The sequence below is a fragment of the Acidovorax sp. NB1 genome (assembly GCF_005405905.1).
Taxonomy (GTDB): domain Bacteria; phylum Pseudomonadota; class Gammaproteobacteria; order Burkholderiales; family Burkholderiaceae_C; genus Acidovorax.
In genome coordinates, this window is record NZ_BJHU01000021.1 from 227,343 (window position 1) to 282,874 (window position 55,532).

57 protein-coding genes, 1 tRNA gene and 1 pseudogene (2 of these 59 cut by a window edge) are annotated in these 55,532 nt (G+C 62.2%); 4 read left to right on the forward strand and 55 right to left on the reverse strand.

The features are described 5' to 3' along the window. The 5 genes from AvAM_RS09360 to AvAM_RS09380 form a co-directional block, all read right to left on the reverse strand. Nucleotides 1–305, reverse strand: the 5' portion of a protein-coding gene (locus AvAM_RS09360) for an NUDIX domain-containing protein (protein WP_137746800.1). It extends 133 nt beyond the left edge of the window; only the first 305 of its 438 coding nucleotides appear in the window; it begins with the start codon at nt 303–305; its stop codon lies off the left edge, out of view. Further along, nucleotides 283–1,155 carry an ATP-binding protein gene (locus AvAM_RS09365; RefSeq protein ID WP_137746801.1) on the reverse strand — a complete coding sequence of 291 codons (873 nt, stop codon included), beginning with the start codon at nt 1,153–1,155 and terminating at the stop codon, nt 283–285. Before AvAM_RS09365 ends, AvAM_RS09360 begins: the two co-directional genes overlap by 23 nt. A gap of 63 nt (nt 1,156–1,218) precedes the next feature. Next, the gene (argJ, locus tag AvAM_RS09370; protein WP_137746802.1) at nt 1,219–2,448 is read right to left on the reverse strand and encodes a bifunctional glutamate N-acetyltransferase/amino-acid acetyltransferase ArgJ; all 1,230 of its coding nucleotides are present in this window, start codon (nt 2,446–2,448) and stop codon (nt 1,219–1,221) included. 152 nt (nt 2,449–2,600) lie between these two features. Further along, on the reverse strand, nt 2,601–5,354 hold the full coding sequence (gene secA, locus AvAM_RS09375) for a preprotein translocase subunit SecA (RefSeq protein WP_137746803.1): 2,754 nt from the start codon (nt 5,352–5,354) through the stop codon (nt 2,601–2,603). A 126-nt stretch (nt 5,355–5,480) separates the two neighbouring features. Beyond that, nucleotides 5,481–6,443 carry a M23 family metallopeptidase gene (locus AvAM_RS09380; RefSeq protein ID WP_137746804.1) on the reverse strand — a complete coding sequence of 321 codons (963 nt, stop codon included), beginning with the start codon at nt 6,441–6,443 and terminating at the stop codon, nt 5,481–5,483. Nucleotides 6,444–6,475: 32 nt separating this feature from the next. Between AvAM_RS09380 and AvAM_RS09385 the strand changes: the two genes are divergently transcribed. Further along, the gene (locus tag AvAM_RS09385; RefSeq protein WP_137746805.1) at nt 6,476–6,775 is read left to right on the forward strand and encodes a hypothetical protein; all 300 of its coding nucleotides are present in this window, start codon (nt 6,476–6,478) and stop codon (nt 6,773–6,775) included. Nucleotides 6,776–6,819: 44 nt separating this feature from the next. On the opposite strand, the gene AvAM_RS09390 is transcribed toward AvAM_RS09385, so the two are convergent. From AvAM_RS09390 to petA, 6 genes are all read right to left on the reverse strand, one after another. Next, a tRNA-Thr gene (locus AvAM_RS09390) sits at nt 6,820–6,895 on the reverse strand. Between the two features lie 49 nt (nt 6,896–6,944). After that, a complete protein-coding gene (locus AvAM_RS09395; protein WP_137746806.1) occupies nt 6,945–7,472 on the reverse strand; it encodes a ClpXP protease specificity-enhancing factor in 528 nt (175 codons plus the stop codon). A 55-nt stretch (nt 7,473–7,527) separates the two neighbouring features. Then, the gene (locus tag AvAM_RS09400) at nt 7,528–8,139 is read right to left on the reverse strand and encodes a glutathione S-transferase N-terminal domain-containing protein (RefSeq protein WP_005794209.1); all 612 of its coding nucleotides are present in this window, start codon (nt 8,137–8,139) and stop codon (nt 7,528–7,530) included. A gap of 109 nt (nt 8,140–8,248) precedes the next feature. Beyond that, nucleotides 8,249–9,010 carry a cytochrome c1 gene (locus AvAM_RS09405; RefSeq protein WP_137746807.1) on the reverse strand — a complete coding sequence of 254 codons (762 nt, stop codon included), beginning with the start codon at nt 9,008–9,010 and terminating at the stop codon, nt 8,249–8,251. 17 nt (nt 9,011–9,027) lie between these two features. Continuing rightward, nucleotides 9,028–10,440 carry a cytochrome bc complex cytochrome b subunit gene (locus AvAM_RS09410; RefSeq protein ID WP_137746808.1) on the reverse strand — a complete coding sequence of 471 codons (1,413 nt, stop codon included), beginning with the start codon at nt 10,438–10,440 and terminating at the stop codon, nt 9,028–9,030. Between the two features lie 14 nt (nt 10,441–10,454). After that, nucleotides 10,455–11,054: a ubiquinol-cytochrome c reductase iron-sulfur subunit gene (petA, locus tag AvAM_RS09415; protein ID WP_137746809.1), complete on the reverse strand. Its 600-nt coding sequence runs from the start codon at nt 11,052–11,054 to the stop codon at nt 10,455–10,457. Nucleotides 11,055–11,205: 151 nt separating this feature from the next. On the opposite strand from petA, the gene mscL reads away from it, so the two are divergent. Continuing rightward, complete coding sequence (gene mscL, locus AvAM_RS09420; protein ID WP_137746810.1) at nt 11,206–11,637, forward strand: large conductance mechanosensitive channel protein MscL; 432 nt, start codon at nt 11,206–11,208, stop codon at nt 11,635–11,637. Between the two features lie 162 nt (nt 11,638–11,799). Here mscL and pdxA read toward each other — a convergent pair whose 3' ends face one another. Both pdxA and AvAM_RS09430 read right to left on the reverse strand, forming a co-directional pair. Beyond that, nucleotides 11,800–12,828, reverse strand: a complete 1,029-nt coding sequence (gene pdxA, locus AvAM_RS09425; RefSeq protein WP_137746811.1) for a 4-hydroxythreonine-4-phosphate dehydrogenase PdxA — start codon at nt 12,826–12,828, stop codon at nt 11,800–11,802. 122 nt (nt 12,829–12,950) lie between these two features. Continuing rightward, nucleotides 12,951–13,712 (reverse strand): Nif3-like dinuclear metal center hexameric protein, encoded by a 762-nt coding sequence (locus tag AvAM_RS09430; protein WP_137746812.1) that lies wholly within the window; start codon nt 13,710–13,712, stop codon nt 12,951–12,953. Nucleotides 13,713–13,982: 270 nt separating this feature from the next. Between AvAM_RS09430 and AvAM_RS09435 the strand changes: the two genes are divergently transcribed. After that, nucleotides 13,983–15,134 (forward strand): trypsin-like peptidase domain-containing protein, encoded by a 1,152-nt coding sequence (locus tag AvAM_RS09435; protein ID WP_137746813.1) that lies wholly within the window; start codon nt 13,983–13,985, stop codon nt 15,132–15,134. Between the two features lie 346 nt (nt 15,135–15,480). Here AvAM_RS09435 and tatC read toward each other — a convergent pair whose 3' ends face one another. The 17 genes and pseudogenes from tatC to AvAM_RS09520 form a co-directional block, all read right to left on the reverse strand. Next, nucleotides 15,481–16,275 carry a twin-arginine translocase subunit TatC gene (gene tatC, locus AvAM_RS09440; RefSeq protein ID WP_137746814.1) on the reverse strand — a complete coding sequence of 265 codons (795 nt, stop codon included), beginning with the start codon at nt 16,273–16,275 and terminating at the stop codon, nt 15,481–15,483. A 68-nt stretch (nt 16,276–16,343) separates the two neighbouring features. After that, entirely contained in the window at nt 16,344–16,805 is a 462-nt protein-coding gene (gene tatB, locus AvAM_RS09445) for a Sec-independent protein translocase protein TatB (RefSeq protein WP_137746815.1), read from the reverse strand. 62 nt (nt 16,806–16,867) lie between these two features. Then, nucleotides 16,868–17,107, reverse strand: coding sequence for a Sec-independent protein translocase subunit TatA (tatA, locus tag AvAM_RS09450; RefSeq protein ID WP_137746816.1), 240 nt, complete (start codon nt 17,105–17,107; stop codon nt 16,868–16,870). Between the two features lie 108 nt (nt 17,108–17,215). Continuing rightward, a complete protein-coding gene (locus AvAM_RS09455) occupies nt 17,216–17,572 on the reverse strand; it encodes a histidine triad nucleotide-binding protein (protein ID WP_108618233.1) in 357 nt (118 codons plus the stop codon). A 164-nt stretch (nt 17,573–17,736) separates the two neighbouring features. Next, nucleotides 17,737–18,787, reverse strand: a pseudogene (locus tag AvAM_RS09460) (patatin-like phospholipase family protein). Next, nucleotides 18,780–19,166, reverse strand: coding sequence for a hypothetical protein (locus AvAM_RS09465; RefSeq protein ID WP_137746817.1), 387 nt, complete (start codon nt 19,164–19,166; stop codon nt 18,780–18,782). The pseudogene AvAM_RS09460 and the gene AvAM_RS09465 overlap by 8 nt, the downstream one beginning before the upstream one ends. Continuing rightward, nucleotides 19,163–19,561 (reverse strand): phosphoribosyl-ATP diphosphatase, encoded by a 399-nt coding sequence (locus AvAM_RS09470; protein ID WP_137746818.1) that lies wholly within the window; start codon nt 19,559–19,561, stop codon nt 19,163–19,165. Before AvAM_RS09470 ends, AvAM_RS09465 begins: the two co-directional genes overlap by 4 nt. A 5-nt stretch (nt 19,562–19,566) precedes the next feature. Beyond that, on the reverse strand, nt 19,567–19,965 hold the full coding sequence (gene hisI, locus AvAM_RS09475; RefSeq protein ID WP_171012192.1) for a phosphoribosyl-AMP cyclohydrolase: 399 nt from the start codon (nt 19,963–19,965) through the stop codon (nt 19,567–19,569). 231 nt (nt 19,966–20,196) lie between these two features. After that, nucleotides 20,197–20,778 (reverse strand): hypothetical protein, encoded by a 582-nt coding sequence (locus AvAM_RS09480; protein WP_249368033.1) that lies wholly within the window; start codon nt 20,776–20,778, stop codon nt 20,197–20,199. Next, nucleotides 20,778–21,557: an imidazole glycerol phosphate synthase subunit HisF gene (hisF, locus tag AvAM_RS09485; protein WP_137746820.1), complete on the reverse strand. Its 780-nt coding sequence runs from the start codon at nt 21,555–21,557 to the stop codon at nt 20,778–20,780. Before hisF ends, AvAM_RS09480 begins: the two co-directional genes overlap by 1 nt. Before the next feature lie 128 nt (nt 21,558–21,685). Then, on the reverse strand, nt 21,686–22,426 hold the full coding sequence (hisA, locus tag AvAM_RS09490; RefSeq protein ID WP_124510365.1) for a 1-(5-phosphoribosyl)-5-[(5-phosphoribosylamino)methylideneamino]imidazole-4-carboxamide isomerase: 741 nt from the start codon (nt 22,424–22,426) through the stop codon (nt 21,686–21,688). A gap of 84 nt (nt 22,427–22,510) precedes the next feature. Further along, the gene (gene hisH, locus AvAM_RS09495; protein ID WP_137746821.1) at nt 22,511–23,194 is read right to left on the reverse strand and encodes an imidazole glycerol phosphate synthase subunit HisH; all 684 of its coding nucleotides are present in this window, start codon (nt 23,192–23,194) and stop codon (nt 22,511–22,513) included. A 51-nt stretch (nt 23,195–23,245) separates the two neighbouring features. Continuing rightward, a complete protein-coding gene (gene hisB / locus AvAM_RS09500) occupies nt 23,246–23,884 on the reverse strand; it encodes an imidazoleglycerol-phosphate dehydratase HisB (RefSeq protein WP_137746822.1) in 639 nt (212 codons plus the stop codon). Continuing rightward, a complete protein-coding gene (gene hisC, locus AvAM_RS09505) occupies nt 23,881–25,005 on the reverse strand; it encodes a histidinol-phosphate transaminase (protein ID WP_137746823.1) in 1,125 nt (374 codons plus the stop codon). Before hisC ends, hisB begins: the two co-directional genes overlap by 4 nt. Continuing rightward, nucleotides 25,002–25,454 (reverse strand): PIN domain-containing protein, encoded by a 453-nt coding sequence (locus tag AvAM_RS09510; RefSeq protein WP_137746824.1) that lies wholly within the window; start codon nt 25,452–25,454, stop codon nt 25,002–25,004. The genes hisC and AvAM_RS09510 overlap by 4 nt, the downstream gene beginning before the upstream one ends. A gap of 14 nt (nt 25,455–25,468) precedes the next feature. Continuing rightward, nucleotides 25,469–25,693: a CopG family transcriptional regulator gene (locus AvAM_RS09515; RefSeq protein WP_137746825.1), complete on the reverse strand. Its 225-nt coding sequence runs from the start codon at nt 25,691–25,693 to the stop codon at nt 25,469–25,471. Between the two features lie 56 nt (nt 25,694–25,749). Further along, nucleotides 25,750–27,204, reverse strand: a complete 1,455-nt coding sequence (locus tag AvAM_RS09520) for a PLP-dependent aminotransferase family protein (protein WP_137746826.1) — start codon at nt 27,202–27,204, stop codon at nt 25,750–25,752. 153 nt (nt 27,205–27,357) lie between these two features. Here AvAM_RS09520 and AvAM_RS09525 point away from each other — a divergent pair, with 153 nt between their 5' ends. Next, a complete protein-coding gene (locus AvAM_RS09525; RefSeq protein WP_137746827.1) occupies nt 27,358–27,771 on the forward strand; it encodes a DUF2917 domain-containing protein in 414 nt (137 codons plus the stop codon). On the opposite strand, the gene hisD is transcribed toward AvAM_RS09525, so the two are convergent. The 25 genes from hisD to AvAM_RS09650 form a co-directional block, all read right to left on the reverse strand. Continuing rightward, nucleotides 27,758–29,140 carry a histidinol dehydrogenase gene (gene hisD / locus AvAM_RS09530; protein WP_137746828.1) on the reverse strand — a complete coding sequence of 461 codons (1,383 nt, stop codon included), beginning with the start codon at nt 29,138–29,140 and terminating at the stop codon, nt 27,758–27,760. The two genes, AvAM_RS09525 and hisD, sit on opposite strands and share 14 nt — an antisense overlap. A gap of 22 nt (nt 29,141–29,162) precedes the next feature. Beyond that, the gene (hisG, locus tag AvAM_RS09535) at nt 29,163–29,810 is read right to left on the reverse strand and encodes an ATP phosphoribosyltransferase (RefSeq protein WP_375708149.1); all 648 of its coding nucleotides are present in this window, start codon (nt 29,808–29,810) and stop codon (nt 29,163–29,165) included. 2 nt (nt 29,811–29,812) lie between these two features. After that, nucleotides 29,813–31,087, reverse strand: a complete 1,275-nt coding sequence (murA, locus tag AvAM_RS09540) for a UDP-N-acetylglucosamine 1-carboxyvinyltransferase (protein WP_137746830.1) — start codon at nt 31,085–31,087, stop codon at nt 29,813–29,815. Nucleotides 31,088–31,190: 103 nt separating this feature from the next. Next, nucleotides 31,191–31,433 (reverse strand): BolA family protein, encoded by a 243-nt coding sequence (locus AvAM_RS09545; RefSeq protein WP_010462096.1) that lies wholly within the window; start codon nt 31,431–31,433, stop codon nt 31,191–31,193. A 104-nt stretch (nt 31,434–31,537) separates the two neighbouring features. Next, entirely contained in the window at nt 31,538–32,293 is a 756-nt protein-coding gene (locus AvAM_RS09550; protein WP_137746831.1) for an ABC transporter permease, read from the reverse strand. Continuing rightward, nucleotides 32,290–33,228, reverse strand: a complete 939-nt coding sequence (locus AvAM_RS09555) for an ABC transporter ATP-binding protein (RefSeq protein WP_137746832.1) — start codon at nt 33,226–33,228, stop codon at nt 32,290–32,292. The genes AvAM_RS09550 and AvAM_RS09555 overlap by 4 nt, the downstream gene beginning before the upstream one ends. 98 nt (nt 33,229–33,326) lie before the next feature. Beyond that, complete coding sequence (locus AvAM_RS09560; protein ID WP_137747085.1) at nt 33,327–33,599, reverse strand: STAS domain-containing protein; 273 nt, start codon at nt 33,597–33,599, stop codon at nt 33,327–33,329. Between the two features lie 21 nt (nt 33,600–33,620). Continuing rightward, on the reverse strand, nt 33,621–34,286 hold the full coding sequence (locus AvAM_RS09565) for a phospholipid-binding protein MlaC (protein WP_375708144.1): 666 nt from the start codon (nt 34,284–34,286) through the stop codon (nt 33,621–33,623). 127 nt (nt 34,287–34,413) lie between these two features. After that, entirely contained in the window at nt 34,414–35,169 is a 756-nt protein-coding gene (locus AvAM_RS09570) for a VacJ family lipoprotein (RefSeq protein WP_137747087.1), read from the reverse strand. Between the two features lie 41 nt (nt 35,170–35,210). Continuing rightward, entirely contained in the window at nt 35,211–35,699 is a 489-nt protein-coding gene (mlaD, locus tag AvAM_RS09575; RefSeq protein ID WP_137746833.1) for an outer membrane lipid asymmetry maintenance protein MlaD, read from the reverse strand. Nucleotides 35,700–35,735: 36 nt separating this feature from the next. Continuing rightward, on the reverse strand, nt 35,736–36,518 hold the full coding sequence (gene mlaE / locus AvAM_RS09580) for a lipid asymmetry maintenance ABC transporter permease subunit MlaE (RefSeq protein WP_137746834.1): 783 nt from the start codon (nt 36,516–36,518) through the stop codon (nt 35,736–35,738). Then, nucleotides 36,515–37,333: an ABC transporter ATP-binding protein gene (locus AvAM_RS09585; protein ID WP_137746835.1), complete on the reverse strand. Its 819-nt coding sequence runs from the start codon at nt 37,331–37,333 to the stop codon at nt 36,515–36,517. The genes mlaE and AvAM_RS09585 overlap by 4 nt, the downstream gene beginning before the upstream one ends. A gap of 319 nt (nt 37,334–37,652) precedes the next feature. Next, nucleotides 37,653–39,131, reverse strand: a complete 1,479-nt coding sequence (locus AvAM_RS09590) for a glutamate synthase subunit beta (RefSeq protein WP_137746836.1) — start codon at nt 39,129–39,131, stop codon at nt 37,653–37,655. 45 nt (nt 39,132–39,176) lie between these two features. Next, nucleotides 39,177–43,910 (reverse strand): glutamate synthase-related protein, encoded by a 4,734-nt coding sequence (locus AvAM_RS09595; protein WP_137746837.1) that lies wholly within the window; start codon nt 43,908–43,910, stop codon nt 39,177–39,179. Between the two features lie 176 nt (nt 43,911–44,086). Continuing rightward, the gene (locus AvAM_RS09600) at nt 44,087–44,791 is read right to left on the reverse strand and encodes a transposase (protein ID WP_137746838.1); all 705 of its coding nucleotides are present in this window, start codon (nt 44,789–44,791) and stop codon (nt 44,087–44,089) included. Nucleotides 44,792–44,890: 99 nt separating this feature from the next. Beyond that, nucleotides 44,891–45,832, reverse strand: coding sequence for an SAM-dependent methyltransferase (locus tag AvAM_RS09605; protein WP_171012179.1), 942 nt, complete (start codon nt 45,830–45,832; stop codon nt 44,891–44,893). Beyond that, nucleotides 45,832–46,461 carry a DUF1415 domain-containing protein gene (locus AvAM_RS09610; protein ID WP_249368034.1) on the reverse strand — a complete coding sequence of 210 codons (630 nt, stop codon included), beginning with the start codon at nt 46,459–46,461 and terminating at the stop codon, nt 45,832–45,834. The genes AvAM_RS09605 and AvAM_RS09610 overlap by 1 nt, the downstream gene beginning before the upstream one ends. 208 nt (nt 46,462–46,669) lie before the next feature. Then, nucleotides 46,670–47,842: a deoxyguanosinetriphosphate triphosphohydrolase gene (locus AvAM_RS09615; protein ID WP_137747090.1), complete on the reverse strand. Its 1,173-nt coding sequence runs from the start codon at nt 47,840–47,842 to the stop codon at nt 46,670–46,672. 68 nt (nt 47,843–47,910) lie between these two features. Next, nucleotides 47,911–49,017 carry a 3-dehydroquinate synthase gene (gene aroB / locus AvAM_RS09620; protein ID WP_137746839.1) on the reverse strand — a complete coding sequence of 369 codons (1,107 nt, stop codon included), beginning with the start codon at nt 49,015–49,017 and terminating at the stop codon, nt 47,911–47,913. Between the two features lie 686 nt (nt 49,018–49,703). Further along, on the reverse strand, nt 49,704–51,209 hold the full coding sequence (locus AvAM_RS09625) for an Ig domain-containing protein (protein WP_171012180.1): 1,506 nt from the start codon (nt 51,207–51,209) through the stop codon (nt 49,704–49,706). A 23-nt stretch (nt 51,210–51,232) separates the two neighbouring features. Then, entirely contained in the window at nt 51,233–53,368 is a 2,136-nt protein-coding gene (gene pilQ, locus AvAM_RS09630; RefSeq protein ID WP_137746841.1) for a type IV pilus secretin PilQ, read from the reverse strand. Continuing rightward, nucleotides 53,365–53,910: a pilus assembly protein PilP gene (locus AvAM_RS09635; protein ID WP_137746842.1), complete on the reverse strand. Its 546-nt coding sequence runs from the start codon at nt 53,908–53,910 to the stop codon at nt 53,365–53,367. The genes pilQ and AvAM_RS09635 overlap by 4 nt, the downstream gene beginning before the upstream one ends. Next, on the reverse strand, nt 53,907–54,569 hold the full coding sequence (locus tag AvAM_RS09640; protein ID WP_137746843.1) for a type 4a pilus biogenesis protein PilO: 663 nt from the start codon (nt 54,567–54,569) through the stop codon (nt 53,907–53,909). Before AvAM_RS09640 ends, AvAM_RS09635 begins: the two co-directional genes overlap by 4 nt. A 1-nt stretch (nt 54,570) precedes the next feature. Next, on the reverse strand, nt 54,571–55,188 hold the full coding sequence (locus tag AvAM_RS09645; protein WP_137746844.1) for a PilN domain-containing protein: 618 nt from the start codon (nt 55,186–55,188) through the stop codon (nt 54,571–54,573). Beyond that, a protein-coding gene (locus AvAM_RS09650) for a pilus assembly protein PilM (RefSeq protein ID WP_137746845.1) crosses the window boundary here: on the reverse strand, nt 55,185–55,532 show its end. It continues 732 nt past the right edge of the window; the window shows 348 of its 1,080 coding nt (coding positions 733–1,080); the start codon falls outside the window, past its right edge; its stop codon occupies nt 55,185–55,187. Before AvAM_RS09650 ends, AvAM_RS09645 begins: the two co-directional genes overlap by 4 nt.

A 55,532-nucleotide genomic window follows, 5' to 3' on the forward strand; every position in this document is an offset into this window, starting at 1 on the left:
TCCCCCGTCCACGCCCAGACCTTGCACCAGTGCAGGCGCACCAGGGCATGGGGATAGTCGTGCTCCGTGACTTTCCAGACGCTGGCCGCCCCAATGGTCACGCCCAGCTCTTCGATCAGTTCGCGGCGCAGCGCCTCTTCCACCGTTTCGCCCGCCTCCAGCTTGCCGCCCGGAAACTCCCAATAGCCCGCATAGGGCTTGCCCGGTGGGCGCGTGGACAGCAGCATCGCGCCATCCTCGCGCAGCAGGATGCCCACGGCCACCTCAGTGTGTTTGCGTGCTTCAGCCACTGTGGCGCCCCGCATAGTCGCGCGCAAACTGGTAGGCCACGCGGCCGCTGCGCGAGCCCCGTTCCAGCGCCCAGACCAGCGCCTCGGGCCGGGCCGCAGCGATGGCAGAGGCAGGCACGCCCAGCGACGACAGCCATTGCGCCGTGATGGTCAGGTACTCCTCCTGGCTGAAAGGGTAGAAGCTCACCCACAGGCCAAAACGCTCTGACAGGGAAATTTTCTCTTCCACCACTTCACCGGGATGCACCTCACCATCCTCGGCGTGGGTGTAGGTGAGGTTTTCCTTCATGTACTCCGGCAACAGGTGGCGCCGGTTGCTGGTGGCGTAGATCAGTACATTGGGCGTGGCCGCAGCCACCGAGCCGTCGAGGATGGACTTGAGCGCCTTGTAGCCGGGCTCGCCGTCTTCAAAACTCAGGTCATCACAGAAAACAATGAATTTCTCAGGTCGGCCCGACACCACGTCCACGATGTCGGGCAGATCGGTCAGGTCGGCCTTATCCACTTCGATGAGGCGCAGGCCCTGCGCCGCATAGGCGTTCAGGCAGGCCTTGATGAGCGAGGACTTGCCCGTACCGCGTGCGCCAGTCAGCAGCACGTTGTTGGCGGGCTTGCCTTGCACAAACTGCTGCGTGTTGCGCTCGATCTTTTCCTTCTGGGGATCGATTTCCTTGAGGTCCGCCAGCGCCATCGCGGCCACATGGCGCACCGGCTCCAGGGTGCCATGGCCACTGCTGCGCTTGCGGTAGCGCCAGGCGATGGCGGCCGACCAGTCGGGCGCCGAGAGCGGCTGGGGCAGCACGAATTCGATGCGGGCGATGAGCTGCTCGGCGCGCTCGATCAGATGTTCAAATTTCTGGTTCATTTTGGCATCTACCGCGCTTCCATCATGCGCCAGCAGCTATCAAATCAGGAGTATTTCGATGAATCAGGAACGGTAGTCCGCGTTGATCGTCACATATTCGTGGCTGAAATCGCAGGTCCACACCGTGTCCGCAGCATCGCCACGGCCCAGCAGCACGCGCACGGTGATCTCGGCCTGCTTCATCACGCGCTGGCCGTCTTCCTCGCGGTAGGCGGGGTTGCGGCCGCCCTGCACGGCCACATGCACGTCGTCCAGGTACAGGTCGATGGCGGTCTGGTCCAGGTCGTCGATGCCCGCATAGCCCACGGCTGCCAGGATGCGGCCCAGGTTCGGGTCGCTGGCAAAGAAGGCGGTCTTGACCAGGGGCGAATGGGCAATCGCATACGCCACCTTGCGGCATTCGTCGCCTGTCTTGCCGCCTTCCACCCGCACGGTGATGAACTTGGTAGCGCCTTCGCCATCGCGCACGATGGCCTGGGCCAGCTTCTGCGACACCGCCAGCATGGCCGCCTTGAGGGCCTGGCCCTCGGCACTGTCGAGCGTAGTGATGGGCGCGTGCGCGGCCTTGTTGGTGGCCACCACAACGAAAGAGTCGTTGGTCGAGGTGTCGCCGTCGATGGTCACGCGGTTGAAGGAACCATCGGCCAACTCGCGCGCCAGTTGCTGCACCACAGCGGGTGACACACAGGCATCGGTGGCCAGGAAGCCCAGCATGGTCGCCATGTTGGGGCGGATCATGCCCGCGCCCTTGCTGATGCCGGTGATGGATACCGTAGCGCCGCCAATCTGCGCCTGCGCAGAGAACGCTTTGGGCAGCGTGTCCGTGGTCATGATGCCTTCGGCCGCGCGCGCCCAGTGGCCCGGTTGCGCATCCGCAATCGCTGCGGGCAGGCCTGCTTCGATGCGGTCATTGGGCAAGGGCTCCATGATCACGCCGGTGGAAAACGGCAGGATCTGTTCGGGCGCTACGCTCAGCTGGCGGGCGAGCGCAATGCAGGTGGAGCGTGCACGCGCCAGGCCATCGGCACCCGTGCCCGCATTGGCATTGCCGGTGTTGATGACCATGGCACGGATCGGCTGGCCGCTGCTCAGGTGTTCGCGGCTGATCTGCACTGGGGCGGCGCAGAAGCGGTTCTGGGTGAACACGCCCGCCACGCTGGCGCCTTCGTCCAGCAGGAACACGGTGAGGTCCTTGCGGTTGGCCTTGCGGACACCGGCTTCGGCAACACCAATCCGGACACCGGCAATCGGGTGCAGGTCGGCGGCAACAGAGGCAACAAGATTCACAGGCATGGGACGGGGCCTTTCTATCGGAGGGAGGGGTCGGGTGCATGGCGGCTACACAGCCTCTGCATCCGTCAATGAGGATTGCGGCCGATTATCCGGAAAACCGTGGCGCGCCAATGAAAACACGGGCCGAAGCCCGTGTTGCGTAGATCAGGAAATCAGGCCAGCTTGCCGTGACACTGCTTGTACTTCTTGCCGCTGCCGCAGGGGCAGGGGTCGTTGCGGCCCACGCGGATGCCCTCCGGCAGGGCCTGGCCCACTGTTTGGGCATCGACCGTGGTCTCCACCTCGCCCGTTTCCGTGGGTGCGGTGTAGGTCACGTTGGCGATGCTCTCGGCGCGGCTTTCCATGTCCTGCGCGGCCTGGTCCAGCTGGGCCTGGGACTGGATCTGCACGGTCATGAGGATCTTGGTGACCTCGTTCTTGACCTGGTCGATCAGCTGGCGGAACAGCTCGAAGGCTTCGCGCTTGTACTCCTGCTTGGGCTGCTTTTGTGCGTAGCCGCGCAGGTGGATGCCCTGGCGCAGGTAGTCCAACGCAGAGAGGTGGTCGCGCCAGTTGGAGTCAAAGTTCTGCAGCAGCACCACACGCTCAAACTGCGTGAAGTTGTCGCGGCCCACCTGCTCCACCTTGTTGTCGAACGCAGCGTTGGCGGCTTGCAGCACTTTTTCCAGGATTTCGTCGTCGGTCACGCTGTTCGCGCCCTGCACGTCCTGTTGCAGTGCAATCGCCACCTGCCAATCTTCGGCCAACACCTTTTCAAGCGCGGGCAGGTCCCATTGCTCTTCCACCGACTCGACCGGCACATACTGGCGCACCAGGTCGGTCATGCAGTCTTCGCGCATTGCGGCAATCACGTCCGACAGATCGGACGCGTCGAGGATGTCATTGCGCTGCTGGTAGATGACCTTGCGCTGGTCATTGGCCACATCGTCGTACTCCAGCAATTGCTTGCGGATGTCGAAGTTGCGGGCTTCCACCTTGCGCTGGGCCGACTCGATGCTGCGGGTCACGATGCCGGCTTCAATGGCCTCGCCATCGGGCATCTTCAGGCGGTCCATGATGGACTTGACGCGGTCGCCCGCGAAGATGCGCATCAGCGAGTCATCCAGGCTCAGGTAAAAGCGCGAGGAGCCTGGGTCACCCTGGCGGCCCGAACGGCCACGCAGCTGGTTGTCGATGCGGCGGGACTCATGACGTTCGGTCGCAATGATGCGCAGGCCGCCGAGGGCCTTGACCTTCTCGTGGTCCACCTTCCACTGCTCGCGCAGCGCAGCCACCTTGGCGGCGCGCTCGGATTCGGACAGGGATTCGTCGGCCTCGACGGCCGCCACATCCTTCTCGATGTTGCCGCCCAGCACGATGTCGGTACCACGGCCTGCCATGTTGGTGGCAATCGTGATCATGCCGGCACGGCCGGCTTGGGCCACGATGTCGGCCTCGCGGGCGTGCTGCTTGGCATTGAGCACCTGGTGTGGCAGGTTTTCCTTGTTCAGCAGCTGATCAATGATCTCGGAGTTCTCGATCGACGTCGTGCCCACCAGCACGGGCTGGCCGCGCTCATGGCACTCACGGATATCCTTGATCGCGGCTTCGTACTTTTCGCGTGTGGTCTTGTAAACACGGTCCAGCTGGTCGTCGCGCTTGCTCGGGCGGTTGGGCGGAATGACCACGGTTTCGAGACCGTAGATTTCCTGGAATTCGTACGCCTCGGTATCGGCCGTGCCGGTCATGCCGGCGAGCTTGCTGTACAGGCGGAAATAGTTCTGGAAGGTGATGGAGGCCAGCGTCTGGTTCTCTGCCTGAATCTTCAGGCCTTCCTTGGCCTCCACGGCCTGGTGCAGGCCTTCGCTCCAGCGGCGGCCCGACATCAGGCGGCCGGTGAACTCGTCCACGATCACGATCTCGCCGTTTTGCACCACGTAGTGCTGGTCGCGGTGGTACAGGTGGTTGGCACGCAGCGCAGCATACAGGTGGTGCATCAGCGTGATGTTGGCCGGGTCGTACACAGAGGCGCCTTCGGCAATCAGGCCATGGCTTGCGAGCACGCGCTCTGCGGTCTCATGGCCTTGTTCGGTCAGGAACACCTGGTGGCTCTTTTCGTCCAGCGTGAAGTCGCCTGGCTTGGTCACGCCTTCGCCCGTACGGGGGTCGGCTTCGCCCTCCTGGCGCACCAGCAGGGGCACCACCTTGTTCATGGCGACATAGGTGGCCGTGTGGTCCTCGGCCTGGCCGCTGATGATCAGGGGCGTGCGTGCCTCGTCGATCAGGATCGAGTCCACCTCGTCCACGATGGCGAAATTCAGGCCCTGCTGCACGCGGTCGGCGGCCTCATAGACCATGTTGTCGCGCAGGTAGTCGAAGCCGTATTCGTTGTTCGTGCCGTAGGTGATGTCGGCGCGGTAGGCTTCCTGCTTTTGCTCGCGTGGCATGTTGGGCAGGTTGATGCCCACCGTGAGGCCCAGGAAGTTGTACAGCCGCCCCATCCACTGCGCATCGCGGTTGGCGAGGTAGTCGTTCACCGTCACCACGTGCACGCCCTTGCCCGACAGGGCATTGAGGTACACCGGCAGCGTGGCCGTGAGGGTCTTGCCCTCACCCGTGCGCATTTCGGAGATCTTGCCGTAGTGCAGCGCCATGCCGCCCAGCATCTGCACATCGAAATGGCGCATCTTCATGATGCGCTTGGAGCCTTCGCGGACCACCGCAAAGGCTTCGGGGAGGATATCGTCCAGCGAGGTGCCCTTGGCTACGCGCTCCTTGAACTCCTGCGTCTTGGCCTTGAGCTGCTCGTCCGACAGCTTCTCGTACTCGGGCTCCATCGCATTGATGCGGGACACCGTCTTGCGGTACTGCTTGAGGAGCCGGTCATTGCGGCTGCCGAATATTTTGGTGAGGAAGTTGGTGGCCATGCGAACAGGACCGCTTGCCCGCTGCAATCAGCGCGCCAAGCGACCGAAATCCCTAAGATGAATTGAGTTCAGGTGGGTCCTTTGGCCGGGTTTGCAACCCAGGCAATGAACACCGGACCCGTGATTTTACCTGCCCGGGGTGGCCCCGGGCCCCTGTGCAGTGGCCACCTGTGCATTGGTGGCCGTGCCCCCGGCACTCAGAAATTTCTGGGGGTCCTGAAAAACGCCCTGCACCAGCACTTCAAAGTGCAGATGGGGCCCGGTAGACCGCCCCGTGGTGCCCACCTCGGCAATCTTCTGCCCCCGGCGCACGATGTCCCCTTGCTTCACAAGGGTACGCGAGGCATGGGCGTAGCGAGTGATCAGTTGGTTGCCATGGTCCACTTCGATCATGTTGCCGTAGGCTGGGTGGTATTCCTGCGTCACCACCACACCCCCTGCGGCCGCCAGGATGGGGGTTCCGGTGTCCGCCTGAAAGTCCAGGCCGGTGTGCAAGGCCGACTGGCCTGTGATCGGGTCCAGTCGCCAGCCAAACCCCGATCCTGCGGCCCGCCCAGTCACAGGCGCGTGGGTCGGCACCATCTTCTTGCGGATGTGCTGGTCAAACAGCCGGGATTCGAGCACCGTCATCAGATCCACACGCTGGCTGGTCAGGCGCTCCAGCTCATCCAGCGTGGCCTGCAGCTCTTCCATTGACAGATTGTGGGCGCTGACCAGCGCGCCACCACGCGCGTCCGCCTTCTGGAGATCACCCGGCGCCATACCAGCCAGACCCAGGACACGCTCCCCCAGCGATTCCAGCTGCACCATGCGCGCCTGCATTTCACCCACGCGGCGCGCCATGGCATCAAGGTTGGCACGCATAAAGCGGTCACGCTCGGCAAACTCATCCTTGACCACCAGCCGCACGAGGGAGCCAACAATAGGCCAACCCTCCCGCGCGCCCTTCAGAAAAACCCAGTGGTACAAGGTGGCTGCCACCAGCATGAGACACAGCGACAACGCCAAGCCCGCCAGAAGCAGGCGCGCGCCCGACAGATGAATGGCCCGGCTGCGCGCCAACCTGGCGTCCGTGATAATCAAATGCACTACGAATTCCCCACGCCCGAAGACGCCACACCATGAATCGCCGCCACCACGCTGTCACTGTGCAGCAAGCCAGCGCGGAATCTCCCACGCTGGCCAGGCTCACAGCGCTGACACGCGACTCCAGTGATCGGCTCAAGGCCATTGAATTGCTGATACCCGCAGCCTTGCGTCCAGCCATCCAGGCCGGCCCCATCGATGGGGACAGCTGGTGCCTGCTAGTCAAGAGCAATGCCGCAGCGGCAAAAATACGCCAACTGCTGCCTGCGTTGCAGGCGCATCTGCGCAGTCGGGGGTGGGAGGTTAACGCGATTCGCCTGAAAGTTCAAACCTGACGGTCAACGCCAGAACCAGGGAATGCAGAAGAAAGCAAGAAAAATGGTGCCGGTTGTCGGAATCGAACTGACGACCTACCGCTTACAAGGCGGGTGCTCTACCAACTGAGCTAAACCGGCGAAGGCAGTATTTTATCCTGTAAATACAGCCCAAAAATCGAAAGCAGCGCTACTTGACGCGCTTGAGGGACGGGCGCGCACCACCAGAGACAGGTGGAGGCCGGGGAGCATCGCCCCCGTCATCTTTGGCGCCGTCGTCACTGCCCACCAGCTGAACCACCCGGTCCTCTGCCGATGCAGGCGCCGCCACCGCAGGGCTCGCGGGCGCGGGCGCAGACGCCAGCACGGGAGGCACATCCCCGCCCGCCAACATGTCCACTGGCGGAGGGAACGCCATGCCCTGGCCATTTTCACGGGCATAGATCGCGATCACCCGGCCTACGGGCACCAGGATCTCACGGGGCTTGCCACCAAAGCGGGCCTTGAATTCAATGAAGTCATTACCCAGCTGCAGCGCACTCGTGGCATCAAAACTGATGTTGAGCACGATCTCGCCATCCTTTACATACTCACGCGGCACCTGCACGGAATCGTCCACGCGCACAGCCACATAGGGCGTGAGCCCGTTGTCTGTGCACCACTCGTACAAGGCACGAATGAGATACGGGCGCGTGGAGGTGGATTCCTGTGCGGTCATTGGGATGGATGTATGCCAGCGGCGTGGATGGGAAGGAATGTAGACAAACCGCAGCTTACTTGCGCATGACCTTTTCGGACGGCGTCAGTGCCTCAATGTAGGCCGGGCGCGAGAAGATGCGCTCGGCATACTTGAGCAACGGAGCCGCATTCTTCGACAGGTCGATGCCGTAGTAGTCCAGACGCCACAGCAGCGGGGCGATGGCCACGTCCAGCATCGAGAAGTTGTCACCCAGCATGTACTTGTTCTTGAGGAACACAGGGGCCAACTGCGTGAGGCGGTCGCGGATATGGGCGCGGGCCTTTTCCAGCGCCTTTTCGTTGCCCTTGGTCGCGCGCGATTCGAGCGTGTTCACATGCACGAACAGCTCTTTTTCGAAGTTCAGCAGGAACAGACGCACGCGGGCACGGTCCACAGGATCTCCAGGCATCAGCTGTGGATGGGGGAAGCGCTCGTCGATGTACTCGTTGATGATGTTCGACTCGTACAGGATCAGGTCGCGTTCGACCAAGATGGGCACCTGGCCATACGGGTTCATCACGCTGATGTCTTCGGGCTTGTTGTACAGGTCCACATCGCGGATTTCGAAGTCCATGCCCTTTTCGAACAGGACAAAGCGGCAGCGGTGGGAGAAGGGACAGGTCGTACCCGAGTAAAGCACCATCATGGTGGGAGGCTCCTAAAAATCAAAAGAGTGGGAGCCCAAAGCGCCCACTCTGCAAACAATCCAGCGGCACCCCGAAGGGCGCCCGATCAAGGATTGGCGGCTCGTGCTGTTACTTCACGTCCTTCCAGAAAGCTGCGTTCAGCCTCCAGGCAACGAGAGTGAAAACGCCGAGGAAAATCAGCACCCACACGCCAACGCGCACGCGGGTGTTTTGGGCGGGCTCGCCCATCCACTGCAGGTAGTTCACCAGATCACCCACGGTCTGGTCGAACTGCAGCGTAGTCATGGTCCCAGGCTTGACCTGCTCCCAGCCCTTGAAGACCTGGGTCTTGTGGCCGTGGCTTTCATGCTCTTCGAACACGGGGCGGCGGTCGCCCTGCATTTCCCACAGCACATGGGGCATGCCCACGCTCGGGAAAGCGAGGTTGTTCCAGCCCGTGGCCTTGGTCTCGTCACGGTAGAAGGTGCGCAGGAAGGTGTAGAGGTAGTCAGCACCCGTGCCACCGTGGCCAGCACGCGAACGCGCGATCACGGTCAGGTCGGGCGGATTCGCACCAAACCATTCCTTGGCCTGCTTGGGATCGATGGACGCCTTCATGGTCTCGCCGACCTTGTCGGTCGTGAACAGCAGGTTGTCTTTGATCTGCTGCTCGGTCAGACCGATATCACGCAGGCGGTTGAAGCGCATGAACGCAGCCGAATGGCAGTTCAGGCAGTAGTTGACGAACACCTTGGCGCCGTTTTGCAGCGAAGCCAGGTCGTTGGTCTTGTTGGGCGCCTTGTCCCAGGCAATGGTATCGCCACCGGCAGCATGGGCTGCACCGGCAACCAGGCCCACAGCGGCGATCAACGTGAGGATGATTTTCTTCATTGTTGTTGTCTCCAGGCTCAGTGCGCCACAAAGGTCACGCGGTCAGGCACGGGCTTGGTTTCACCAATGCGGCTCCACCAGGGCATCAGCAGGAAGAAGCCGAAGTAGAACAGGGTACCCACTTGCGACACACGCTCGCCGATCGGCGATGGCGGCTGCACACCCAGATAGCCCAGGATCAGGAAGTTGATCACAAAGATGCCATACAGGTACTTGTGCCAGTCAGGACGGTAGCGGATCGACTTGACCGGGCTGAAGTCCAGCCAAGGCAGGAAGAACAGGATGATCACAGCACCACCCATCACGACCACGCCCCAGAACTTGGCATCGATGGACAGCATCATGGCCACCACCACCAGGGCCACGCCCACGATGCCGGTCTTGATGAAGCTGGGCAGCTTGGCCTTGAGCACACCAAAACCCGCACCCGCCACCACACACAGAATCAGGGCATACATCATTTCGGTGGTGATGGCACGCAGCATCGAATAGAACGGCGTGAAGTACCAGACCGGCGCGATGTGCGCAGGGGTCTTGAGCGGATCCGCAGGGATGAAGTTGTTGTATTCGAGGAAGTAGCCACCGAACTCGGGTGCGAAGAACACCACTGCCGTGAAGGCCATGAGGAACATGCTCAGCGCGAAGATGTCATGCACCGTGTAGTAGGGGTGGAAGGGCACGCCGTCCAGCGGTTTGCCGTTGGCATCCTTGGGCGCCTTGGGGCCCTTGATTTCCACGCCATCGGGGTTGTTGGAGCCTACATCGTGCAGCGCCAGCAAGTGCGCCACCACCAGGCCCAGCAGCACCAGCGGCACGGCGATCACGTGGAAACTGAAGAAGCGGTTCAGCGTCGCATCGCCCACCACATAGTCGCCACGGATCAGCAGAGCCAGATCAGGACCGATGAAGGGGATGGCAGCGAACAGATTCACGATCACCTGAGCGCCCCAGTAGGACATCTGGCCCCAGGGCAACAGGTAGCCCATGAAGGCCTCGGCCATCAGGCACAGGAAGATCGCGCAGCCGAAGATCCAGACCAGTTCGCGCGGCTTGCGGTAGCTACCGTAGATGAGACCCCGGAACATGTGCAGGTACACCACCACAAAGAACGCCGAAGCGCCCGTGGAGTGCATGTAGCGGATCAGCCAGCCCCAGGGCACATCGCGCATGATGTACTCGACTGAAGCGAACGCCAGGTTGGCGTCTGGCTTGTAGTGCATGACCAGGAAGATGCCGGTCACGATCTGGATCACCAGCACCACCAGGGCCAGCGAGCCAAAGATGTACCAGAAGTTGAAGTTCTTCGGAGCGTAGTACTCCGACATGTGCACCTTGTAGGCATCGAACGCGGTCGGGAAGCGGTTCTCGAACCAGTTCGTGACCTTGGCGCCTGCCGAGGCGTTGGGAGAGATTTCCTTGAATTCAGCCATGTCGTCGTGCTCCTTCAAGCCTTCTTGTCTTCACCGATCACGAGGCGCGTGTCGGACAGGTACATGTGCGGAGGAACTTCAAGGTTGTCGGGCGCGGGCTTGTTCTTGAACACGCGGCCGGCCATGTCGAACGTGGATCCATGGCAAGGGCACAGGAAGCCACCCTTCCAGTCGTCGGGCAGCGACGGCTGTGCGCCGGTCTGGAACTTGTCCGACGGCGAGCAACCCAAGTGCGAGCAGATGCCCACACCCACAAAAATCTCCGGCTTGATCGAACGCGCCTCGTTGCGCGCGTACTCGGGGGTCAGCTCGGAAGGCTTGCGCTCGGACTTGGGGTCGGCCAGCTGGCTATCGAGTTTGGGCAGCTCTGCGAGCTGCTCGGGCGTGCGCTTGATGATCCAGACGGGCTTGCCGCGCCACTCCACGGTGACTTTTTCTCCAGGCTTGAGGGCGGAGATATCCACCTCTACCGCAGCCCCGGCGGCTTTTGCGCGCTCGGAAGGCTGGAAGGTACTCACGAAAGGGACGGCAGTTGCCACGCCGCCCACCGCACCAGCACATGCTGACGTGATGATCCACGTCCGCTTGCTGGAGTCGATTGGAGTGTCACTCATGGGGATCCTCGATTGATCATCGCTAGATTGGGGTCAACCGCGAATTGTAGCGGAGTGAAAATGGTTATTTCAACGCGTTCGTCTGTCTTGACAGCCCATTGTGCTGAGCAATACTCCCGCATCAACATCCATTCGCACAAGGAGCAACAACATGGGGATGATGCAAGAGTTCAGGGAATTTGCGGTCAAGGGCAATGTGGTGGACCTCGCCGTGGGGGTCATCATCGGTGGCGCCTTCGGCAAGATTGTGGATTCTGTCGTGTCCGACCTCATCATGCCGGTGGTCGGCCTGGTGTTCGGCAAGCTCGACTTTTCCAACCTGTTTGTGGTGCTGGGCACGATCCCGCCAGGTACGGGCACCACGCTGGATGCGCTCAAGAAGGCCGGGGTGCCGGTGTTTGCCTATGGCAACTTTTTGACGGTGGGCGTCAATTTCCTGATCCTGGCGTTCATCATCTTCATCATGATCAAGCAGATCAACCGCCTCAAGCGCGAAGCCCCGGCACCCGCGCCTGAAGCCCCTGCAGCCCCCGCAGAAGACATCGTGCTGCTGCGCGAAATCCGGGACAGCTTGAAAAAGTAAACACCCCCTGAGTCGCTTCGCGCCTTCCCCCTCTCTCGCATGGCTGCGCCATGCGGGAGGGGGACGCCCCCAGCGCGGCGGGGCTGCCCTTGCGCGGGGCACTCGCTTTGGCCGCGTCAGTTTCGCAGGCTGTTGCCGATGGGCGGCATAAACACCGACCTGCTACGTGGACAACTGGCGGGCCATGTGCACCGCCTCCACCAGACTGGATGCGTCGGCAATGCCCTGCCCTGCAATGTCAAACGCCGTGCCGTGGTCGGGGCTGGTGCGCACCAGGGGCAGGCCCAGCGTCACGTTCACCCCCTTGTCCACCCCCAGGTACTTCACCGGGATCAGGCCCTGGTCGTGGTACATGGCGATCACCACATCGAACTCGCCCGCGCGCTGTGGCGTGCTGCGTGCGCGCATGAACACCGTGTCGGGCGCAAACGGACCATGCACATCCAGCCCCTGGGCGCGTGCTGCAGCGATGGCTGGGGCGATCATCTCCAGCTCCTCGCGGCCAAACAGGCCGCCCTCGCCCGCATGCGGGTTCAACCCCGCCACTGCGATGCGCGGCACACGGCCCAGGCTGCGCAGCAGGGCGGCATGGGTGATCTGCAGCGTCTGCAGCACGTTGTCGTGCGTGACAGCCGCCAGCGCATCGCGCAGCGACACATGGATGCTGACCAGCACGGTGCGCAGCTCGTCGTTGGCCAGCATCATGCGCACGGGCATGCGGGCCAGCGGCACGCCCTGGTGGGCTGCAGCCTCGGCTTGCAGCAGCTCGGTGTGCCCAGGAAAATCCACGCCCGCAGCAGACAGCGCCTCCTTGTGCAGCGGCGCGGTGACCATCGCCGCCACCTCACCGCGCAATGCAGCACGGGCCGCCCAGACCACGCAATCAGCCGCCGCCCGCCCCGCTGCGGCGCTGACCTGGCCCCAGGGCTGAGGGCCCGGAATGCCCGGCACTGGCAGCACAGGCACGCAGCGCGGGGGCATGGCCAGCGCCTCTTGCGGTGCACTGATCTGAGCCACCGGCAAGCCCCCCACACCCGGCCGCGCAATGGCCTGCGCCGCACGCCGCAGCGTGGCCACATCGCCCACCACAAAACAATGGCGCAGCACCTCGGGCGCGTCGCGGAAGGCCTTGGCCACGATCTCGGGACCGATGCCGGCGGGGTCTCCCTGGGTGATGGCGATGGTGTACATGGTTCTCTCGAAGGTTTTATGCCGCTACCGCGCTATCAGAAAGCCTTGATAGCTATGAATAAGTGAGCAAACACCCGCGCAGCGTGGGCAACCGACGCGGGATGCAACAGCCAAGCGGGCAGCTACGCGGGGTTGTCGATCTCGATGAACTGGTGGTCCAGCCCGCACTGCGCTGCCACATGGGCGGCCACGGCGGGCGCGCCGTAGCGCTCGGTGGCATGGTGCCCGGCGGCAATGAAGCCCACGCCCATCTCGTGCGCCAGGTGGGCCTGGGGTTCGGAGATTTCACCGGTGATGAACGCATCGGCACCCGCTGCAATGGCCGACTCGAAATACCCCTGGGCGCCCCCGGTGCACCAGGCCACACGTCGGATGGGCCGCTGCGCGCCGTCTGGCGCGGGCTGTACCAGCGTCACGGCGCGGCCCAGCACCTGCGCCACATGGTCGGCCAGGGCCTGGCCGCTCGCAAAAGACGCCGGCGCGGAGAACCCCAGGTCCTGCTCGCCAAACCGCGCATCGGCGGCAAAACCCAGCACCCGGCTCAGTTGCGCGTTGTTGCCCAGCTCGGCATGGGCATCGAGCGGCAGGTGGTAGGCAAACAGGTTGATGTCGTGCGCCAGCAGCAATTGCAGCCGCTGCTTCATCCAGCCCGTGATGCGGCCGTCCTGCCCGCGCCAGAACAGGCCATGGTGCACAAAGATGGCGTCTGCGCGGGCAGCAATGGCAGCCTCGATCAGGGCGCGGCTGGCGGTCACGCCGCTCACCACGCGCTGGATCTCGGCCTTGCCCTCGACCTGCAGGCCGTTGGGGCCGTAGTCCTTGAAGCGCTCGGGTTGCAGCAGGCCGTCGAACGCCTGCAAAAGTTGGTGGCGAGAAATGCTCATGGCGCTATTGTCGCGCGCAGCCCCGGCCACTGCGTCAGAGACATTGGTGGTGCGAAGGGACTGCGAGGAGATGCATAGCAAGGCAGGCAACGCCGCCGCGAACCCGCTGCAGCCCAGGCCCGTTGTGGATTTCTTGGATTCGGTGGACCCACCCCCACATGGGGGACAATGCCGCCGTGACAGCGCGCCGCAGCCGCCCATGCGTGGCGCCCGGCCCGCGTCCACGCTCCATCGCCCACCACCTCGTACGTGCATTGGCACGTGAATTTCATGAAACGACTCTGGCTGCTGTTTTCCCAGACCGTGACGGTGCTCGTTGCGGCCTATTTTGTTGTCGCCACGCTCCAGCCCGACTGGCTGGGCCGGGGCACCACGCGCTCAGGGGCGGGCATTGCGCTGCTGGAGGCGCCCGCCACGCCGCCCTCCCAGCCCGCAGCGGGCAGCTTCAGCGGCGCGGCGCGCAAGGCCGCACCGGCCGTGGTCAGCATCAACACCAGCAAGGAAGTGCGCCACCCGCGCAGCAACGACCCCTGGTTCCAGTTTTTCTTTGGCGACCAGGGTAGCCAGGCGCAGGCCGGCCTGGGCAGCGGCGTGATCGTGAGCCCCGATGGCTACATCCTCACCAACAACCATGTGGTCGAAGGCGCCGATGAGATTGAAGTCACCCTCACCGACAGCCGCCGCGCCCGCGCGCGGGTGATCGGCACCGACCCCGACACCGACCTGGCCATCCTCAAGATCGAGCTCGACAAGTTGCCCGTGATCGTGCTGGGCAATTCCGACGGGCTGGACGTGGGCGACCAGGTGCTGGCCATTGGCAACCCCTTCGGCGTGGGCCAGACGGTGACCAGCGGCATCGTGAGCGCGCTGGGCCGCAGCCAGCTGGGCATCAACACCTTCGAGAACTTCATCCAGACCGACGCGGCCATCAACCCCGGCAACTCGGGCGGCGCGCTGGTGGACGTGAACGGCAACCTCATGGGCATCAACACCGCGATCTACTCGCGCTCGGGCGGCAGCATGGGCATCGGCTTTGCCATTCCCGTGTCCACGGCGCGCATGGTGCTCGACGGCATCGTGAAGGACGGCCAGGTCACGCGCGGCTGGATCGGCGTGGAACCCAACGAACTCTCGCCCGAACTGGCCGAGACCTTTGGCGTGAAGAAGGCCACCGAGGGCGTGATCATCACCGGCGTGCTGCAGGACGGCCCCGCCGCCCAAGCAGGCATGCGGCCCGGCGACGTGATCGTGCAGGTGGATGGCAAGAAGGTGGGCAATGTGTCCGAGCTGCTGAGCGCCGTGGCGGCACTCAAGCCCGGCACCAGCTCGGCCTTCAACGTGCAGCGCGGGGACAAGCTGGTGGAGCTGAGCATCAACCCCGGCGTGCGCCCCCGGCCGCAGCAGCGCAATATCCGGCGATAAGCGGGAGGGAGCAGCGAGCGGGCAGGCCCCGCCCCGTGGCGTGGCCCGGACTGCAGGGCAAACGCATCTGCCCCACCCTGCCCTGTCCTGGCCCAAGACGACGCCCACAGGAATCACCATCACTGGCGGTGGCAGATCCAAGACAAGCACTTTTAGCTATTAAAAATATAGCTACAAGTGCTTTATAGATGCGCGGTAACGGCCAACTTTATTCAAAATCAGCCACCCAAACAGGGTCAGAGGCGGGCACAGGCCGCTGTGGCCTTGACCCGCTCAGCTTGCCCCACGCATGTGCTGGCGCAGGGTGCGCCAGGGGTTGCTTTGTACACCCCCGGCGTTGAGAACTTCAGGAGGCCGAGGCGGACTCTTCCGCTTCTTCCGGCGCCTTGGTGTGCTTGATGAAGATCTGTGCCGCCCAGATGCCCACCTCGTACAGGATGCACATGGGGATGGCCAGCGACAGCTGAGATACCACATCGGGCGGGGTGACGACGGCGGCGATCACGAAGGCGACCACGATGAAGTAGCCCCGGAACTCGCGCAGCTTCTGCACGCTGACCACGCCCATGCGGGCCAGCACCACCACGGCGATAGGCACTTCGAACGCGAGGCCAAAGGCCAGGAACATCGACAGCACAAAGCTCAGGTAGGCCTCGATGTCAGGCGCGGCCGTGATGCTCTTGGGTGCAAAGCTCTGGATGAACGCGAACACCTGGCCAAACACCAGGTAATAGCAAAACGCCACGCCGATGAAGAACAGCAGCGTGCTGGAGATCACCAGCGGCAGCACCAGTTTCTTCTCGTGCGAGTACAGGCCGGGCGCCACAAAGGCCCACACCTGCCACAGCACAAACGGCAGCGCCAGCAAGAAGGCCGACATCAGCAAGATCTTGAGCGGCACCATGAAGGGCGAAATCACCGAGGTGGCGATCAGCGTGGCCCCCTTGGGCAGATGCGCCACCAGGGGCGCCGCCAGAAAGTCATACAGCGCGCCAGGGCCGGGGAAGAAGAACAGGATCGCCGCCGCAATCGCGATGGCGATCATGGCCTTGACCAGCCGGTCGCGCAGCTCCATCAGGTGCTGCACAAACGGCTGCTCGGTGCCGGCCAGCTCGTCTTCTTTGGTGGGGGTTTCGGACATGGTGGGTTTTCAGGGGCGCACAGGGCGCCCATGCAGCGCCGCGCACAAAAGTCCGCGCGGCATCATCGTCAATGGAATTTCTGGGGGCGGAAGCGGGCCACGCGCGCCGCGCCCGACTGCGCCTTGGTGCGCACACCGCTTCTGGACTTGTACCACTGGGGCACGGCACCGCGCTTGAGGCGCCAGTTCTTGCCCGGGTGCTTGTAGGCAGGCACCACCGTGGTCTGCTCGTTCAGGGCAGCAGTGGCGGTGTCGGTGGCTTCGGCCCAGTCCTTCTCGAACTCGCTGGCGCTGGTCTGGATGGAACTCTGCACATCGCGTGCGGCGTTCTCGACCGTGTCCTTCATCTTCTTGAGTTCGTCCAGCTCCATCGACCGGTTGACCTCGGCCTTCACGTCGGACACGTAGCGCTGGGCCTTGCCCAGCAGCATGCCCACGGTGCGCGCCACACGGGGCAGCTTTTCGGGGCCGATGACGATCAGCGCCACGGCGCCGATCAGCGCCATCTTGGACAGGCCGATATCAATCATGGATGGATCAGGCGCAAAGGCAAAACAGAGTGCAGCGTGTGCCGGTCAGCAGCCACAGCGGCTCAGCTCTTTTGCTTGGCTTCGACATCGATGGTGGTCTTGTCGCTGGCCTGGCTGTTGGCCACCTGACCTGCGGGAGGCGTTGCAGCGTTGTCAGGGGTGGAGCCGTCCTTCATGCCGTCCTTGAAGCCCTTGACGGCGCCCCCGAGGTCGGAGCCCATGTTCTTGAGCTTCTTGGTGCCAAACACCATGACAACGATCAGCAGCACAATCAGCCAGTGCCAGATGGAAAAAGAGCCCATGGAATATCTCCTAACGAATTGCAACCATTTTAGACGGGGGCTGTGACCAAAGTTCGGCACACAGGCCCCCAAGAGCGGGAAACCACCGGCTCGCGCCGTCAGCCTGGGTCAGCCTTTAAGCCACGGACGGGGGCCGCCCATCACGTGGACATGCAGGTGGTGGATTTCCTGTCCGCCTTCCAGACCGGTGTTTACCACGACGCGAAAGCCACCCTCGGGGTACGGGTTGCAGCCTTGCTCCAGGGCCAGCTTCGGGGCCAGCGCCATCATGCGCCCCAGCACGCCCGCATGCTCGGCAGTGACCTGGGCCATCGAAGGGATATGCAGCTTGGGAACCATCAAGAAATGCACCGGCGCCCAGGGGTGGATGTCGTGGAAGGCGAAGATTTCTTCGTCCTCATAGACCTTCTTCGAAGGAATCTGGCCCGCGATGATCTTGCAGAAAAGGCAGTTCGGATCGTGCATGGAAAAAATGTCAAAACGAAGTTAACAGTTCAGCGGGCGCTGCTCGGCCCCCAAAGCGATTGAAACCGGCGTACCCGAGACCAGTGCCACCGTGGAACTGGCTCCGCCAGGCCACGGGTGGCATTCCCCTGAGGGGGAAGGCGCCGCAGGCGACACAGGGGGCTTCACGCATTTTCAGCGATCTTGATGGAGGGCCGCACGCCCACATCCTTGCGGTGCGCCTGCAGCCATTCCTGCCCGGCCGTGCGGCCCAGCGCGAACAGCTTGCGCACAAAGGGAAGGTCCGCGCGGGTCTTGCTGTCTGCCCCCGAAGGGCGCGAGCACGGCGCCGCCGTCGATGCGGTGCATGCGCACGCTCTTGTAGCGGCGCGGGTCCAGCTTGCCCTCGGCCAGCAGGCGGCGCACGAACTCGATGGCGCGCATCTCGGCCAGCAGGCTGGCGTTGAAGGTGACCTCGTTCATGCGCTCCATGATCTCGGGGCCGGTATGGGGCAGCTCCAGGTGTTCGATGGGGTTGATCTGCACGAGCAGGATGTCGGAGGTTTCGGTCTGGTAGATCAGCGGGTGCAGCGCGGGGTTGCCCGAATAGCCGCCGTCCCAGTAGTGCTGGCCGTCGATCTCTACCGCCTTGAACAGCAGCGGCAGGCAGGCCGAAGCCATCACCGCATCGGCGCTGAGCCGGGGGCCGGAGAAGATCTCGCCGCGCCCCGTGCGCACATTGGTGGCGCACACAAACACCTTGGGCCCGCCTGCGGCGCTGATCGCGCGACGCTCGGAACACAGCAGGTCAAAGTCCACCTCGCGCTCCAGCAGGCGGCGCAGCGGGTTGATGTCGAGCGGGTTGGTCTGGTAGGGCGAGAGCCATTGGCTGATCATGCCCAGCATGGGGTTGGCGGCCGACAGGGGCGAGCCCCACATCAGGCTGCCCAGCGTGCCCACGCCCTCCCACAGGCGGGTGAGGGTGTCGCGCGCCTGCTGGCAACCGGCCTGGTGCGCCTCATGCGGGTCTTTGTGTTCCTTGGCGGCTGTGGCAAAGCCGTGAGCCAGCGCCACGGCATTCATGGCGCCGGCGCTGGTGCCGCTCACGCCATCGAACTGCCACTGCCCGTCTTCGAGCAGCGCGTCCAGCACGCCCCAGGTGAGCGCACCGTGCGAACCGCCGCCTTGCAGGGCCAGGTTCAGGCGCGGCAGCGGGGCTGCGGGGGCTTCAGGCATCCACCGCCCGGTTGTTGCTCATGGCCAGCATGCCGCGCACGATGCGGTACAGGAACCACAGCGAAATGATGCCCCAGGCAATCCAGCCCGGCGCAATCAGCAGCAGCCACAGGGGTGCAGTCACGATGTACAGCACACCCACCCAGATCGTCGAACGGATGCGCCAGGAGAAATGATTGGCCTGCCAGGTGCCTTCGGCATCGCCGCGCTTGACCAAGTCGATCACTAGCGCAATCACCAGCAGCAGTGCGCTGGCCTGTGCCCCCGGCAGCACCGCCCCCACGGCCACGATGAGGTGCAGCACATAGCTGACCCAGCCAACGTTCTTGAGGCCCTGGGCCTTCTGGTCGTTGGTCTGCACATCGACGATATCGCTCATGAAGAACCCTCCTCGGTGGCACGCGCATCGGCCTTGCGCAAGGCTTTTTCTTCGATGCCGCTGGTGCCCTCGCGGCGCTCCAGCTCGGCCAGCACGTCGGCGGGCGTCAGGCCGTAGTGGGCCAGCGCCACCATGGAGTGGAACCACAGGTCCGCCACCTCGTACACCAGCGTGGACTTGTCCGCGCCATGGTCTACGTCCTTCGCCGCCATCACCACCTCGGTGGCCTCTTCGCCGATCTTCTTGAGGAAGGCGTCCGGCCCCTTGTGCAGCAGGCGCGAGACATAGCTCGTCGCAGGGTCGCCGCCATTGGCAGGCTTGCGGCTTTCAATGACGGCGGCCAAACGCGCGAGCGCGTCTTGCGACGCGGGGGCGAGGGAATCGTTGGAACTCATGGGTGCTATTTGTAGATGGATTCGGGGTCTTTCAAGACCGGATCGACTGGCGTCCAGGCGCCGTCCTTGAGCACGCTGAAGAAACAGCTGTGGCGGCCGGTGTGGCAGGCGATGCCGGGTTCGTGGCCCTGCTGGGTGACCTTGAGCAGCACCACGTCGTTGTCGCAGTCGAGGCGGATCTCGTGCACGGTCTGCACATGGCCCGATTCTTCGCCCTTGAACCACAGCTTCTTGCGCGAGCGGCTGAAGTACACGGCGCGGCCGAGTTCGGCGGTTTTCTGCAGGGCCTCGCGGTTCATCCACGCAAACATCAGCACGTCGCCCGTGCCCTGCTCTTGCGCAATCACGGGCACCAGGCCCTGCGCATCCCATTTCACTTCGTTGAGCCAGTTCATGGCGGGGATTGTCGGTGATTTGCCCGGCGGGCCTTTGCAGCAGGCACCGGGGGACGCGGTTTTTTTGCCCTTTGGGCGCGACCATCAAGCCCTGTCAGCTATCAAAACATGAGTAAACCGCCCCCACCGGATCGCAGGCACCGGGCCCTGCTGCAGCGCAACCGGCCCGCCACACATCCATTCAAAAATGATAGCTACCAACGCTTGCCCAGCGCGCGGGAGAGCCGTTTTACCTTCTAACTATGGAGCCACAGTCAGGAAGACCCATTTGCGGTCCCAGTTCTTGCGCCCCAGGTACTTGATGGCGAAGGCATACCGGCCCGGGGGCAGGAAGTCCTGCGTGAGGGTTTCCTGCTGCGTCACCACCGGCTGGCCGTTGATGCGCACGCTTTGCTGGGCCACCAGCTCGGATTCGCTGTCCAGGTCCTGGCCATCCAGGGCGTAGACGATCACATCGGGCTCTTCCTGCTCGTCCCCCACATGGGGCAGCCCCTGCGCGGTGGCACGGGTTTCCACATCCAGCGCCTGGGCGCCCGGCACGGGCTCGCGCACGATCCAGTGCACGTCGCGCACATTGCGGTTGAGCGTTTGCAGCAGGGCCTTGAGCTTGTCGAATTCGGCCTTGTCAGCAATCACGTCCACCCGCTTGCCGCCGATGGTGGCGTCAAAACACCGGCCGATGCGGTGCACACAAGGCAGGCGCTCAGAAAAACTGGCGTATGACGGGGGCGGCACCTGGGCCGCAGCGGGCAGCGCCGTGGCCATGAAGGCCACAGCAGCCAGGGCGGCCAGCGCCCCGCAGGCGCCCGCGAACCGCGCCATTACAGCCGCACCGGAATCCCGCGTTCGGCCATGCGCTGCTTGGCCTGGCCCACGGTGTATTCGCCGTAGTGGAAGATGCTGGCCGCCAGCACGGCATCCGCCCCGCCCTGCTGCACGCCGTCGGCCAGGTGGTCGAGGTTGCCCACGCCGCCCGAGGCGATCACGGGCACGCTCACCGCATCGCTCACGGCGCGCGTGAGGGCCAGGTCAAAGCCGGACTTGGTGCCGTCGCGGTCCATGCTAGTGAGCAGGATCTCGCCCGCGCCACGGCGCGCCATTTCGGTGGCCCAGGCCACGGCGTCCAGGCCCGTGTTCTTGCGCCCGCCGTGGCTGTACACGTCCCAGCCCTCGCCGCGCGCGGCCAGGTCATCGCCCTGGCGGCGCTTGGCGTCGATGGCGACCACGATGCACTGCGCACCGTACTTGGCCGACACGGCGTTGATCAGGTCGGGGTTGGCGATGGCGGCGGAGTTGAAGCTGGTCTTGTCTGCGCCCGCATTGAGCAGGCGGCGCACATCCTCGACCGAGCGCACACCGCCCCCCACGGTGAGGGGAATGAACACTTGGCTGGCCACGGCCTCGATGATGTGCAGGATCAGGTCGCGCCCATCGCTGGTGGCGGTGATGTCGAGAAACGTGAGTTCGTCGGCGCCCTGCGCGTTGTAGCGCGCGGCGATCTCGACCGGGTCGCCCGCGTCACGCAGTTCGACAAAGTTGACGCCCTTGACCACGCGGCCTCCGGTGACGTCGAGGCAGGGGATGATGCGTTTGGCAAGCATGTCGGTAGTCAGTCAGCGATTCGTGGGTGGGGCGCCGCCGAGGCCAGCAGACGCCGTGGAACGGGCTTCGCCAGGCCACTGGCGCGTCCCCAGGGGGAGGCGGCGCTGCCGCTCAGGGGGTATCTGTCTCAGCCGTTCAACTCGTCGGCGCGCGCTTGCGCAGCGGCAAAGTCCAGGTCGCCGCTGTAGATCGCGCGACCGCAGATCACGCCCTCGACGCCCTCGCCTTCCACGGCGCACAGCTGTTCGATGTCGGCCATGTTCGACAGGCCGCCCGAGGCGATCACGGGGATGGAGAGCGCCTGCGCGAGCTTGACGGTGGCGTCGATGTTGATGCCCGAGAGCATGCCGTCGCGGCCGATGTCGGTGTAGATGATGGACTCGACGCCCCAGTCCTCGAACTTCTTGGCCAGGTCCACGACCTCGTGGCCGGTGAGCTTGCTCCAGCCGTCGGTGGCCACCTTGCCGTCCTTGGCGTCGAGGCCCACGATGATGTGGCCGCCGAAGGCGCTGCACGCATCTTTGAGGAAGCCAGGGTTCTTCACGGCCGCCGTGCCGATGATCACGTAGCGCAGGCCGCCGTCGATGTATTTTTCGATGGTGTCCAGGTCACGGATGCCACCGCCGAGCTGCACAGGAATATCGGAGCCGACCTCTTTGAGGATGGACTTGATGGCGCCGTAGTTCTTGGGCACGCCCGCAAAGGCGCCGTTCAGGTCCACCAGGTGCAGGCGGCGTGCGCCCGCATCCACCCACTTGCGCGCCATGGCGGCGGGGTCTTCACCAAAGGTGGTGGATTGGTCCATATCGCCTTGTTTGAGGCGTACACAGTGGCCGTCTTTGAGGTCGATGGCGGGGATAAGCAGCATGGTGGTGGGGGTTCGGGGGAGAGGCCTGGTCTCGGCACAGCCCGAACGGGGTGGTTGAAGGGGAAGGAAGGGGTGGTTGGAAAATCAGGGATTCCAGTGCAGAAAGTTGCGGTACAGGGCCAGGCCGTGTTCCGCGCTTTTCTCCGGGTGGAATTGCGTCGCAAAAATATTATCGCGTGCAATGGCCGCAGCAAACAAACCGCCGTAGTCGGTTTGCCCCGCACAGTGGGCGGGATCCTGCGGCAGGGCATAGAAGCTGTGCACAAAGTAGAAATAGCTGTTGTCGGGCACACCGGCCCAGACAGGGTGCACGGCCACGCCGCCCGCAGGGTGGGGGTGGGCCATCTGGCGCACCTGGTTCCAGCCCATCTGGGGCACCTTGAAACGGCTGCCATCGGCCTGGGTGCGGCCCGCCAGGTCGAACTTGCGCACGTCGCCATGGATCAGGCCCAGGCCCGGGGTGTCCCCTTCGGCGCTGTGGTCCAGCAGCATCTGCATGCCCACGCACACGCCGAACATCGGCTTGCTGGCAGCGGCTTCGAGCACCGATTCCTGCAAGCCGGACTCGCGCAGCTCGCGCATGCAGTCGGGCATGGCGCCCTGACCGGGCAGCACGATGCGCTGCGCGGCGCGCACGTCTTCGGGGCGCTGGGTGACGACCACGGTCCAGCCCGTGCCCTGTGCGGCGGCCAACACGGCCTGCGAGACGGAGCGCAGGTTGCCCATGCCGTAGTCCACGACCGCGACGGTTTTTGCTTCCATATTCATAGCTGCTAGCGCTTATCCATCAGGCGGTAGCGCCTGATTTGATCCAAATTTTCACAACGAACCCTTGGTGGAAGGGATGACACCGGCCGAGCGCGGGTCGCGCTCCAGCGCCGCACGCAGCGTGCGCCCGAACGCCTTGAAGATGGTCTCGCACTGGTGGTGGGCGTTGAAGCCCTTGAGGTTGTCGATGTGCAGCGTCACGCCCGCGTGGTTCACGAAGCCCTGGAAGAACTCGTACACGAGTTGCGTATCGAGCTGGCCGATGCTGCCCGCCGTGAACTTCACGTCGATGTGCAGGCCCGGGCGGCCCGAAAAATCAACCACCACGCGCGACAGCGCTTCGTCGAGCGGCACGTAGGCGTGGCCGTACCGGCGGATGCCCTTCTTGTCGCCCACGGCGCGCGCAAAGGCCTGGCCCAGCGTGATGCCCACGTCTTCCACCGTGTGGTGGCCGTCGATGTGCAGATCGCCTTCGCAGTCGATGTCCAGGTCAATCAGGCCATGGCGTGCGATCTGATCGAGCATGTGGTCGAAGAAGCCGATGCCGGTGTGCAGCTTGGCCTGGCCGGTGCCGTCGAGGTTGATGCGCACGGTGATGCGCGTCTCGGCGGTGTTGCGGCTGACTTCGGCGATGCGGTCGGCCATCGGGTCGGCCGATGGGGCGGAAGGTACGAGTGCGGAGGAAGTCATAGGGAGGCTTGGAGTGCGGCCAGCATCTGCGCGTTGTCTTCGGCAGCGCCCACCGTGAGGCGCAGGCAGTTGGCCAGCATGGGGTGCATTGTAGAAACGTTCTTGACGAGCACCTTGCGGTTTTTCATGCCCTCGTAGGCCTTGGCGGAATCCGCCACGCGCACGAGGATCATGTTCGCCTCGCTGTCCCAGCATTTTTCGATGCCGGGCATCTGGCGCAGGGCGGCAACCACCTTGGTGCGCTCGGCGCGGATCTCGGCGGCCTGGGCGGCGAACACGTCGGCGTGCTCCAGCGCAAACAGCGCGGCCTCGCAGTTGAGCACGCTCACGTTGTAGGGCGGGCGCACCTTGTCGATTTCGCTCACAAACGCCGAAGGCCCGATGAGGTAGCCCAGGCGCACACCCGCGAGGCCAAACTTGCTGAGCGTGCGCATGAGCAGCACGTGGGCGTTGCGCGCGGGCTCTGCGCGCATGCGGTCGATCCAGGTGCGGCTGGCAAAGGGCTGGTAGGCCTCGTCCATCACCACGATGCCGCCCTGCGCGCCTGCGGCGTCGATGATGCGCTGCACCGCGCCCTCGTCCCACAGCGTGGCCGTGGGGTTGTTGGGATAGGCGATGTAGGTGATGGCGGGGTTGTGCTGGGCGATGGCAGCCAGCATGGCGGGTTCATCCAGCTCGAAGTCGGGCGTGAGCGGCACGCCGACAAAGTCCAGGCCCTGCAGCTGCGCAGACAGCGGGTACATCACGAAGCCTGGCATGGGCGCGAGCATGGTGGCGCGCTGGCCCGTGCCAGGCTGTGCGCAGGCCAGGGCCAGCAGGGTGATGAGCTCGTCCGAGCCGTTGCCCAGCACAATGCCGTAGCCCTCGGGCAGGCCGGCGTACTGAGCGAGGGCCGCCTTCAGGTCCAGCAGGCGGTCGCCGGGGTAGCGGTTGAGCGCGAGCGCCCCCAGGCGCTGGCCCAGCGCGGCCTGCAGATGCGCGGGCAGGCGGAACGGGTTCTCCATCGCGTCCATCTTGAGCATGCCGGTGGAAGGCTGCACGCCATAGGCATGCATGGCGCGCACGTCGGGGCGGATGCGGGCCAGGGCTTGAAGCGGGGAAGATGGAGCGGCGTTGGTCATTCGGCGGTGTCCAGTTCGTTGGGGGAGGTGAGAAACGGGTTGACGGGTGTGACCGCATCCATGGGCTCGCCGTGCGGCAGCGCCTCGGTCAGCAGATAGCGGCAGCCCTGCTGGTGGGCCGACGAGAGGATGAGCGCATCCCAGTAGCCCAGGCGGTAGCGGTCCTGCAGGTCCCAGGCGCCGTCCACGGTGTAGGAGTCCAGGTGCGGCGGCAGCCACACGCGCAGGCGGCGCACCTGGGCACGCACCTGCTGCAGCACCTGCGGGCCGTCGAAACGCTGGATGGCCTGGTTGTACAGCTCGTTGAGCACCTGCGAGCTGATGCGGCCGCTGCGCGTTTGCCAGCAAAAGGCGACCCATTCACGCGCCCGCGCCTGGCGCTCGGCATCGCGGTCGTCCACGCTGGCGAGCAGGATTTCGGTATCGACAAAGATGGGGACGGTGCTCATGCGTTCTGCCCTGCTCAGCGCAAAAACAGGGTGTCGCGCGGCACATAGGGCCCGCTGGACGCGCCCCAGGACTCAAACCCCAGCGCCTCGCGCATGGCCTGGGCGTAGGCGTCTTCCTGGCGCATCTTTTCGGCCAGCCATTCACCGAGCAGGCGCGACACGCTGCTGCCGCGCTTGGCGGCTTCCACGCGCACCCATTCGGCAACGGCGTCGTCCATGGTCACGGTGATGTTCTTCATGGGCAAAATATTACACGAAGTTCGTGCAACACGAAGTTCGTGTTATTTTCAGGCAATCATGCGGCCCGGGGTTGTGCGCTCTTGTGCAGCATCTGGCAGGCCATGTCACCCACGGTGCGCAGCGCCGCCAGATGGGCGGGCGACCAGTCGCCCCCCACGCCGATGCGCAGGCAGTTGCGAAACCGCCCGCTGGCGCTGAACACCGTGCCGGGCGCAATCAGGATCTGCTTTTCCAGGCAGGCTTCGTGCAACTGCACCGAATCCAGCGCGCGGGGCAGCTCCAGCCACAGCAGCAGGCCTCCCGGCGGATCGCTCACGCGCGTGCCCTGCGGGAAATGCGCCGCAATCACGTGGCGCACCTCGTCCATGCGCGCCGCCACCGCTGCGCGCAGCTGGCGCATCGCGGCCGCATGGCCCGCCTGGGTGATGAGGTCGGCCAGCGCCAGCTCCAGCACGGCCGACTGGCCACCCGCCTGCAGGTCCTTGATGGCGCGCACCTTGTCGGCCCAGCGCCCGGCTTCCAGCCAGCCCAGGCGCAGGCCCGGCGCCAGCGTTTTGGAGAACGAGTCGCACAGCATCACGTGGCCCGTGGTGTCGTACGACTTGACGGTGCGGCGCATCTCGTCCACCTCCACGAGGTCGTTGTAGATCGCGTCCTCGATCACCGCCATGCCATACCGTGCCGCCATCTGCGCCAGGCGCTTGCGCTCGGCCTGGGGCATGCAGCTGCCCAGCGGGTTGCTGAGCGTGGGCACCACCATCAGGGCCTTCACAGGCTGGGTCTCCAGCGCCAGCTGCAAGGCATCGAGCGACAGGCCGTTGCGCGGATGGGTGGGGATTTCCAGCGCGCGCAGGTGCAGGCCCTGCAGCACCTCCAGAAACGAAAAATGCGTGGGCGACTCCAGAGCCACCACATCGCCTGGCTGCGTCACCGCGCGCAGGCACAGCGCAATGCTGTCCATGCAGCCGCCAGTGACCACGATGTTCTCCGGGTCCAGGCTGCAGCCCAGGCTGACGGCATACCGCGCAATCGCACGGCGTGCATCCTCATGCCCTGACGAGGTCGGGTAGGTGCACAGCAGGTTGCGGTGGCGCTGCGCTGCACGCACCACGGCCCGGCGCACCCGGTCGGGGTTGAACAGCTCGGGGCCGGGCGTGCCGCTGCTGTACGACACCATGTTCTCGGGCTGGTTGCGCCCCAGGATGCGCTGGCCCAGCCAGTCCACCGACACCTCGCGCGGGCGGCGCATGGGGCGCGGCGTGCTGGGCTCGGGCAGGCTCACGGGCCGCGCCGCCACAAAAAATCCGGAGCGCGGGCGGGCCGTGATCAGGCGCGCGTCCTCCAGCCAGTGGTAGGCCTGCACCACCGTGGTCTGCGCCACGCCATGCTGGCGCGCCAGTTCGCGCACCGAAGGCAGCTTTTCGCCGCGCGCCAGGGTGCCGTTGCGGATCAGCTGCGCGAGCTGTTCGGCGATTTGAAGGTAGAGCGGGGGGGCGTCATCGGTGGCCATGCGAGCATTCTGTACTGATCGCTGCGCCAAAGGGCAGTACAGAGGCGCATCTGTACGGGCAGTACAGATCCCCTGTACTGGCCATCTGTACTGCATCAGGTGGCCCCAGGCTGTGGCTGGCCGCCAAAGCCTTGCGCCCGCACAGTGGAAGGCATGAAAACCCAGCCCGCCCCCACCCCTTCGTCGCCCGCCACTGCCCCACAGGTGCCGGGTGCCCTGCCACTCCAATGGAAGCGCCAGCCCCTGCCACCGCTGCAGGCCGTCCAGGTGCTCGACTTCCGCGCGGGCGACATCGCCCTGCTCGAAGTCGAACAAGGCCGCGTCTGGGTGACCTGCGACGGCCTGCTGGAAGACTATTTTCTGGAAGCAGGCCAGCGCCTGTCGTTCACCGGGCCCGTGCGGCTGCGTGTCAGTGCAGAAGGCCGCCAGCCTGCACGGCTGAACTGGGCGCAGCACCGGGCAGTGGCAAGCGCCGCCTATCCGCCTGCACCCACAGCAGCCTCTCTGCCCAAAGCCACAGCACCCGCACAGGGTGCCCTGCCCCGGGGCGCGATCAGCGCGGCTTGACGGGCGTGGTCAGGCGCATTTCCGCCGCCTGCGCGTGGGCCTGCAGGCCCTCGCCATAGGCCAGCTCGGCGGCGATGGTGCCCAGCACCTGGGCACCGGCCTCGCTCACCTCGATGAGGCTGCTGCGCTTTTGGAAGTCGTACACGCCCAGGGGCGACGAGAAACGTGCGGTGCCGCTGGTGGGCAGCACGTGGTTGGGGCCTGCGCAGTAGTCGCCCAGGCTTTCAGAGGTGTAGGCACCGAGGAAGATCGCACCCGCGTGGCGCAGCAGCGGCTCCCAGCGGTGGGGGTCGGTGCTGCTGACCTCCAAGTGCTCGGGCGCGATGCGGTTGCTGATGGCGCAGGCTTCTTCCATGTCCTTCGTCAGGATCAGTGCGCCCCGGCCGGTAAGGCTCTTGGCGATGATCTCGGCGCGCGGCATGGTGGGCAGCAGGCGGTCGATCTCGCGCTGTACGGCGTCGAGATAGGCGGCATCGGGGCACAGCAGGATGCTCTGGGCCAGCTCGTCGTGTTCGGCCTGGCTGAAGAGGTCCATGGCCACCCAGTCGGGCGGCGTGGTGCCGTCGGCCAGCACCAGGATTTCGCTCGGGCCTGCAATCATGTCGATGCCCACGGTGCCGAACACGCGCTTCTTGGCGCTGGCTACGTAGGCGTTGCCGGGGCCGGTGATCTTGTCCACCTTGGGCACGGTGGCCGTGCCGTAGGCCAGTGCAGCCACGGCCTGGGCGCCGCCGATGGTGAAGGCGCGCGTGACGCCGGCCACGTAGGCGGCGGCCAGCACCAGCTCATTGCGCTCGCCCTTGGTCGAGGTGCCCTCGCCCGTTCCGCCTGTGGCCACGCTGCCGCGCACCGGCGTGGGCACGACCATGATGATTTCCTGCACGCCCGCCACATGGGCCGGGATGGCGTTCATCAACAGGCTGGACGGATACGCGGCCTTGCCGCCGGGTACGTAGATGCCCACGCGATCCAGCGGCGTGACCTTCTGGCCCAGCAGCGTGCCGTCTTCGTCGCGGTAGCTCCAGCTCTCGCCCGAGGCCTTCTTCTGCGCTTCGTGGTAGCTGCGCACGCGCTTGGCGGCGGCCTGCAGCGCGTCGCGCTGGGCCTGCGGGATGGCGTCGAACGCGGCTTTGAAGTCGGCCTGGGTCAGTTCCAGCGCCGCCATGGTGGGCGCCGAAAGGCCGTCGAAGCGGGCGGTGTACTCCAGCACGGCGGCGTCGCCACGCTTTTGCACGTCGGCCAGGATGTCGGCCACGCGCTGCTCGATGGCCGCGTCGGTGTCGGCAGACCAATGCAGGCGGACTGCAAAATCAGCCTCAAAAGTGGCCGCAGCGGTGGACAGACGGGCGGGAGCAGCTACCAAAGTCATAGTGTCAGTCGGTGGAGATGGATCAGTTTTTTTCAGCCGGTATGGCCGAGGCGAACGCATCGATGATGCGGCGCAGCGGCGCCTGCTTGAGCTTGAGCGCCGCCTGGTTCACGACCAGGTGGGAGCTGATGTCCATGATGCGCTCGACCTCGACCAGGTGGTTGGCCTTGAGCGTGTTGCCGGTGGAGACCAGGTCCACGATGGCATCGGCCAGGCCGGTCAGCGGGGCCAGCTCCATGCTGCCGTACAGCTTGACCATGTCCACGTGCACGCCCTTGGTCGCAAAGAAGTCGCGGGCGATGCTGGTGTACTTGGTGGCAACCTTCAGGCGTGCGCCCTGCTTCACGGCGCGTTCGTAGTCGAAGTCGTTGCGCACGGCCACGCTCACGCGGCACTTGGCGATTTGCAGGTCCAGCGGCTGGTACAGGCCCTGGCCGCCGTGCTCGATGAGGGTGTCCTTGCCGGTCACGCCGATGTCGGCACCACCGTACTGCACGTAGGTGGGCACATCGGTGGCGCGCACCAGCACCACACGCACGTCGGGCTGGTTGGTGGGCAGGATGAGCTTGCGCGACTTTTCGGGGTCTTCCAGCACCTCGATGCCTGCGGCGGCCAGCAGCGGCAGGGTTTCGTCAAAGATGCGGCCCTTGGAAAGCGCCAGTGTGATCATCGTCATGCTTTCAGTCTTTCAATGTCCGCGCCAATACCGCGCAGTTTGGCTTCCATGCAGTCGTAGCCACGGTCCAGGTGGTAGATGCGGTCCACCACGGTTTCGCCGTCGGCCACCAGTCCCGCGATGACCAGGCTGGCCGAGGCGCGCAGGTCGGTGGCCATCACGGTGGCGCCGGAGAGGCGGGGCACGCCTTCGATAACCGCCACCTTGCCATCGGTCTGGATCTTGGCGCCCAGGCGCACCAGCTCGTTGACGTGCATGAAGCGGTTTTCAAAAATCGTCTCGGTCACCGTGGCCGTGCCCTGCGCGATGCAGTTGAGCGCCATGAACTGCGCCTGCATGTCGGTGGGGAAGCCCGGGTACTCGGTGGTGCGGAAACCCTGGGCCTTGAGCGTGGCGCCGCCTGCACTTTGCACGCGGATGCCGCCGTCCACCGCTTGCACGGTGGCACCGGCTTCGCGCAGCTTCTCGATCACGGCGTCGAGGTGGTCGGCGCGGCCATGGCGCAACACCACATCCCCGCCCGTGGCCGCCACAGCGCACAGGAAGGTGCCCGCTTCGATGCGGTCGGCCACCACGCGGTGGGTGCAGCCGTGCAGCTTGTCTACGCCCTGGATGCGGATGCGGCTGGTGCCATGGCCTTCGATCTTCGCGCCCATGGCGATCAGCATCTCGGCCAGGTCCGAAATCTCGGGCTCTTGCGCGGCGTTTTCGAGCACCGTCTCACCCTCGGCCAGCGCGGCGGCCATGAGGAAGTTCTCGGTGCCGGTCACGGTGACCATGTCGGTGGTGATGCGCGCGCCCTTCAGGCGCTTCCAGCCAGCGGGCAGCTTGGCGATCATGTAGCCGTGCTCGACCACGATCTCGGCGCCCATGGCGGCCAGGCCCTTGATGTGCTGGTCCACCGGGCGCGAACCGATGGCGCAACCACCGGGCAGCGACACCGTGGCCTCGCCAAAACGCGCCAGCAGCGGCCCCAGGGCCAACACGGAGGCACGCATGGTCTTGACCAGCTCGTACGGGGCTTCGGGCGTGCTCAGCGCGCTGGCGTCGATGTGCACCGTGCCGTCATCGGCCCGCTCCGCCGCCACGCCCATGTTGCGGATGAGCTTGAGCATGGTGCTCACATCCTGCAGCTGGGGCACGTTGAGCAGCGTCACGGGCTCGGCCGTGAGCAGGGCGGCGCACAACTCCGGCAAGGCGGCGTTCTTGGCGCCGGAGACCAGCACCTTGCCTTGCAAGCTGCGTCCGCCGCGAATCAGGAGTTTGTCCATGTCAGGTAACCAGAATATGAATAAAAATGGGCTTCACCGCGCATCCATCATGCGCTGTTAGCTATCAATAAATGAGCAAACACCCGGCACTCTGCCCCGGTGTTTACTGCGCCTGCGCTGCCCACTCGGCGGGGGTGAAGGTCTTCATCGACAGCGCATGCACTTCGTCGGTGTGCATTTTCGCGCCCAGCGTGGCGTACACGCGCTGGTGGCGCTGGATGGCGCGCTTGCCCTCGAACTCGGCCGAGACGATGGTGGCGTACCAATGGCGGCCGTCACCTTCGAGCGTGATGTGTTCGCAGGCCAGGCCAGCGGCGATGATGTCTTTGAGTTGGTCAGCGGTCATGGTGGGGCGCTCGGGATCAATGAGGACTGACGCAAATCGGGATGCAACAACCGCCTCGCCCTGGAGGGGAGCGTTTGCCTGAACCTTGTTTTGCGTAAGTCATGTCAGTTACGGATTTTGTAGCCCGTGCGCAGCAGGTGCACGGCCAGCGCGCTCACGGCCAGCCAGGCGATGCCCACGATGCCCAGGCTGAGCCAGGGCGAGGTGTCGCTCTGACCGAAGAAGCCGTAGCGGAAGCCGTCGATCATGTAGAAGAACGGGTTGAGGTGGCTCACGGCCTGCCAGAACGGCGGCAGCGACTGGATCGAATAGAACACGCCCGACAGAAAGGTCATGGGCACGATGATGAAGTTCTGGAACGCGGCCATCTGGTCGAACTTGTCAGCCCAGAGCCCCGCAATCAATCCCAGTGTGGCCAGCAGCGCCGCGCCCAGCAGCGCAAAGGCCAGAATCCACAGCGGCGCCGCAAACTCGGGCCGCGCAAACGCCAGCGTGACGATGAACACGCCCAGGCCCACCACCAGCCCGCGCACGATGGACGAGCCCACGTAAGCGCAGAACCACGCCCAGTGCGACAGCGGCGTGAGCAGCACAAACACCAGGCTGCCCATGATCTTGCTCTGGATGATGCTGGACGAGCTGTTGGCAAATGCGTTCTGCAACACGCTCATCATCACGAGGCCCGGCACGAGGAAGGTCGTGTAGCTGATGCGGTCGTAGACCTTCACATGGTCTTCGAGCACGTGGCCGAAGATCAGCAGGTACAGCACGGCCGTGAGCACGGGGGCGGCGACGGTCTGGAAGCTGACCTTCCAGAAGCGCAAAACTTCTTTGTAAAACAGCGTCTGCCAGCCGGTCATAGCGCGACCTCGGACAAGGAAATATTGGATGCGGACGTGCCCGACATGACCTGCAGGAACACATCCTCCAGATCAGGCCTGCGGATCTCCATGTCCTGCACCTCGACCCCGGCCACGCGCAAGGCAGCCAGGTGGTTTTCAATCTCTGCCGCGTCGTGGGCGGGCAACTGCACGATACGGCCGGTGACCCGCGCCACGGCGGCCAGCGCGGGCGGCAGGGCCGTGTCGGTCTTGAACTGCAGTACGCTGCCCGAGGCGGCCTTGAGCAGCTCGCTGGTGCGGTTGAGCGCCACCACCTGCCCCGCCTTGAGCATGGCAATGCGGCCACACAGGGCTTCGGCTTCTTCCAGGTAATGGGTGGTGAGCAGCACGGTGTGCCCTTCCTTGTTCAGGCGGGCGATGAAGTGCCACAGGGTCTGGCGCAGCTCCACGTCCACGCCAGCCGTGGGCTCGTCGAGCACGATGATGGGCGGCTTGTGCACCAGGGCTTGTGCCACCAGCACGCGGCGCTTCATGCCGCCCGAGAGCTGGCGCATGTTGGCGTTGGCCTTGTCGGCCAGGCCCAGGTTTTCGAGCAGCTCGTCGATCCAGGCGTCGTTATTCTTCACGCCGAAGTAGCCCGACTGGATGCGCAACGCCTCGCGCACATTGAAGAAGGGGTCGAACACCAGCTCTTGCGGCACGATGCCCAGCTTGCGGCGGGCCTCGGCGTACTGGGCCTGCACGTCGCTGCCCTGCACCAGCACGCGGCCACTGCTGGCACGCGCCAGGCCGGCCAGGATGCTGATGAGGGTGGTTTTACCGGCGCCGTTGGGGCCGAGGAGCCCGAAGAACTCGCCCTCCTCAATGTCCAGGTTGACCTGGTTCAGCGCCTGAAAAGGGCCTTTGGGCGTGGCAAAGGTCTTGGAGATGGCTTGGAAGGAGACTGCGGGCATGAAGCCCCTGATTTTACGGCCTTGCCTTGAACCGCGTTGGGAAGGGGGCAGACAGCGGCTTGCAGCGGCCCAGGCCCGGCAAAAAAAGCCGGGCCGCGTCAGGACACGGGCGTGAGCAGCGTGCCCACGCCATACAGGCCCGCCATGCCGCGCAGCGCCGGGGGCAGGCCCTGCACGGCAAAGGTCTTGCCCACCGACAGCGCCTCGCGCCGGCATTCCAGCAGCACCGCCAGCGCCGAACTGTCAAACACCGCCATGGCGCTCGCGTCCACCACCACACCCGTTTCACGGTGCACGCGCAGGCCCTGCAGCAGCATCTGCAGGCAGGCCGTGGCCTGGCGGTGGGTGAGTTCGTGGGGCAGTACCAGCATGGCGGAATTGGTCACACCGCCTCAGCCTTTGGCTGAGGTGTTGGTTTTGTTGCGCGCAACCAGGGTCTCGATCAGGCCGTCAATGCCCTTGGCATTGATTTCCTGGGCAAACTGGCCCCGGTAGGTTTCCACCAGCCACACACCCAGCACATTGAGGTTGTAGATTTTCCAGCCAGCGCCCTCGCCCGGGGTTTTTTCCAGCCGGTAGTCGAGCTGGATGGGGTCGCCCCGGCCCACGATTTCGGTGCGCACCAGCACGTCCTTGTCTTCGGCCGCAGCACGCAGGGGCTTGACCTGGATGGTCTGGTCGTTCACCTGGGCCAGGGCTCCAGCATAGGTGCGCACCAGCAAGACCTTGAACTCGTCCTGCAGGCGTTTTTGCTGCTCGGGCGTGGCCTGGCGCCAGCCGGGGCCCACGGCGGCGGCCGTCATGCGGCGGAAGTTGACGTTGGGCATCACGGTCTTGTCCACCAGCGCAATCACCTTGCTGATGTCGCCGCCCTGGATGGCCTTGTCGGCCTTGACGGTGGTGAGCACATCGGAAGACAGGCGCTTGATCAGCGCGTCGGGGGCTTCATCGGCCGCCAGTGCAGGCAGGGACAGGCCCAGCGACAGCGCCATCCCGGCAGCCAGGCCCAGGGCGCGGTGTCCCAGGGTACGTCGGTTCATCATGTTCGTGACTTTCATCGGTGCGGGCTCGTGCCCGTCAAATCATTGTGGTGGCGCGGGTGGACCCGCATGCGTCGCTGCGGTTGCGGATTGCAAGCAAGTGCAACAGTGGCAGTCCCGCTGGAGCCCTTTAAAGCGAGCCCCTTCAGCGCGGAGGTTCCTCGGGCAAGACGCCGTTGTTGCTATCGTTGTCGCTCTTGTCATCGCCACTGAACGGCGCGCCGGCCTGCTGGCTGCGCACCTGCAGAAACACATCGCGTGTAAAGCTGTACTTGTCCAGCGCCGCGCTGTCGAGCACCGAGCTGGCGCGCAGCAGGTTCGATCGCGTGTCCACGATGCGCAGCGCGTACAGCGAGTTGCGGGCGGAGACCGGGTCCACATAGCTCACCACGTTGCCCTTCATGTCCACCGGCAGGGCCAGGGTGTCACGCACCGTGGACGGGCCCAGGATGGGCAGCACCAGGTACGGGCCGGTGCCCATGCCCCAATAGCCCAGCGTCAGGCCGAAGTCCTGCTTGTAGCGGTCGATGCCCAGCTCGCTGGCGATGTCCAGCACGCCGCCCAGGCCCATGAGGGTGTTCACATTGACCCGCATGAAGGTGGAGGCGGCGGCTTCACCGCGCAGCTGCAGCACGTTGTTCACGAAGGACCACACATCACCCAGGTTCGCAAAGAAATTGCTCACCCCCGTGCGCACGGGTGCGGGAGTGACGTCCTTGTAGGCAATCGCCACCGGCTTGAGCACCATCGCATCAACCTGTTCGTTGAAGTTGGTCATGCTGCGGTTGTACGACTCCAGCGGGTCACGCGGATCGGGGTTGGCCACCGTGGCGCAGCCTGTCAGCAGCGCGGCGCCCAGCACAAGGCCCAGGCTGGCGGCGAGGCGCAAGGCCCGGGGCATGTGCCCGGCACGGGGGGGCAAGTCTGTGTAGTGAGTGTTTGTCATTTTTTGCCACCTGTCCCTGCAGGCTTGCTGCCGTCTTCGGCCTTGCTGTAGAGAAATTGTCCAATGAGGTTTTCCAGCACCACGGCCGACTGGGTCGAGGTGACCATGTCGCCCGCCACCAGATTTTTTTCGTCCGCGCCTGCTTCGATGCCGATGTACTGCTCGCCCAGCAACCCGCTGGTGAGGATCTTGAGCGAACTGTCCTTGGGGAAGGCGTAGCGGTTTTCCATCGCCAGCGTCACGCGCGCCTGGTAGGTCTTGTCATCGAAGGTGATGGCCTGCACCCGCCCCACCACCACACCGGCACTGCGCACCGCCGCCTGGGGCTTGAGGCCGCCGATGTTGTCGAAACGCGCGGTGATCTGGTAACCCCGCTGGAAGTTCAGGCTCAGCAGGTTGGCCGACTGCAGTGCCATAAACACCAGCGCCACCGTGCCGAGCATCACGAAGAGCCCCACCCAGAGATCGTTTTTTGAACGTTGCATTGTCTTGGATTCCTTCCCGCGCCAGCTTCGCCAGCGTCAGATACTGAACATCAGGGCCGTGAGCACGAAGTCCAGCGCCAGCACCGCCAGGGACGCCATGACCACCGTGCGTGTGGTGGCCCGCGAAACGCCTTCAGGCGTGGGCTTGGCCACATAGCCCTGCAAAAGTGCCACAAAGGTCACAGTGAAGCCGAAGACCACACTTTTGAGCACGCCGTTGCCCAGGTCTTTCCAGACATCCACCCCGCCCTGCATCTGGCTCCAGAAGGCCCCAGGGTCGATGCCGATCATGAGCACGCCCACCACCCAGCCGCCAATGATGCCCACCGCACTGAACACAGCCGCCAGCAGGGGCATGGTGACCACGCCGGCCCAGAAGCGCGGCGCCAGGATGCGCTGCACCGGGTCCACCGCCATCATCTCCATGGCACTAAGCTGTTCGCCCGCCCGCATCAGACCGATCTCGGCCGTGAGCGAGGTGCCCGCACGGCCCGCAAACAGCAGCGCCGTGACCACGGGCCCCAGCTCGCGCACCAGGCTCAAGGCCACCAGCAGGCCCAGGGCTTCCGACGAGCCGTAGCGCTGCAACGTGTAGTAGCCCTGCAGCCCCAGCACAAAGCCTACGAACAGGCCTGACACCGCAATGATGGCCAGGGAATAGTTGCCCAGGAAGTGGATCTGGTCGCGCACCAGACCAGGCCGCAGAAAGGTCGCACCCACCAGCCGCAGCAGCCGGAAAAACAGGCGCGCGCCCAGGCCGATGTCTGCCAGCTGCTGGCGCACGGCAAGGCCTACATCCGAAGGCTTGTACCAGCTCATGACCTGCGCCCTCCTGCGGGCCCAAAGTCTTCGGCGGGCTCGGGGGACGGATAGTGGAACGGCACGGGCCCCGTGGGCAAGGCATTCACAAACTGGTGCACCAGCGGATCGCGGCTGGCACGCACTTCGTCGGGGGTGCCTTGTGCAGCCACCACGCCCTCGCCCAGGATGATCACGTGGTCTGCAAGCCGGAAGGTTTCTTCCAGATCGTGCGAGACGATGATGCTGGTCAGGCCCATGGCGTCGTTGAGCTGCCGGATCAGTTGGGCGGCCGTGCCGAGCGAAATCGGGTCCAGGCCCGCAAAAGGTTCGTCGTACATGACCAGCTCCGGGTCCAGCACGATCGCACGCGCCAGGGCCACGCGGCGCGCCATGCCGCCGGATATCTGGCTGGGCGCCAGATCGCGCGCTCCGCGCAGGCCCACCGCATGCAGCTTCATGAGCACCACATCGCGGATCAGCGCCTCGGACAGATCGGTGTGCTCGCGCAGCGGGAAGGCCACGTTCTCGAACACGCTCAGGTCAGTGAACAGTGCTCCGAACTGGAACAGCATGCCCATGCGCCTGCGCGCCGCATACAGGGCAGAAACATCCATGCGCCCCACGTCCTGGCCATCGAACAGTACCTGGCCGCTTTGGGCCTTCTGCTGCCCGCCAATCAGGCGCAGCACCGTGGTCTTGCCGCCGCCCGACGCCCCCATGAGCGCCGTGACCTTGCCCCGTGGCACCGAGAGCGAAACGTCGCGCAGGATGGCGCGGTCACCATAGGAGAAGGTGACGTTGCGCAGTTCGGCGAGGAAGGACGGCTCTGGCATGCAAGAAAAGGGTGATGGGAATCCGGGACCTGCGCACACGAACCCAGGACACGCCCCGAGGAACGAGCCGCGATGGTAGCCGAAGCCACAAACATACATTCACGCATGTTTGTAAAAATTCGCACGGTGCTTGGTGGGCCTCAGCGCACCAAAGGCCGAGACAACCCCGGATTGACAGTACTGCCGATTGTGCCAACAAAGCGCCGGGGCAGCAGAGTCCGTGGTTTTGCATGGTCAACCCCTGCCGGCCCCACCACACATCCCCCAACAAAAGCGGCGCCCGCAGGCGCCGCTTCGGCTGGAACCTATCCGCAGGTAATCAGCGGGGCAGATCCGAGTAACCCATCAGGAACTCGTCCACCGCACGGGCGGCCTGGCGGCCTTCGCGGATGGCCCAGACCACCAGCGACTGACCCCGGCGGATGTCACCGGCTGCAAACACCTTGGGCACGTTGGTGGCATAGCCGCCGTCGAACTCGGTGGTGGCGCGGGCGTTGCCACGGGCATCCTTGTCCACGCCAAAAGCGTCGAGCACGGCAGCCACAGGGCTCACAAAACCCATGGCCAGCAGCACCAGATCGGCCTGGTAGTGCTTTTCAGTGCCAGGGATCTCGACCAGCTTGCCGTCCTTGAACTCGACCTGCACGGTGGTCAGGCTCTTGACCTTGCCCTTTTCGCCCGTGAACTCCTTGGTGGAGATCGCGAACTCGCGCACGCAGCCTTCGTCATGGCTGGAGCTGGTGCGTAGCTTCAGCGGCCAGTAAGGCCACGTCAGGGGACGGTTTTCCACCTCGGGGGGCTGGGGCATCACCTCGAACTGGGTGACGCTGGCCGCGCCGTGGCGGTTGCTGGTGCCCACGCAGTCGCTGCCGGTGTCGCCGCCACCGATCACGATGACGTGCTTGCCCGTGGCCATGATCTGGCCCTTGAGCTTGTCGCCCGCGTTGACCTTGTTCTGCTGGGGCAGGAACTCCATCGCGAAGTGGATGCCATCGAGGTCACGCCCAGGCACGGGCAGGTCACGCGATTGCTCGGCGCCACCGGTCAACAGCACGGCGTCGAACTCTTTGTTCAACTGCTCGGGCGTGATCGTTTCCTTGGCCCAGTTGGTGACCTTGGAGTCCTTGCCCAGGCCGTCCTTGGCCGCGCCCACGAACACGCTGGTGCGAATGACCACGCCTTCGGCTTCGAGCTGCTTGACTCGGCGGTCGATGTGCGACTTCTCCATCTTGAAGTCGGGGATGCCGTAGCGCAGCAGGCCGCCCACGCGGTCGTTCTTTTCAAACAGCGTGACGCTGTGGCCGGCACGGGCCAGTTGCTGGGCAGCGGCCAGGCCTGCGGGGCCTGAGCCCACCACGGCCACCTTCTTTCCCGTCTGGTGCTTGGCGGGGCGGGGCTTGACCCAGCCCTCTTCCCAGGCGCGGTCGATGATCGCGTGCTCGATGGACTTGATGCCCACGGCGTCGTCGTTCACGTTGAGCACACAGGCTGCCTCGCAAGGCGCAGGGCAGATGCGGCCGGTGAACTCGGGGAAGTTGTTGGTGCTGTGCAGCACCTCGATCGCGCTCTTCCAGTCCTGGTGGTACACCAGATCGTTGAAGTCAGGAATGATGTTGTTGACCGGGCAGCCGTTGTTGCAAAACGGCGTGCCGCAGTCCATGCAGCGCGCGCCTTGCACCTTGGCCTGGGCGCTGTCGAGCCCGATCACAAATTCCTTGTAGTGCTTCAAGCGCTCGGGCACGGGCTTATAGCCCTCTTCGATGCGCTCGTATTCCATGAAGCCGGTAGTTTTTCCCATGACGGTGTCCTTGTCTATGAATGCTGTGCGAAGGTCTGTGGCGCCTTATTTGGCAGGAGCCACTTCTTTTTTGGTAGCAGCTACCGCCGGTGTAGCGGACTCTTCCAGCACTTTTCGTTCATAAATTTCAGCCAGCGCGCGCTTGTACTCGGTCGGGAAGACCTTGACGAACTTGCCGCGCGATGCCGCCCAGTTGTCCAGCAGCTCACGGGCACGCTTGCTGCCCGTCCAGCGGTTGTGGTCTTCCAGCAGCTTCTTGAGCTGGGCTTCGTCGGTCTGGCCGCCGTGCCAGATGGCGCGGGGCACGGTGGCCTCTTGCTCCGAGGCAGGCAGGATGCGCTCCAGCGTCACCATGGAGAGGTTGCAGCGCGTGTCGAACTGGCCGTCTTCGTCGTAGACATAAGCGACGCCGCCGCTCATGCCCGCTGCGAAGTTGCGGCCGGTCTTGCCCAGCACCAGCACGGTGCCGCCGGTCATGTATTCGCAACCGTGGTCGCCCGTGCCTTCCACCACCGCCGTGGCACCCGACAGGCGCACCGCAAAGCGTTCACCGGCCACGCCACTGAAGAAGGCCTCACCCGTGGTGGCACCGTACATCACGGTGTTGCCCACGATGGTGTTGCGCACGGCATCGCCTCGGAAGTCGATGCTGGGGCGCACCACCACACGGCCGCCCGACAGGCCCTTGCCCGTGTAGTCGTTGGCGTCGCCGATCAGGTACAGCGTGATGCCGCGTGTGAGGAAGGCGCCGAACGACTGGCCGCCCGTGCCTTCGAGCTGGATGCGGATGGTGTCATCCGGCAGGCCCTCGGGATGGGCACGCGTCACGGCGCCGGAGAGCATGGCGCCCACGGAGCGGTTCACGTTGCGCGCCACTTCGATGAACTGCACGCGCTCGCCCTTTTCGATGGCGGGCTTGCTGCGCTCGATGAGCTTGCGGTCCAGCGTGTGCTCGATGTTGTGGTCCTGCACATCCACATGGAAGCGCGGCACGTCGGCAGGCACGTTGGGCTGGGCGAACAGACGACCGAAGTCCAGGCCGCGTGCCTTCCAGTGTTCCAGGCCCTGGCGCATGTCGAGCAGGTCGGTGCGGCCGATCAGATCATCGAACTTCTTGATGCCGAGCTGGGCCATGATCTGGCGCACTTCTTCCGCGATGAAGAAGAAGTAGTTCACCACATGCTCAGGCTTGCCCGAGAACTTCTTGCGCAGCTCAGGGTCTTGCGTCGCCACGCCCACGGGGCAGGTGTTGAGGTGGCACTTGCGCATCATGATGCAGCCCTCGACCACCAGCGGAGCAGTCGCGAAGCCGAACTCATCCGCGCCCAGCAGCGCGCCGATGGCGACGTCGCGGCCAGTCTTCATCTGGCCATCGGCCTGCACGCGAATGCGGCCGCGCAGGCGGTTCAGCACCAGGGTCTGCTGGGTTTCGGCCAGGCCGATTTCCCAGGGGCCGCCCGCGTGCTTGATGGACGACCAGGGCGAAGCGCCCGTGCCACCGTCATGACCGGCAATCACGACGTGGTCGCTCTTGCACTTGGCCACGCCTGCGGCGATCGTGCCCACGCCCACTTCGGACACCAGCTTGACGCTGATACCGGCATGCGGTGCCACGTTCTTCAGGTCGTGGATCAGCTGGGCCAAGTCCTCGATGGAGTAGATGTCGTGGTGTGGTGGGGGCGAGATCAGGCCCACACCAGGCACGCTGTGGCGCAGCTTGCCGATGTAGTTGGAGACCTTGCCGCCAGGCAGCTGACCACCTTCGCCGGGCTTGGCGCCCTGGGCCATCTTGATCTGGATCTGGTCGGCCGACGAGAGGTATTCCGCCGTCACTCCAAAGCGGCCCGAGGCCACCTGCTTGATGCGGCTGCGCAGCGAGTCACCGTCTTGCAGGGGCAGATCGACTTCCACGTTCTCGGCACCGATCACGCTCTTGAGGCTGTCACCCTTCTTGATCGGGATGCCCTTGAGTTCGTTGCGGTAACGCGCTGCGTCTTCACCGCCTTCGCCCGTGTTGCTCTTGCCGCCGATTCGGTTCATGGCCACAGCCAGCGTGGCGTGCGCCTCGGTGGAGATGGAGCCGAGCGACATGGCGCCCGTGGCGAAGCGCTTGACGATTTCCTTGGCGGGCTCGACCTCGTCGATCGAGATCGCCTTGGAGGGGTCGATCTTGAACTCGAACAGGCCGCGCAGCGTCATGTGGCGCTTGCTCTGGTCGTTGATGATCTGCGCGTATTCCTTGTACGTGTTCCAGTTGTTGGCACGCGTGCTGTGCTGCAGCTTGGCAATCGCATCGGGGGTCCACATGTGGTCTTCGCCACGGGCGCGCCAGGCGTATTCGCCACCCGCGTCCAGCATGGTTTCGAGCACGGGGTCGTCACCAAACGCGGCCTTGTGCATGCGGATGGCTTCTTCGGCGATCTCGAACACGCCGATGCCTTCCACGCGGCTGGCGGTGCCGGTGAAGTACTTGCCCACCGTTTCCGTGTTCAGGCCAATCGCCTCGAACAGCTGGGCACCGCAGTAGCTCATGTACGTGCTCACGCCCATCTTGGACATGATCTTGGACAGACCCTTGCCGATGGCCTTGACGTAGTTGTAGATGGCCTTGTCGGCCGACAGGTCGCCGCCCAGGTCCTTGTGCATGTCGGCCAGGGTTTCCATGGCCAGGTAGGGGTGCACGGCCTCGGCGCCGTAGCCTGCCAGCACGGCGAAATGGTGCACTTCGCGGGCGGTGCCGGTCTCGACCACCAGGCCTGCCGTGGTGCGCAGGCCAGCGCCCACCAGGTGCTGGTGGATGGCCGACAGCGCCAGCAGCGCGGGAATGGCCACTTGCGTGGCGCTCACGGCGCGGTCGCTGATGATCAGGATGTTGGCACCACCTTTGATGGCGTCCACGGCCTGCGCGCACAGCGAGGCGAGCTTGGCTTCCACACCTTCACGGCCCCAGCTCAGTGGGTAGGTGATGTCGATGGTCGCGCTCTTGAACTTGCCTTGCGTGTACTGCGCGATGTCGCGCAGCTTGGCCATGTCGGCAAAGTCGAGCACGGGCTGGCTCACTTCGAGCCGCATCGGTGGGTTGACCTGGTTGATGTCCAGCAGGTTGGGCTTGGGGCCGATGAAGCTGTTGAGCGACATCACGATCGCTTCGCGGATCGGGTCGATCGGCGGGTTCGTCACCTGGGCGAACAGCTGCTTGAAGTAGTTGTACAGCGGCTTGTTCTTGCCCGAGAGCACGGCCAGCGGGCTGTCGTTGCCCATGGAGCCAATGCCTTCTTCACCGTTCTTGGCCATGGGCGCCATCAGGAACTTGATGTCTTCCTGGGTGTAGCCAAAGGCCTGTTGGCGGTCGAGCAGCGGCAGATCAGCGGCCTGGGGCGCTGCAGCCTGGGCACCGGCCTCGATGCTGTCGAGCTTGATGCGCAGGTTCTCGATCCACTGCTTGTAGGGCTTGGTGTTGACGACGTTGGCCTTGAGCTCGTCGTCGTCGATCATGCGGCCTTGTTCCAGGTCGATCAGGAACATCTTGCCGGGCTGCAGGCGCCATTTGCGCACGATCTTGTTCTCCGGCACGGGCAGCACGCCCGACTCCGAGCCCATGATGACCAGGTCGTCATCGGTGATGCAGTAGCGCGAGGGGCGCAGGCCGTTGCGGTCCAGCGTGGCGCCGATCTGGCGGCCGTCGGTGAACACGATGGAGGCTGGGCCGTCCCAGGGCTCCAGCATGGCGGCGTGGTATTCATAGAAGGCGCGGCGGCGCTCGTCCATGGTGGTGTGCTGCTCCCAGGGCTCGGGGATCATCATCATCACGGCCTGGCTGATGGGGTAGCCGGCCATGGTCAGCAGTTCGAGGCAGTTGTCGAACGTTGCAGTGTCAGACTGGTCAGCAAAACTGATGGGGTACAGCTTTTGCAGATCGGCCGCCAGCACGGGCGAGGCCATCACGCCTTCGCGGGCCTTCATCCAGTTGTAGTTGCCCTTGACGGTGTTGATTTCACCGTTGTGCGCCACGTAGCGGTACGGGTGGGCCAGAGGCCACTCAGGGAAGGTGTTGGTGGAGAAACGCTGGTGCACCAGGCCGATGGCCGAGATGCAGCGCTCATCCGACAGGTCCTTGTAGTACACGCCCACCTGGTCGGCCAGCAGCAGGCCCTTGTAGACCACCGTGCGGCTGGACATGGACGGAACGTAGTATTCCTTGCTGTGCTTGAGCTTAAGCGCCTGGATATTGGCGCTGGCCGTCTTGCGGATCACATACAGCTTGCGCTCCAGCGCGTCCTGCACGATCACGTCGTTGCCACGGCCGATGAAGACCTGGCGCAGGATGGGCTCCTTCTTGCGCACGGTGGGCGACATGGGCATGTCCACATTCACCGGCACATCGCGCCAGCCCAGCAGCACCTGGCCTTCGGCCTTGATCGCGCGCTCCATCTCCTGCTCGCAGGCCAGACGGGAGGCGTGCTCCTTGGGCAGGAAGATCATGCCCACGCCGTATTCCCCGGCGGCGGGCAGCGTGATGCCCTGCTTGGCCATCTCTTCACGGTACAGCGCGTCGGGGATCTGGATCAGGATGCCCGCGCCGTCGCCCATCAGGGGGTCGGCCCCCACGGCGCCACGGTGGTCAATGTTTTCCAGGATCTTCAGGGCCTGCGTCACGATGTCGTGGCGCTTCACACCCTTGATGTGGGCGACGAAGCCGAGGCCGCAGGCGTCGTGTTCGTTACCCGATGAATACAAACCGTGTTGTTGCAGATGCTGGATCTCGGCAGCCGTGGTCATGGCGCACTCCTCATATTTTTCGCAGGGAGTGGGAGATTAGTGCATTGCAACATGATTTGGCAAGCACATTAATTAGGGTCAGATTCCTCTTAATAACCAAGTATCTCAGTTTGATATTTTATTGGGGACATATCAGTTTTAATAGCATAAAACCCAATATAGATGGGCGGAGAGAGCTATTTTTTCTCTGATTTTTTCATGCTCTTCGGCCGCCCGGCCTGCCCCGCCGTCACACGACGGGGTGTCTGTTTTTGCAAACCCTCAATGAAATCAGTGTCGCCCAGCGCCCACCCGCTCAGGGCCGATGCCGTGAGTGCCGTCTGCTCCAGCGATCCGATCCCTGTCTGCACCAGCGCCGCATAGGCCGCCTCGCGGGCAAAGGGCGTGTTGCCCAGCGCCCAGTACAGGGCATGCGGCGTGAGCAGGCGGTCATTGCGCACGCCACGCCAGTGGGCGTGGCTGGACCAGGGGTAGTCCGCCGCATTCGCCACCAGTCCGGCACGCACCGGGTTGAGGTCCAGGTACACCATGCAGGGCAGCAGGTACTTGTCGGCTTGCAGCACCGTGGACCGGTAGCGCCCTTCCCACAAGGTGCCGGTGCGCCCATGTCGGCGGTTGAAATACTGCACATAACGCCTGCCCACCGCCTGCATCATCTGCGGCAAAACATCGGCCGACGAGGGGGTCACCAGCAGGTGGAAATGGTTGTCCATCAACACATAGGCATGCACAGCCACCCCATGCTGCTGCGCGTTGTCTGCCAGCAGGCCGAGCATGGTGTTGAAGTCATCCCCATCCAGAAAAATCGGCTGGCGGTTGTTGCCACGCTGGATCACGTGGTGCAGATGGCCTGGCAGGGTCAGGCGCGGAAGGCGGGCCATGGGCAAGGGTCAATGAAAGCGATGCGCGCCATCATAGACCCGTCCCCGATTTTGAAACCTCCGGCACGCTGCCGCGCCACGGAAGCACGGGTGATGCAATCAGCCCGCAGCAGCAGCCTCGGCCACGTCGGCAGCCACCGCCAACCCAAAACGCGGCCCCAGGACCTTCTCCAGCCCGAACTCGACCAGGATGGCCCGCAGGCGCTCAGCCGCGCTGCGTTTTTTCTGTCCGGTGTAGCGGGCGATGATGAGTTCGTTCTTCATGCTGTGCTCCCACCCGACCAACTCGGTCACCGTCACCTGGTAGCCGCTGGCTTCCAGGTATAGGCAGCGCAGCACATTGGTCACCTGGCTCCCCAGCTCGCGGGTATGCAGTGGGTGCCGCCACAGCTCGGCCAGGGGCGTGCGGGCCAGCTGCAGGGCCTTGCCCTGACGCAGGCAGGCAGCCATCTCGGCCTGACAGCAGGGCACCAACACCATGGCCCTCGCCTTCTTTTGCAGCCCGAAAGCGATGGCATCGTCCGTGGCGGTATCGCAGGCATGCAAGGCCGTGACCACATCGATCTGCGCAGGCAACTCGCCCGCATCCGACGATTCAGCCACGGACAGATTGAGAAAGGACATGCGCCCAAAATCAAGCCGCTGCGCGAGCAAGCGCGATTTCTCCACCAGCTCGGCCCGGGTTTCCACCCCGTAAATATGGCCACGCTCCAGGGCCTTGAAGTACAGGTCGTACAGAATGAACCCGAGGTATGACTTGCCCGCGCCATGGTCGGCCAGGGTGGGGCCCTGCTCGCCCGCAGACAGCTCTGTCAGCAACGGCTCGATGAAATTGAACAGGTGGTACACCTGCTTGAGCTTGCGCCGTGAGTCCTGGTTCAGCCGCCCGTCACGGGTGAGGATGTGCAACTCCTTGAGCAGTTCCACCGACTGCCCCGGCCGCAGCTCGGACAGTTCGGCTGCTTGGGCCGAGGCTTGGGAGTTCTTTTTGGAAGTAGCCCCTGCAGTTCCACGCAAAGAGGGAGATGGTTTCTTCTGCATCATCGAGCTCCCTGGCCCTGAGGGTCTACTGCCAGGGGCGCAACCACGTGGGGCCCCACATCCAGTGCGCGCCATCCCTCCAGCCCCAGGCCCTCCAGCACTTCCATGTTCCGCTCAAAAATGGCCTCAGCCTCTGGGAACACTTCCACGGCCCGGTCGATGCTGTCCTCGCGCAGCAAATGCAGCGTGGGATAGGGCGCGCGGTTTGTGCAGTTGGTCACATCGTCCACCTCGGTGCCCGCAAACTGGAACTGGGGGTGAAAGCTGGCGATTTGCAAAATGCCATCAAGCCCCAAGGCATCCAGCAGACCTTCCGCGTCACCAAGAAAATCATTGAAGTCCAGAAAATCCTGCAAACAATGCGGTAGCACCAGCAGGGTCGTATCCCGCACCTCGGCGGGTGTCTTCTGCAAAGCCAGCAACTCCTCGCGCAGCAGCGATAGCACTGTTTCGGTGTCTTCGGTCAGCGCCACAACGTAGTGGATCTGTCCTTTGACATGCACGCCTTTGGCGAACGGACACAGATTCAGCCCGATCACAGCCTTCTCAAGCCAGTGCACGGTGTCATGAATGAACGGGGCTGCGGGATCAGACGCGCCCATCGGGGTGATGGAAGGGGTGGAGGTCATAGGCGCGCTGGCTGGCACAGTAAAGCGGGACCCGATTTTACCGGGGGCATCGGCTTGGCCCGAGGTAGACGGTACCTCACAAGGCAGTGCAGCACGGGCACGCGAGCAGGTTTGTTGCCATTCCGCAGGCGATAGAGTAATTGGGCAACGGGCCGGTGCCAGAGCCCACTACAGCTGCGAACTCAGGTGGCCTTGCGGCTGAAAGCCCTTAGCCACCCAACAGACTGCGCCCCGTCAGCCGCTCATGCTCACGTGCGGCAAAACGGTCCGTCATCCCGGCAATGAAGTCGGCCACGGCACGCGCCCGCATGCTGGCATCGCCCGCCAGCGCCTGCTGGGCAAACGCCGCTTTCATTTCCTGCGGAGCAGCCACATAGGCGGCGAAAAGGTCGCGCACAATTTCCTGGGCCAGCCCCGTGGTCTCCATCACCTGGGGATGCCGGTACAGGTGCCGAAACAGGAACTGCTTGAGCGCCGTCGATCGCTCGCGCATGCCCCCACTGAACAGCACCAGCGGTGGGCAACGGCGAACCTCGTCAGCACTGCCTGGCGCATGCTCGCGCAGCGCCTCCCGCGTCGCATCAATCACGTCGTACACCTGCGCGCTGAGCATGCGCCGAATGGCCTCGAACAACAGGCGCCGCTGCAGGCTGGGCGCGGAGAGATCCGGGTACTCGGCCTGCGCTGCAGCCCGGTACGCATCGAACAGGGGAACGTCACGCAATTGCGCCAGACTGATCAAGCCCGATCGCACGCCATCGTCAATGTCGTGCGCGTTGTAGGCAATCTCGTCGGCCAGGTTGCACAGCTGCGCCTCCAGACCGGGCTGCTCGCGTCGCAAAAAGCGGCTGCCGACACCACCGGGCTCTGCGGCCTCCAACTGCTCGGCGTGTTGCCGGGAGCAATGTTTGAGGATGCCTTCTCGCGTTTCGAAGGTGAGATTGAGGCCGTCGTATTGGGGGTAGCGCTCTTCGAGCCGGTCCACCACGCGCAGGCTTTGCAGGTTGTGCTCAAACCCGCCAAACCCCGCCATGCAACCATGCAGCGCATCCTGCCCCGCGTGCCCAAACGGTGTATGGCCCAGGTCATGGGCCAGCGAAATCGCTTCCACCAGATCTTCATTGATCTGCAAAGACCGCGCAATCGAACGCCCAAGTTGAGCCACCTCCAGCGAGTGGGTCAACCGGGTGCGGAACAGATCCCCTTCGTGATTGAGGAAAACCTGTGTCTTGTACACCAGACGCCGGAACGCGGTGGAATGCACGATCCGGTCGCGGTCCCGCTGGTACTCGGTGCGCGTCGGCGCCGGTTGCTCCGGGTGGCGTCGCCCCCGCGTCTGCGCGGGGTTTGCAGCGCAGGGTAAAAGGTCAGAATTTTGAATCAAAATCGATGCCTGAGCGCTTCTGATCTACGTTATCAGCTATTGATTAAATAGCAATCGAACAACGATCACACGCAACACGCGTCAATGACCTCTCGCACCAATGCATCGGGAGCCGCCCGCACCACGGCTTTGCCCGGTCCGTCAATCAGTACAAAACGGATCTCTCCTCCCTCTGACTTTTTGTCGATGCGCATCAATTCCAGATAGCGACCCGCATTGTCGGTCACATCCAGCACAGGCCCTTTCGTAGGCAAACCCGCCCGCGCAATCAACGCGGTAAGCCGCTCGACAAACGCAGCATCCACCAAACCCAGGCGACAAGACAGCTCAGCGGCCATCACCATGCCGGCAGCCACCCCTTCGCCATGCAGCCAGACTCCATACCCCATGCCCGCCTCGATGGCGTGGCCAAAGGTGTGCCCGAAGTTAAGGATGGCACGCAGGCCGGTTTCTTTTTCGTCTTGGCTGACGACCCAGGCCTTGATTTCGCAGCTGCGGCGCACCGCATGCGCCAAGGCCGATCGTTCACGGGCCAACAAAGCCTCCATAGAAGACTCCAGCCAATCCATGAAATTGGTGTCGGCGATGGGGCCGTACTTGATCACTTCGGCCAAGCCTGCGCTGAGCTCTCGCAAAGGCAGTGAATCCAAGGTGGCGAGGTCACACACGACAAGCCTAGGCTGATAAAAGGCCCCAATCATGTTCTTCCCGAGAGGATGATTTATGGCTGTTTTCCCCCCGACAGAAGAATCTACCTGCGCCAAGAGCGTCGTTGGCACCTGCACAACGGGTACACCGCGCATGTAACTTGCAGCAGCGAAACCCGTCATGTCTCCGATCACGCCACCACCCAATGCGAAAAGTACAGTTTTTCGATCGCACCCATTAGAAAGCAGAGTATCAAAAATCGACTGCAATACTTTCCAATTTTTATGTTCCTCACCATCAGGGAGCAGAACTTCATGAATTACATCAAACCGTCCGTGAAGCCCAGACCTTAACTTTGCGACGTACAGCGGGGCCACTTTGTTATTAGAAACAATGAGAGCCGTGCTAGCGGAAGGCAAACCCAGGTAAATTCCGGCACTGCCAAGCAGGTCACTACCAATCGCGATACTGTAGCTGCGCGCCCCTAAATCAATCAAAACGCTGTACACGCCAACAACCTCCATTTTATGAAATTCATTAATCACCCATTAGATGATCGAAACCAATTACGAAATTCATACCCCAACCCAGAAAGGCAATCTATCCATCATAAATCATTTAACTTCAGGGGCAGCCACCTTATAAAGACGAGGCGCAATTCAAATCACAGAACACTCAAGAACTCAAAAAACAAACTAATCACATCTGCAAAAAATTCAAACATCAATATCAGAAGGGGCTAGCTTGCAAATCCTCTGAAAACCAGCGCCATTAAACCGCAAATCTACGCCCCACACCAACGCTCATCGCCTCGCGATGATTTTTTATAGCGTGAGAATAATTTGCCGATCAGAAAACAACCAAATTTACAAACGCAACGGGGACGCACCGCCTCAAAAAAATCATTCACCCATCACCATAACGTCACTCTCTTTGCGTCAGCCAATTTAACGGCAGTGATTGCCAAATGGCCAGCGACGTGGGCATCACCACAGCCCTAAAGTAATTATCAAAATTTATCCCGACATAAACAATTTTTAAGAATTTAAAACAGATAACATCAACAAATCACAAAAACATAGACATCCAAAATTCAGAAGCCTATCGACACCAAAATCAAGCTAGAAAATAATAAAAACCCCGCATAGAGCGGGGTTTTTATTTATTTATTAAGTAATACAAAATTCATAAATAGTACAAACCCAATTCCTCAAGGGCACGTCACAGGCGGCACTGCAGCAGCATCGCCAACAGTCTCAATCGACACTTGACGAGTTACCACATTCGCACCACGCGTAGCCGTCACCAAAAAGGTATTTATTCCACAGGTAAGAGGGGTACCACTGATAAACCCTGTATTTCCCGTAGTTGCGGATGTCAGCCAAGCGGGCAGAAGTTGAAAGTCCCAAGTAACATCCACAGTGGTATCACCACCGCTTGCCGAAAAAGAGTAGAGATAGGGACTATTTTTAACCGCATTGGGCAGCACGCAAGCCGTGTTAACACCTGCAGAGCACCCGTTTACAGTAAAAACAAAAGGATCCAAGGGCAACGCGCCAGTCACAGTCAATGTGACGTTGCGAGCTACGGTGGCTCCAACAGCATCCGTGACAGTGGCAACGAACGTGTAAGCTCCGGGCGCCGCCAAAGGCGTCCCACTGATCACCCCAGAACTACTTAACGCCAACCCCGGCGGCAGAGCACCGACCGCAGACCAAGTGTAGGGTGGCACGCCACCTGTGGCCACCAATACACTCGCAAATGGGAGAGTATTAGGCACGGTAAGAGCTGTCGCGGCAAAAGTAAGCGGTGTGGATGCAACGCCCTCAACAACAGCGATCGCGACCAACGAAGAAACAGCATCCTGAATGCCATTGCTGACGTTATTATCAAAACGATCGGCAACTAATTCCAACAAAATAATGCCGCTATTCGGCCCACTCGTCAGGGAGAAGGACCCAACCCCCCCCAGCGTTCCAATCTGGACAACCCCTCCCGCTTGATTACCCGCTATCAATTTAGCACCAGATGAAGCGCCAAAAGGGCGAATACTCACCTGCAAATTAGAGGCCGAAGAATTAGGAACAGGCTGGTTTGCATCATCCATCAAAAACGCCTGAATACCCACATTATTTCGCAAATTCGAAATATTATCCTTAACCCCTAAAAAACCAGGCGCTTGCGCACTACTACGCACACTCGCAGGCTTGCCCCCAACCCCTCCACCTACTGCGATGTCAACACTTGCGCTACGCACTTGCCCATCGCGCGGATCGGTAACAGAACAAGTTATGCGGGCCGTACCGACTTGATTACCCGCATGAAAATGAAAAGATGCACCACCACTATTCGCATCCAATGTCACAGCCCTAAAAGCAAGCGGATTTTTATTCGCATCCTCATGCTCCGTATCACCATCTAGGTAGTAAAGCGCTCCTGAGTCTAGACCCTGCTCGATTTTACAACCGAAAATACCCTCACCTCCAGGAATGGGCGAAGCCCCTTTCCGCGCATCAACGTAGAGCGTTGTCGTATACGAGCCATACGCCCCAATGACCGCCGGTTGGTTCGCAATATTCAGAGGTAACTGATTTTTTGCAGAACGCAGGGTGATGCTGTAAGACTCATTGGTGCTCCCCGAGCTACCACCACCACCACCGCATGCGGACAAAATACCAATTCCAGCGATGGCTAAAATTTTTAAAAACTTATTCATTTTGATTACATCCTCAACTCGATTTAACGCGAAGAAATACGATCTGAAATTATTTTTGGCGTAATGAAAACCAACATTTCCCGCTTTGTGGACTCTTTGGTCCGACTCTTAAATAAATTACCCACAACCGGCACATCCCCAATCAAAGGTATTTTATTTTCTTGATTGGTTTCTTCCATTTCAAAAATACCACCGATTACCACAGTTCCACCATTTTCAATAAGAATTTGCGTCTTAACATGCTTTGTATCAATAGCAACGCCTTGACTAGTCGTTTCACCTCGACTGTCTTTATTCACATCAAGATCCAGAATAATGTTCCCTTCTGGTGTTATTTGAGGGGTCACTTCCAACTTCAGAACGGCCTTCTTGAATGCCAGGGTAGTTGCCCCGTTCGGAGCGGTCACCGAATAAGGATACTCGGTACCCTGCTCAATAAGCGCTTTTGTCTGGTCTGCAGTAATAATTCTGGGACTTGAAACAATACGCCCCTTACCATCGGCCTCCATAGCAGATAACTCTAGAGTGAGGAACCGATTGGCAGCCGAATTGAAAATTGATAGTGCGAAACTACCTACGCTGCTGACATTCGAAAGGCTGGCGGGAAGATTGACAAAATTCCCATTGGTATTGGTAGTCCCACCAGCCCCACTAGATGCCACAGCATCACTGTATGACGAGCCGAAGGCGAGCCTGTTATTCCCTCCAATGCCATAGCCGCCATCACCTCCTCTGTTAGCTCGAAGATCCGTACCGCCAAGACGCACTCCCAGCGAACGCCCAAAGGAATCCCGAGCTTCAACGATGCGAGCCTCGATAAGCACCTGTCGAACAGCTACATCCAAGCTGGCAAGTAAAAGTCGCACTTCTTCTAATTTACTCGGCGTATCAGTTACAAAAAGCTGATTCGTGCGTGGCTCAGAAATTGCGCTGCCACGCTCAGATAGAAAACGAGTGCTAACCCCCCCGCCTCCAGTCGATGAGGTAGTTAACTGAGCGAGAATGTCCGCCGCCTTGGCATAATTTAATTGATATGCCTGAGTCTTCAGAGGTTCAAGCTTCTGAATTGCCTGGGCAGCTTCGAAATCTTTCTTAGTACGTGCATCAATTTCATCCTTGGGCGCAATCCAAAGAACGGAACCTGTTTTCTTCATTCCGAGACCCTTCGCATCCATAATAATTTGAAGCGCCTGATCCCAAGGAACGTCTTTGAGTCGCAAGGTTAGACCCCCTGTGACTGTATCAGAGGTTACAATATTAAAATTAGTGAAATCTGCAATTACCTGCAGTAGCGACCTGACTTCGATATTTTGAAAATTCAAAGATAGCTTCTCGCCAGAATACCCCGGTCCCTGTGTGAGCTTATTCAAGTCAACTTTTTTCTGCCGAATTTCTACAACAAATTGACTATCGCTCTGATACGCACTGTGCTCCCAATCACCCGCTGACTCAATCAGCATACGGACACGTTCACCCATCTGTGTAGTTGTCACGGTCTGTACCGGCGTTCCAAAGTCGGTGACGTCAAGACGGCGCCTGAGCCCTTCAGGCAGTGAAGAGCGCATAAAATCAACAACAATACCTTTTGACTGCTGCTGAAGGTCAACTCCCACTTGGTTACTCGCCAAATTGACCACGACCCTTCCCGAGCCATCTCCCCCTCGGCGGAAGTCAACGTCTTTCAATGGCAATACGTCACCATTCTGGGAGTCCGAGAAATGAATAATAGAAGGCGCATTCCCTGAATTTATTCCAGCTACTGGATCAAGTGCCAACACTAAAGTTTTACCTTCAATATCAGCACGATAGGAAGTTGCAGATTTAAGATTTAGTACAATACGAGATCTCGCTCCGGCCTGCACTATATTGATAGATTTCAAGTTCCCCAGATTCACTTCATGGATCGATTTTCCAGTGGAATTACTAACTCCATTAAAATCAAGTGCCACACGTGGGGGCGATTGGGTTGAGAACCCCGTAGGAGCCGAAGCAAGCGGTTCATCGAAATCTATTTTCAAAACTTCCACGCCACCTTGAATACTAGCAGCAATGGCATTGATGGTTCCCTGTGCAGCCACTCCCAAGGAAATCAATGCGATAGAAGCGCCTACAGCCACGCCGCGACAATAGCTCGCAAAGAAGTCACTACGATATTTCATTTTTTCCCCTCCTGCAGGTCTAGCGACACTGAGCGCTCCATCCAATCTCCTGTTGCGTCTTGAGCAATCTCACGCAATTGAATTGCCGTTTCAGTTATTCCAGTAATTTTTCCATAGTTCTGTCCCAAATAATTTCCAACCTTCACTTGATAAATAAGGTTGTCAACTTTCAACAAAGCCGTAGGCGTCCCTGTTTTATTGAGACTACCAACCATTTCCATTGCGTCTAATGGAAATGACTCCAAAGGCTCCTTACGTCGCGTCATCTCAGGGGCGATTAATGCGGCATTAGAGGCGGTTTGGGTAGATTCACGACGTAAAGCCTGAGTAAGTTTTACCTGATTGAATGGCTCAAGCACTCCCGCTTGAGAATATGGTTCAGGAATAAATTTCTTAGGCTCTGTCAGAGGAACAACATTGGGTCTAGTGTTCGCTCGCTGATCGGCCATCCACATACGAAGCTCATCCTCGCCAGACGGCAAGCATCCGGCAAGTACAGCGACGGGCAAACACATGAATATGCTCTTTACAAGGCGACTCATTTGGCACCTCCAGCCCTTTTCTGCGCCTGTATTTCCTCAGGATCCAGATATCTAAATGTGCGAGCAGTCGCGTCCATAACCAAGCCGTCCCTAGTACCAGGCGTAATTGATATGCTGTTTAAGGTAACAATACGAGACAAGTGCGCAATATCTGACGCAAAGGCGCCAATATCATGATATTTTCCCGTCACACGAATAGATATCGGAAGCTCAGCATAATAATCTTTAGCAACAATCTGCCCTGGTTTAAAAAGCTCAAACTGCAAACTTCGGCCAAGTCCCGCCTGATTTATATCAGACAACAATGCTGCCATCTCTGCTTTGCTCGGCAACTGCTTTTCTAATTGAATAACATATTGCTGAATTTGCTCACGTTGCTTTTTCAAGGCATCCAAACTAACCGCTTTAATCAGCTTCTTTTGATAATCATCTCGCAAAGCAATCTCTTTACTTCGCTCGCCTTCCAACTCTATTTCATACTCTTTCAAAAATGCAAACCATGCGACTACAGCAACCGCTGTCGCAATAAAAAAACAAATCAGAGTTTTGGGCAATACCGGCCATAGCGAGGGGTCTTTAGCATCCAGATTTTTGAACTGCCGTTGAACCAACTCCATCTGCTCGGCAAAGCTAATAGACTTCTCTTTCTTATTAGCCATATCACTTACCTCCCGACGATGAAGCGGCACTCGCAGCAGCCATCGTTTTTTGGGCTTCACTAGCACGCACTAGTTGGAACTTCAGATTGAATGAAGACACTCTTCGCTGATCACGTTGACTTAAGGACACCGTGCTGGCTGTAATTTCACTCAACTCCGGCTTGTCGAGCCATGGGGTATTTGCGGATAAGTTACGCAGCAACTCGGAAACCCGTTCATTAGACTGGGCCATGCCTTGCATTGTGATCGTTTGCCCAGTTTGCCCGATAGCGGTAATGTAGACACCGTCTGGCAACTGCTTGACTAGCTCTGTCAACAAGTGGACGGGTAGATTGCGATCGGATTGAAGATCCTCCACAGCCTTCTGGCGTGCACGCAAAGCAGCGATTTCGTCTTCAATGGACGCGATCTCTTTGATCTGCTCTTCGAGCACCTTTATTTCTTGTTGCAAAAAATTATTCTTAGCCTGCTGATCAGTAATCATCATCTGGAACCACCAGTAAATAGCACCGGCGATCACCAGCCCAAGAAGGAATGACGCAAACATCGTGGCCTGGAAGGCCTCTTTACGGCGCTTACGCGCCTCTTCTCGGTGAGGAAGTAGGTTAATCAGAATCACTGCAAGAACCTCCGCATAGCCAAGCCACAAGAGGTCAAATAGGACGGCGCTTCACGGACCATCTTTTTGAGCCGGACGGAACTTCCTATCTCCATCCCATCAAATGGGTTGACCGCGCTGCAGGCGAACCCCGTCTGCTGAGTCACCGCTTCGGTGAGACCTGGCAAAGGAGCAGATCCCCCCGCGAGCATGATGTGATCTACGCGGTTGTGTGGCGTACTGGTAAAGAAAAACTGCAACGCCCGGCCAATTTCCTGGGCCATGCTATCGACAAATGGACGGAGGACAGCGGACTGGTAGTCCTCTGGGAGATCGCCATTGCGTTTTTTGCCTTCGGCCTCTTC

What these genes read in the sequence shown, in the direction of transcription:
- AvAM_RS09365 (WP_137746801.1), bottom strand. Translation starts at nt 1,155, where the DNA reads ATGAACCAGAAATTTGAACATCTGATCGAGCGCGCCGAGCAGCTCATC.
- argJ (WP_137746802.1), bottom strand. Translation starts at nt 2,448, where the DNA reads ATGCCTGTGAATCTTGTTGCCTCTGTTGCCGCCGACCTGCACCCGATT.
- secA (WP_137746803.1), bottom strand. Translation starts at nt 5,354, where the DNA reads ATGGCCACCAACTTCCTCACCAAAATATTCGGCAGCCGCAATGACCGG.
- AvAM_RS09385 (WP_137746805.1), top strand. Translation starts at nt 6,476, where the DNA reads ATGAATCGCCGCCACCACGCTGTCACTGTGCAGCAAGCCAGCGCGGAA.
- AvAM_RS09395 (WP_137746806.1), bottom strand. Translation starts at nt 7,472, where the DNA reads ATGACCGCACAGGAATCCACCTCCACGCGCCCGTATCTCATTCGTGCC.
- AvAM_RS09400 (WP_005794209.1), bottom strand. Translation starts at nt 8,139, where the DNA reads ATGATGGTGCTTTACTCGGGTACGACCTGTCCCTTCTCCCACCGCTGC.
- AvAM_RS09405 (WP_137746807.1), bottom strand. Translation starts at nt 9,010, where the DNA reads ATGAAGAAAATCATCCTCACGTTGATCGCCGCTGTGGGCCTGGTTGCC.
- AvAM_RS09410 (WP_137746808.1), bottom strand. Translation starts at nt 10,440, where the DNA reads ATGGCTGAATTCAAGGAAATCTCTCCCAACGCCTCGGCAGGCGCCAAG.
- petA (WP_137746809.1), bottom strand. Translation starts at nt 11,054, where the DNA reads ATGAGTGACACTCCAATCGACTCCAGCAAGCGGACGTGGATCATCACG.
- mscL (WP_137746810.1), top strand. Translation starts at nt 11,206, where the DNA reads ATGGGGATGATGCAAGAGTTCAGGGAATTTGCGGTCAAGGGCAATGTG.
- pdxA (WP_137746811.1), bottom strand. Translation starts at nt 12,828, where the DNA reads ATGTACACCATCGCCATCACCCAGGGAGACCCCGCCGGCATCGGTCCC.
- AvAM_RS09430 (WP_137746812.1), bottom strand. Translation starts at nt 13,712, where the DNA reads ATGAGCATTTCTCGCCACCAACTTTTGCAGGCGTTCGACGGCCTGCTG.
- AvAM_RS09435 (WP_137746813.1), top strand. Translation starts at nt 13,983, where the DNA reads ATGAAACGACTCTGGCTGCTGTTTTCCCAGACCGTGACGGTGCTCGTT.
- tatC (WP_137746814.1), bottom strand. Translation starts at nt 16,275, where the DNA reads ATGTCCGAAACCCCCACCAAAGAAGACGAGCTGGCCGGCACCGAGCAG.
- tatB (WP_137746815.1), bottom strand. Translation starts at nt 16,805, where the DNA reads ATGATTGATATCGGCCTGTCCAAGATGGCGCTGATCGGCGCCGTGGCG.
- tatA (WP_137746816.1), bottom strand. Translation starts at nt 17,107, where the DNA reads ATGGGCTCTTTTTCCATCTGGCACTGGCTGATTGTGCTGCTGATCGTT.
- AvAM_RS09455 (WP_108618233.1), bottom strand. Translation starts at nt 17,572, where the DNA reads ATGCACGATCCGAACTGCCTTTTCTGCAAGATCATCGCGGGCCAGATT.
- AvAM_RS09465 (WP_137746817.1), bottom strand. Translation starts at nt 19,166, where the DNA reads ATGAGCGATATCGTCGATGTGCAGACCAACGACCAGAAGGCCCAGGGC.
- AvAM_RS09470 (WP_137746818.1), bottom strand. Translation starts at nt 19,561, where the DNA reads ATGAGTTCCAACGATTCCCTCGCCCCCGCGTCGCAAGACGCGCTCGCG.
- AvAM_RS09480 (WP_249368033.1), bottom strand. Translation starts at nt 20,778, where the DNA reads ATGGCGCGGTTCGCGGGCGCCTGCGGGGCGCTGGCCGCCCTGGCTGCT.
- hisF (WP_137746820.1), bottom strand. Translation starts at nt 21,557, where the DNA reads ATGCTTGCCAAACGCATCATCCCCTGCCTCGACGTCACCGGAGGCCGC.
- hisA (WP_124510365.1), bottom strand. Translation starts at nt 22,426, where the DNA reads ATGCTGCTTATCCCCGCCATCGACCTCAAAGACGGCCACTGTGTACGC.
- hisH (WP_137746821.1), bottom strand. Translation starts at nt 23,194, where the DNA reads ATGAATATGGAAGCAAAAACCGTCGCGGTCGTGGACTACGGCATGGGC.
- hisB (WP_137746822.1), bottom strand. Translation starts at nt 23,884, where the DNA reads ATGACTTCCTCCGCACTCGTACCTTCCGCCCCATCGGCCGACCCGATG.
- hisC (WP_137746823.1), bottom strand. Translation starts at nt 25,005, where the DNA reads ATGACCAACGCCGCTCCATCTTCCCCGCTTCAAGCCCTGGCCCGCATC.
- AvAM_RS09510 (WP_137746824.1), bottom strand. Translation starts at nt 25,454, where the DNA reads ATGAGCACCGTCCCCATCTTTGTCGATACCGAAATCCTGCTCGCCAGC.
- AvAM_RS09515 (WP_137746825.1), bottom strand. Translation starts at nt 25,693, where the DNA reads ATGAAGAACATCACCGTGACCATGGACGACGCCGTTGCCGAATGGGTG.
- AvAM_RS09520 (WP_137746826.1), bottom strand. Translation starts at nt 27,204, where the DNA reads ATGGCCACCGATGACGCCCCCCCGCTCTACCTTCAAATCGCCGAACAG.
- AvAM_RS09525 (WP_137746827.1), top strand. Translation starts at nt 27,358, where the DNA reads ATGAAAACCCAGCCCGCCCCCACCCCTTCGTCGCCCGCCACTGCCCCA.
- hisD (WP_137746828.1), bottom strand. Translation starts at nt 29,140, where the DNA reads ATGACTTTGGTAGCTGCTCCCGCCCGTCTGTCCACCGCTGCGGCCACT.
- hisG (WP_375708149.1), bottom strand. Translation starts at nt 29,810, where the DNA reads ATGATCACACTGGCGCTTTCCAAGGGCCGCATCTTTGACGAAACCCTG.
- murA (WP_137746830.1), bottom strand. Translation starts at nt 31,087, where the DNA reads ATGGACAAACTCCTGATTCGCGGCGGACGCAGCTTGCAAGGCAAGGTG.
- AvAM_RS09545 (WP_010462096.1), bottom strand. Translation starts at nt 31,433, where the DNA reads ATGACCGCTGACCAACTCAAAGACATCATCGCCGCTGGCCTGGCCTGC.
- AvAM_RS09550 (WP_137746831.1), bottom strand. Translation starts at nt 32,293, where the DNA reads ATGACCGGCTGGCAGACGCTGTTTTACAAAGAAGTTTTGCGCTTCTGG.
- AvAM_RS09555 (WP_137746832.1), bottom strand. Translation starts at nt 33,228, where the DNA reads ATGCCCGCAGTCTCCTTCCAAGCCATCTCCAAGACCTTTGCCACGCCC.
- AvAM_RS09560 (WP_137747085.1), bottom strand. Translation starts at nt 33,599, where the DNA reads ATGCTGGTACTGCCCCACGAACTCACCCACCGCCAGGCCACGGCCTGC.
- AvAM_RS09565 (WP_375708144.1), bottom strand. Translation starts at nt 34,286, where the DNA reads ATGAAAGTCACGAACATGATGAACCGACGTACCCTGGGACACCGCGCC.
- AvAM_RS09570 (WP_137747087.1), bottom strand. Translation starts at nt 35,169, where the DNA reads ATGCCCCGGGCCTTGCGCCTCGCCGCCAGCCTGGGCCTTGTGCTGGGC.
- mlaD (WP_137746833.1), bottom strand. Translation starts at nt 35,699, where the DNA reads ATGCAACGTTCAAAAAACGATCTCTGGGTGGGGCTCTTCGTGATGCTC.
- mlaE (WP_137746834.1), bottom strand. Translation starts at nt 36,518, where the DNA reads ATGAGCTGGTACAAGCCTTCGGATGTAGGCCTTGCCGTGCGCCAGCAG.
- AvAM_RS09585 (WP_137746835.1), bottom strand. Translation starts at nt 37,333, where the DNA reads ATGCCAGAGCCGTCCTTCCTCGCCGAACTGCGCAACGTCACCTTCTCC.
- AvAM_RS09590 (WP_137746836.1), bottom strand. Translation starts at nt 39,131, where the DNA reads ATGGGAAAAACTACCGGCTTCATGGAATACGAGCGCATCGAAGAGGGC.
- AvAM_RS09595 (WP_137746837.1), bottom strand. Translation starts at nt 43,910, where the DNA reads ATGACCACGGCTGCCGAGATCCAGCATCTGCAACAACACGGTTTGTAT.
- AvAM_RS09600 (WP_137746838.1), bottom strand. Translation starts at nt 44,791, where the DNA reads ATGGCCCGCCTTCCGCGCCTGACCCTGCCAGGCCATCTGCACCACGTG.
- AvAM_RS09605 (WP_171012179.1), bottom strand. Translation starts at nt 45,832, where the DNA reads ATGCAGAAGAAACCATCTCCCTCTTTGCGTGGAACTGCAGGGGCTACT.
- AvAM_RS09610 (WP_249368034.1), bottom strand. Translation starts at nt 46,461, where the DNA reads ATGACCTCCACCCCTTCCATCACCCCGATGGGCGCGTCTGATCCCGCA.
- aroB (WP_137746839.1), bottom strand. Translation starts at nt 49,017, where the DNA reads ATGGAGGTTGTTGGCGTGTACAGCGTTTTGATTGATTTAGGGGCGCGC.
- AvAM_RS09625 (WP_171012180.1), bottom strand. Translation starts at nt 51,209, where the DNA reads ATGAATAAGTTTTTAAAAATTTTAGCCATCGCTGGAATTGGTATTTTG.
- pilQ (WP_137746841.1), bottom strand. Translation starts at nt 53,368, where the DNA reads ATGAAATATCGTAGTGACTTCTTTGCGAGCTATTGTCGCGGCGTGGCT.
- AvAM_RS09635 (WP_137746842.1), bottom strand. Translation starts at nt 53,910, where the DNA reads ATGAGTCGCCTTGTAAAGAGCATATTCATGTGTTTGCCCGTCGCTGTA.
- AvAM_RS09640 (WP_137746843.1), bottom strand. Translation starts at nt 54,569, where the DNA reads ATGGCTAATAAGAAAGAGAAGTCTATTAGCTTTGCCGAGCAGATGGAG.